Consider the following 55,041-nt stretch of genomic DNA (forward strand, 5'->3'; position numbering starts at 1 on the left):
AGGCTTGAGTGCGCGGGCGGCGTCTTCCCGGACCGCCGCTCCGCGAGCCGGGGTGCGTACCGCGGCCGTACGCACCCCGGCGCACATCCACGTTTGGACACCACGGAAGGGACCCCGTCATGCTCGACCACCTCATCCGCGGAGCGACCGTCGTGGACGGCACCGGCGGACCCTCCTACCGCGCGGACATCGGTATCCGTGACGGCCTTATCGCCGTCATCGCCGAACCGGGCCAGGCACCCGGGCCCGCCGCGACCACCGAGGACGCCACCGGCCTGGTGCTCGCGCCCGGTTTCGTCGACCCGCACACCCACTACGACGCCCAGCTCTTCTGGGACCCGTACGCCACCCCGTCGATGAACCACGGCGTCACCACCGTCGCGGGCGGCAACTGCGGATTCACCCTCGCCCCGCTCCACCCGGACCGGCCGGAGGACGCCGACTACACCCGGCGCATGATGTCGCGGGTCGAGGGCATGGCCCTCAAGGCCCTGGAGGAGGGCGTCGACTGGACCTGGTCCACCTTCCGCGAGTACCTCGACGCGCTCGACGGGCGGATCGCCGTCAACGCCGGGTTCATGGTCGGGCACTGCGCGCTGCGCCGGCACGTCATGGGCGCGGAGGCGGTCGGCGGTCAGCCGACGCCGGCCCAACTGGACGCCATGCTGGCCCTCTTCCACGACGCGATGGACGCCGGGGCATGGGGCCTGTCCACCACTCAGTCCTCCACCCACGCCGACGGCGACGGACAGCCGGTCGCCTCCCGGCACGCACTGCCCGAGGAACTCCTCGCCCTTTCCCGCGCGGTCGGCGAGCACGAGGGCACCCAGATCGAGGCGATCGTCGCGGGCTGCCTCGACCAGTTCTCCGACGACGAGATCGACCTGTTCGTCGACATGAGCGCCGCCGCCGGACGCCCGCTCAACTGGAACGTCCTGACCATCGACGCGGCCGTCCCCGAACGCGTACCGCGCCAGCTGATCCCCAGCGAACGCGCCCGCCGCGCGGGCGGCCGGATCGTCGCGCTCACCATGCCGATCCTGACGCCGATGAACATGTCGCTCGGCACGTTCTGCGCCCTCAACCTGATACCCGGCTGGGGCGACATCCTGTCCCTGCCCGTCCCCGAACGCATCGAGCGGCTCCGTGACGCGGACACCCGCACCGAGATGCTCCGCCGCGCCGACAGCAAGGAGGCCGGCGTATTCCGCCGCCTCGCGAACTTCGGCCGGTACGTCATCGGGGACACCTACAGCGCGGCCAACGAGGGCCTCAGCGGCCGGGTCGTCAACGACATCGCAGCCGAACGCGGGCAGGACCCCTTCCACTGCCTCGTCGAGATCTGCGCCGCCGACGAACTGCGCACGGTCCTGTGGCCGATGCCCACCGACAACGACCCCGACTCCTGGGCGCTGCGGCAGCGCACCTGGGAGCACGAGGACGTCATGCTCGGAGGCTCCGACGCGGGCGCCCACCTGGACCGGATGTGCGGTGCCCCGTACACCACCCGGTTCATCGGGGACTGCCTGCGCGGCCGCAAGCTCGTCCCCCTCGAAGCGGCCGTCAAGATGCTCACCGACGACCCCGCGCGCCTCTTCGGCCTGCGCGACCGGGGCAGGATCGCGGAGGGCTTCCACGCCGACCTCGTCCTGTTCGACCCCGAACGCATCGACGCGGGCCCCGCCACCCTCGTCCACGACCTGCCTGGCGACAGCCCCCGGCTCGACTCGAAGGCGCTCGGCATCGTGTCGGTCCGCGTCAACGGGGTGGAGACCCTGCGCGACGACAAGGTGACCGGTGCGGTCCCCGGGACGGTGCTCCGCTCCGGCCGCGACACCCGGACGGTGAGCACACAGTGACCACGACGCCCCAGCGCCTCTTCATCGGCGGCGAGTGGACCGAGCCGGCCGACGGTCACTACGAGGTGGTCAACCCGGCCACCGAGGACGTCGTGGGCCTCGCCCCGGAGGCGAGCCGCGCGCAGGTGTACGAGGCGGCCGCCGCCGCCCGCGAGGCGTTCGCCACCTGGTACCGCACCCGTCCCGAGGAACGCGCCGCGATCCTCGACCGCGCCGCCGACCTGATGCAACGCGACTTCACCGCCAACGCCGCGCTCGCCCAGGCGGAGAGCGGCGCCACCACCGGTACGGCCCGCGGTATGCAGGTCGCGGTGGGCGCGGCGCGCTTCCGGCGGTACGCGAAGGGCGCGCTGGAGCCGGTGGAGGAGGCGGTCCCGCCGCAGATCAACGAGGCCGGCCCGATGGGCCGGGCCGGGATCTTCGGCGCGCTCGCCGTCCGTCAGCCGGTCGGCGTGGTCACCTGCATCACCTCGTACAACAACCCCTGGGCCAACCCGGCAGGCAAGATCGCCCCCGCGCTCGCGATGGGCAACACGGTCGTCGTGAAACCGGCGCCGCAGGACCCGCTCTCCGTCTACCGGATGGCCGAGGCGCTCGCGGAGGCCGGTGTGCCGGACGGCGTCGTCAACGTCGTCAGCGGCTCGGCCCCCGGAGTGGGCGAGGCCGCCGTGGACTCGCCCGACGTCGACATGGTCAGCTTCACCGGCTCCACCGCCGTGGGGCAGCGCATCGCCGAGGTCTGCGGCCGGTCCATGAAACGGCAGCTGATGGAGCTGGGCGGCAAGGGCGCCGCCGTGGTGCTCGACGACGCCGACCTCGACTCGGCGGTGGCGGGCATCGGCACCACGTTCTCCTTCTACAGCGGCCAGATCTGTACGGCTCCGACCCGCGTCCTGGTCCAACGGGCCGTGCACGACGCGCTGATCGAGAAGCTCAAGGGGTACGCCGGGTACCTGACGGTCGGTGATCCGACGGCGAAGGGCACCGTGGTCGGCCCGGTCATCTCGGCGGCCCACCGCGACCGTATCGAGTCGTACGTCGAGCTGGGCCGGAAGGAGGGCGCCCGCCTCGTCACGGGCGGCGAGCGCCCCGCCCCGACCGGCAGCGGCTTCTACGTGGCGCCCACGCTGCTGGCCGACTGCACGCCCGACATGAGGGTCGTGCGGGAGGAGATCTTCGGCCCGGTCGTGGTGGTGGTCCCCTTCGACGACGAGGAGGAGGGCATCGCGCTGGCCAACGACAGCGACTACGGGCTGATCGACTACGTCTGGTCCGGCGATGTGGCCCGCGCCTTCCGCGTAGCCCGCAGGCTGCGCGCGGGCGGGGTCGGCGTGAACACGATCGGCCGGAACATGGAGGCCCCGTTCGGGGGGTTCAAGCGCAGCGGTGTCGGACGCGATGTGGGCTCGTACGCCCTGCACGCCTACAGCGAACTCCAGGCGATCGTCTGGCCGGGGTGACGTGCTGTGCCGAGCCCGCGGTTCACGGACCGGATCACGGAGGCGGAAGAAGTCGTCGCCGACCCGGCTCGCCGGAGCAGACCGTGTGTTCCTCAGCGGCAGGCCGGCAAGCCTGCGACGAGCGATCGACGACCGAGGCGCCGTGGAGCAGCTGCTCCACGGCGAGCCGCATCCGGGCCATGTACTCAGCACGAAGAACGGCCCGTTGTTCATCGACCTACGCCGGCGACGGCGAGGGCCGGGACACGGCGGCTGGGCAGCATGCGGGCGGGGATCATGAGGGCTCCTCTGTGGCTCTGTGGACAGCGGTGACGGATTGCGTCACCCCACAGAGGAGCCGGACAGCCGATTCGTTCCCACGGTCTGCGGCATGCAGCATGCCGCAGACCAGCGTTCCGCATGCCGCGTTCCACACGGCCCGGCGGTGCGCAAGGAGCCCGGACAAGTGTCTCGCCATCAAGTATCTTGACATCGAGATTAACTCCCGGCAGGCTTCCCCAGGTCTGTTGATCTCGTGATGTCGAGGTATTCGGGGGTGAGCGGTGCGACGACGCACCACGAGGAGCGAGGGCGCGCAGGCGCCGAAGGGCGGGCAGCCCGGGCTGCTGGCGCAGTTGCGCAATCCGCCGGGCGGCCGGGACGCCCGGATCATGCTGCTGGCCCTGTCGGTCGACCGCACCGGATCGGGCCTGTGGGCCGCGTCCTCGGTTCTGTATCTGACCTTCGTGACGCATCTGAGCGCCCAGCAGATCGGTGTGCTGCTGGGCGTGGCCGGAGTGGCGGGTATCGCCGGTTCGCCTCTGGCCGGACGGCTGGCCGGCCGCCTCCCGGTGCGTCCGCTGCTGATCGGCTGCCATCTGCTGCGGCTGGTGACGCTGACCCTGGTACTGCTGTGTTCGGGCTTCGACGCGCTGCTGCCCGTCGTCGCCTTCACCTACCTGGGGGACCGGGCGGCGAAGACGCTGGAGATGCTGTTCGCCACCCGCGCCGCGGGTGAACGGCGGGCGGCCTACCAGGCGTTGTCCCGGAGCGCGGCCAACGCGGGCTACGGGGTGGGTGCCGGCATCGCGGCCATCGGCCTGGCGGTGGGCACCACGGATGCCTATCGCGCTCTGATCCTCGGCAACGCACTGTCCTTCGTCGTCGCCGCGGCCCTCGTGTGGCGTACGCGCGAGCTGCCGGAGACGACGGTCGAGGTGGCGCGGGCACAGAACGCGCCGGCCGCCGCCCGGGAGGCTGCCACCGAGGACGCCAACTCCCGTCGAACGAGCAGCCCATGGCGGGACCGGGGCTACCTCCGGTTCGTCCTGTTCGACATCCCGATGAACCTCGACGACTCCGTACTCGGCGTCGGCCTGCCGCTGTGGCTGGTGAACCGCACGTCCGCCCCGCACGCCCTCGTACCGGCCTTCCTGGTCATCAACACCGTGCTGGTCGTGGTGCTCCAACTGGGCGTGTCCAGGCGGGCCGAAGGCCCGCACCGGGCGGCGCGGGCGGTGCTGCTGTACGGCGTCCTGATGTTCGTGTGCTGCGCGTCCCTCGCCCTGGCCACTCGCGGCGGGACCTGGGCGGCCGCGGCCGTGCTGCTCGCCGCGGCGGTGCTGGTCACGCTGGCGGAGCTGATGCGCTCGGTGAGTTCGTGGGAGCTGGCCGTCCTGCTCGCGCCGCAGGACGCGCGGGCCGCGTATCTGGGGGTGGCGGGGATGTCCCAGTCCATCCAGAAGTCGGCCGGGCCCCCGCTCCTGACCGGGGTGGTGATGGCGGCCGGGCCGACCGGGTGGCTGGTGCTCGGCACGGTGATCGCCGGACTGGCGGTGGCGCAACGGCGGGCCTGCGCGCAGCGGTTCCGTACCCTCGCGCCATCAGCCTCGGACCGCGCGCGGACCGCCGCCCCGGCCGCGTCGGAGTAGCGGGCGGCCTGGGGCGGGGCGGTGCCCGAGGAGTGCAGCGGCGGTGCCCCGTGAGCACCCCGGGGCCCCTTGGCCGGCCGGGCGCGACGCGGTATCAATGGCAGGGACCGACGGCTGGAGGCACCGTGCCCATGTACGAGCAGGAACGCCGCACCACCCGCGCCCGGCGTCCACGGGCGCAGGACCAGGACTCCGACCGCCCGTCGGGTCCGGTCGCGGCGGCGGGGTCCCCGGCGGTGTCGGCGGTGCTCCAGCGGACAGTGGGCAACGCGGCCGTCGCACGGATGGTCGCGGACCGGAAACGGGACCGCGACCTGGACCCGGGCCGGGAGCAGCCCGTGCAGCGGTCGGCGGTGCGCGACGTGCTGGGTACGACCGGCCGCCCGCTCGAACAGCCGGTGCGCGAGGACATGGAGGCCAGGTTCGGCACGGACTTCTCCGCTGTCCGGCTGCACACCGATGCCACCGCCCAGCGCTCCGCCGCCGAGATCGGCGCCCGCGCGTACACGTCAGGCCATCACATCGTCCTGGGCGGCGCGACGACCGACGAGCACACCCTCGCCCATGAACTGACCCATGTGGTCCAGCAGCGTTCGGGCCCGGTGGCGGGCACGGACGACGGGACCGGGCTGAGGCTCTCGGACCCCTCCGACCGCTTCGAGCGGGCGGCGGAGGCCAACGCGCACCGCGTGATGGCCGCATCGCACACGCACGCAGCCGACCGGGACGGGGCGCAGCGCACCGGCGCGACGGCGGCACATGACCACGCCGCCGTGCAGCGGGCCCCGGCGGCCGGCGGGCCCGCACCGGCCCTCGGCGCCCCGGTCCTGGGCGCCTACAACGAGGAGGGGGTCTGCGGCAACTTCTCCCGGGTACGCGAATGGCAGCTCGCCCATCCGCAGCAAGGGGTGATCATCCAGCGGGTGACCAGGCAGTTCGCCGTGGAGCGGCACACCGGCCAGGGCTGGGCCCCGATCGGCGGCCCGGGGCTGGACGCCTATGTGTCGGCCGCCGGCGGGACGGCCAACGGGAGGGAGCTCCAGTACTGGGAGCTGTGGGTGGTCGACGCGGACGGCACGATCAGCGACGGAGGCGACGACACCTTCGGCATGACCTCGCTGATCCAGAGCCCCGAGCAGATCCACAACACCACCCGGGGATCGTTCACGATCAGCGGCGAGGCGCACTTCTTCGCCACGAACCAGGCTCCGACGGCCATGGGGTTCCAGCGCGGCGGGGCGGTCTCGGCGGGCGGTCTGTACAGCCGCACCACCGATCCGCAGTCGGAGCTGACCGCCCTCGGCCTGACCGCGGCCGCCGGGCCGCTCCGCTATGCCGCTCAGGCCACCTGGGACAGCTCGGACCTGCGGACTCCCGCGGCGGCGGCCAAGCCGAGGAACACCGTGTACACCCCGAAGGCGGCGTGGTCCAACGTGCAGGAGAGGACGACCTGATCCGGGAGACGTCCCGGGGTCAGCCCCCCAGGAACACCGGATTGGTCAGCGCCGCCAACGCTCCGGGCAGCCCGGGTACCGTCGCCGGATGCCGGACCTCGGCCCGCACATAGGCGGCGTTCGCGGGCGTCGTACGCCATTGGGCCGTCCCGGTAACCGACTTCGGGAGTGTCGAGGTGAACAGCGTGCCCTGGTCGGTGACGAAGTGCACGGTGCAGTCCGGGGCTCCGGTGACCTCCAGCCGTACGGTGACCGGAACGTCGTCCTCGGGGGCCCGCAGCCGCTCACCGATCCCGGCGTGGCGCCCGCGCCCGTCCGAGACGGCGAAGGAGAGGCTGACGGCGGACGACTCGGCGATGTAGGAGCGCCCGGCCCGGATGCCCGCCACGATCGCCTCGCGGGACAGCTCCTCTGCCAGGACGACGGTCTGCGGGAGCCCGATCCGGTCCGGCTCCCGGTGCGCGTCGCTGTTGCCCATCGCCGGAACCCACGGTTTCGACGAACGGGCGGCCACCACCAGGGAGTTGTCCCACTCGGCCAGGGCGATCTCGTCCTCCGGGGTGTAGGCCCCGTTCCAGACCTCCACCGCGTCCGCCTCACCGAGGCCGAACTTCCAGTGGCAGCCGATGCAGGTGGCGTGCGGATGGGCGGGCACGACCAGTCCGCCGGCCTGGCGGACGGCCTTCGCGTAACGCCCGAAGCGGTTGTCCCTGGCCCGGTAGCGCCAGTCGATGAAGGTGCCCGGATCGGTGGCGAGCGCGAGTACGTGGCCGTTGCGGGTGGTGACCTCCTCACCCGTGAGGACGAGCAGGTCGTCACCCCACAGTCCGCCCCACGCGCTGTGCGCAGAGGTGGTGTTGTGCTCACTGCTGTTGATGAAGTCGAGCCCGGCGACGCGGGCCCCGGCAGCGATCTCGGCCGGGGTCCGCCCGCCGTCCGAATGCACGGAGTGCAGATGGCAGTCCCCCCGGTACCAGGCCCGCCCCCGCCCCTTCGCGCGCTGCGGCGGATACCCGGGGCGCGGAGTGGTCGCCGTGGGCCCGGTGCGCAGGGTGACTGTCACCTCGTACGGCAGCCCCTCCGGAGCGACGGTGTACGGGCCGAGGGCGATATGCCAGGTCCCGGCCCGCACCGGCCCCGCGAGATATCCGGGGGTCGCCTCGTCACCCCGGATGAAGAAGCTGCCGCGCGCCCCGCCGGACCACCCCCGGAACCCCCGCCCGGACAGCTCCGTACCGCGCTCGTCGAAGATGCCGATGTCCAGGGCGTTGCCCTGCGTCCCGGCCGGGACGGGCGTCTTCTCGTACGTGTACGAGACGGCGATCTCGGCGACCCCGCGCGGGACGTCGACCGGCAGGTACACGTAGTCGGGGGACCCGGGCGGCAGGACGCCGCGCACGGTAGTGGACCGGGTGCTGCCCTCATCGGCGGCTGCGAAGCTCACGGTCCCCAACGTTAGGGCGGTGGCGGCCGTCCCGACGAGAAGGCCACGCCTGGCGATCGGGCGGTGCACGGGTCCTGGTGCGGTCATCGGTACCGGAGCCGGTTCGGGCATGGGGCGCTCCCCGCGATGTGGTGGACGGGCCGAGGTCTGCGTACCGGTACACGGTGGTGGAGGGCGGTGAATGCCGTATGAACGCGGCGAGTTCGGGACGGGGCGACATCGCCCTGCTCCGTGATTCCGGCCGGCATCGGCCGCAGCACGCCGGCTAGCGGCCGGCGTGCTCCGTGGGTGCCGAAGGCTCGGTTTTGCGCACCGGACGGCTTACCTTGGGGCCGTCACCCGACGACGACGGAGGTGTCCTCGCATGCGGATCGGAACAACGATCTTCCTCACCGACGAGACGATCACGCCGGTGCGGCTCGCGCGCCAGCTCGAACAGCGGGGGTTCGCCGGGCTCTACCTCCCGGAGCACACACACATCCCGGTGAGCAGGGACACCCCTTACCCACAGGGTGGTGAGCTGCCGCCCGAATACGGCCGCACCCTGGACCCGTTCGTGGCCCTCGGGCAGGCCGCGGCGGTCACCGAACGCCTGACGCTCGGCACCGGCATCACCCTGGTCACCCAGCACGACCCGATCGACCTGGCCAAGCAGATCGCCACCCTCGACCACCTCTCCGGCGGCCGCTTCACGCTGGGCCTCGGCTACGGCTGGAACGTCGAGGAGGCCGCCGACCACGGCGTGGAATGGCGCACCCGCCGCGAACTCGGCCGTGACCGCATGGCGCTGATGCGTGCGCTCTGGTCGGAGGAACCGACGGCGTACGACGGCGAGTTCGGCTCGGTCCGGGCCAGCCACGCCTACCCGAAGCCGTTCCAGCAGCCCCGCGGCCCGGTGGTCGGCCCGCGCACCCTGATCGGCGGGGCGGCAGGACCGAAACTGTTCGCGCACATCGCGGAGTACGCGGACGGCTGGCTCCCGATCGGCGGCGGTGGCCTGACGGAGTCGCTGCCGCGGCTCCGTACGGCCTGGGAATCAGCGGGCCGGGACCCGAAGGACCTCCAGGTGATCCCGTACGCGGTCCTGCCGGACGCGGGCAAGCTGGCGCACTACGCGGACCTGGGCATCGAGGAGGTCGTACTCCAACTGCCCCCGGCGGGCGAGGCGGAGGTGCTGCGGACGCTGGACGCGTACGCGGAGTACCTGTAGGCCGCGTCGGACCCTGGTTCTTGATCCTCCCGGGACGCCGAGCGCCGCGGCCGGCTCCCGGGCCGCGACGTTCGGCCCGCGGAGTCAGGTGAGGGCGGCGGCCAGCAGGGCGAAGGCGGCGATGAGGATGGCGACCCGGATGTAGTGGAAGCGGTCCCAGCGGTTCGACTGCTCCTTCCAGTCGGCGGGCCGGTTTTCGGGGGTCCACGTCTTGCTCCGGTTGTTGATCGGTACGAGGAGCAGGACCGACATGATCACGGTGAGGGCCAGCAGTGCCCCGGCGGTGATGACGAGGCCGGCGGCGCCGTGGTCGACGACGGCCCAGATCGCGGCGAGGACGAGCGAGCCGATGTACCAGAACGGCATCACGGCGCCGAGCATCCGGCCTCCGTGGGCGCGGGCGAGTTGGCCGCTGTCCTCGGGGAGTGCGTTGAAGATCGGGTTCATGACGAAGGCGACGGAGAACTCCACCCCCACCATCACGCCGACGACCACGGTGGTGACGACCTCAAGTGCGTGGGACATGACGATCCTCTTTGTTGTCTAGTGTCGCTAGCTGATGAGTCAACGCTAGTCCTACTGTCGCTCCGTTGTCTAGCGGTGCTAGGATCGAATCATGTCGGTACAGGAACGCAAGGAGCGTGAGCGGGCGGGCCGCGAGCGTCTCATCGTGGCGACGGCCCGCGAACTCGCCGAGCAGCAGGGCTGGGACGCGGTCACCACGCGTCGGCTCGCCGAGCGCATCGAATACAGCCAGCCCGTTCTCTACAGCCACTTCCGCGGCAAACGGGAGATCATCGGCGCCGTCGCCCTCGAAGGCGCCGCCGAGATGGCCACGGCCCTGCGGGCCGCGACCGCCGCCGTGGAGGGCCGGCGTGAGCGGGTTGCCGCCCTCGCCCGCGCCTACCTCGACTTCGCCGTACGCAACCCGGCGGTCTACGACGCCATCTTCCAGCTCGACGGCGGGCTCCCGTACGCGCAGGAGGACACTCCGGAACCTCTCAAGGACGCTTTCGCCGCGCTGCTGGAGTGCCTCGGGGAGGTCGCCGGGGACGGCGTCGGCCCGGGTCTGTTCACCGAGGTGTTCTGGGCGTCCCTGCACGGGGTGGCGACCCTGACCCGGTCGGGACGGCTGCTGCCGGGGGACGCGGAGGCGAGAGTGGAACTGCTGGTGGACCGGCTCGCCGTGGTCTGAGACGGAGGAGCGCGCGGGACGTCCCTAGGACGCCCGCTCCCCGCTGCACCGCGCGCGGATGTCCCTCGACCGCCCGCTCCCCGCTACACCGCGCGCATCAGCAGATGCCCCCGGCGGAACCGCTCCCCGTCGAGGGGCTCACGCAGCATGCGCCCGACCTCGGTGAAGCCGGCCTCGCCGGCCAGTGCGGCGAGGTCGTCGATCGGCCACCGGTAGGCCGTGGTCACCTTGTGGTCGAAAGGCGTCACCGGCCCGCCCTCTGCCTCGAAGAAGCCGACCAGGAAAGTCCCGCCCTCGCGCAGCACCCGGCGGAACTCGGAGAAGTACGGGGGCAGTTCCGCGGGCGGGGTGTGGATGAGCGAGTACCAGGACACGATCCCGCCCAGCTCGCCGTCGGTCAGCTCCAACGCGTCCATCGAACCGGCCTCGAACCGCAGTTCCGGATACGACTCGCGGGCAAGACCGATCATCACCGGCGACAGGTCGATACCGAAGACATCCAGGCCCAGGCCCTTCAGATGCGCCGTGAGGTATCCGGGGCCGCAGCCCAGCTCGGCCACCGGCCCGGCGCCGGCCGTCCGAGCCAGCTCGGCGAACGCGGCGATCAGCGCGCGGTCCAGCGGGAGCGCATCGAGCGAGTCGCGGGCGAAATCGGCGTAGACGGTGGCGATGGCGTCGTAGGCATCGGCGGTCGTGCGGAGGTGCGGGGCAAGTTCGGTCATGGGGGACGACCCTAAGGGCTGTCGTGCGGCGGGCGGGAGCAGATTCGGCCGCAGGCGAGGTGCTGACGGTCAGGTGTGGTGCCCACCATCCGGACTGGCGAGACTCCGCCACCCTGCTGCCCGACGCGGACGGCGGAGTCCTCACCGTGGACGGCGGCAGGAAACCGGTCACGATCACCACAGCCAAACAGAACGCCCACTACACGTTCGCCGGCACCAAGGGGCAGAAGCTCACCCTCGGCCTCGACACCCCGCCGGACTACTGGGAGCTGTCCCTGTGGGCCCCGAACGGCGAGTGGCTCGACGATGCCACGTACATGGACGACGACGTGGTGACGAAGGCGCTGACGAGACTGCCCGCTGCGGGTACGTACACCCTGACGGTGGACCCGGGATCGGGGGAGACAGGCACCTTCAACCTGGGCCTGACGACCAGGGCGGCAGCCACAACCGCCAAGGCGAAATCCAGCACCGCAGCACCGGCATCCCGCAGCAGCAAATCCACCGATACGGGCAAGAGCCCCGCCACCCCGGGCGTCGTGCCCAAGGGCGCGGACGCCTGGCAGCCGGGCACGGCGAACCTCAAGGGCCGTGACTGGGTCACCGGCCGCGGTGACGGCCCGAAGGCCCCGGCCAGGCTGCGGGCCCCGCCGGGCAGGACGGCGCTGACCGGCCGGGTGCTGAAGCTCGACGGCAAGCCCCTGGCCAAGGTCACGGTCAGGGTCGGCAGCAAGCATGGACGCACAGACGCCAAGGGCCGCTTCCTCCTGACGGGCATCAAGGACGACGCCAAGACCCTGGTCGTGGACGGTTCGAGTGCCGACACCAGGAAGCGTCAGTACGGCCGTTTCGACATCCGCATCCACCCGAAGGCCGGGCAGAGCACCGACCTGGGCTTCCCGGTGTGGCTGACACCGCTGGACACCGAGCACACCGTGTCCTTCGCGGCTCCGGCGAAGAAGAACATCACGCTGACCACCCCGCAGATCCCCGGACTCGAAGTCCGTATCCCCAAGGGATCGGTGGTGCGCGACGAGAACGGCAAGACGGTCACCGAGCTCGGCATCACGGCGATCCCGATCGACCGGCCGCCCTTCCCGCTGCCGAAGAACGGCGTGGTCCCGGTCTACTTCACCGTGCAGCCGGGCGGCACGTACGTGTTCCCCAAGGGCGCGCAGATCGTCTACCCGAACTACACCCACGAAGCCCCCGGCACGCGTGTCGACTTCATGGACTACGACCCCGAGGGCAAGGGCTGGCACGTCTACGGGCACGGCCAGGTCAGTGCGGACGGACGCCAGGTCGTTCCCGACGCGAAGACCCGCGTCTGGTCGTTCCACGGCGCGATGTTCAACATCTCCGACCTCGTGCCGTGGGACCTCACCGGGCTCAAGGACGTCATCGACTGGCTGTCGGGCGACCCCGTCGACATCGCCACCGGCCTGCTCACCGACTCCCACACCGACCTGGGCGTCACGGACCCGCTCGGATCGGCCGAGGTCACCCGCACCTACTGGCAGGGCGACACCCATCAGCGCGCCTTCGGAATCGGCCGTGACCTGTCCTACAACGCCTTCCTGCACTCCGAGGAACAGTACGAAGAGGTCGACCTCTATCTGCCCGGCGGCCAGAAGGTGCACTTCACCCGCACGTCTCCGGGCGGCGGTTTCATCGATGCGGTCTTCGAGCCGCTCGACACCCCGTCCGGCTTCCAGGGCTCGAAGATCGTCAACAACGACAACCAGTGGGAGCTGCGCTTCCGGGACGGCACGGTGTGGGTCTTCCCGCAGTACGCCCCGCTGAAGGAGATCCGCGACCGGCACGGCAACGCGATCAAGCTCACCCGCCGGTCCGGCAACAAGGGCGACATCACCCGCATCAACACCCCCGGCGGGCGCTGGATCTCACTGCACTACGACGAGCTGCACCGGATTGACCAGGCCCACGACAACACCGGCCGCACGACCGGCTACACCTACGACACCACCGGACGCCTGAAGACCGTCACCGACGCGGCCGGCAAGGTGAGTTCGTACACCTACGACGGCACATCGAACCGGATCGAGACCGCGAAGGACGCCAACGGCGTCACGTACATGACGAACTCGTTCCAGGCGGACGGGAAGGTCAAGGACCAGACCCTCACCGAGGGTGCGAAGTACTCCTTCGGCTACACGCAAACGGGAACAGGCCAGGTCACCTCGGCCGAGGTGACGCAGCCGGGCGGGGCGGTGCGCCGGGTCGAGTTCGACACGGACGGCTACGGCGTCCTGGACACCGCCGCCTACGGTTCCTCACTGGCCCGTAAAACCCAGTACGTGCGCGGCGCGAACCATCGCATCGACGCGGTCGTCGACCCCTACGGACAGCGCACCGAGCTGACCTACGACGCCAACGGGTACGTGACCAAGTCGGTGGAACTGGCGGGCACGGCCGATGCCAGGTCCTCGGGCACGGTCACCTTCGACGGCCCGTACGACCAGCCCACCCAGGCCACCGACGCGCTCGGCAACGCCACTGTCTTCGGCTACGACTCCGACGGAAACCTGCAGACAGCCACCGACCCTGAGAACCGTAGGACCACCCTCACCTACGCCCCGGACGGCCAGGTCAAGACCGTCACCGACAACGCGGATGCGGTGACGGAGTACACCTACCGCAATGGCGACCTGGTCTCGGTCAAGGACGCCGAGGGACGGGTGTCGACCCAGTTCACCGACGCCGCCGGCAGAGCGTCCGCGGCCACCGACACGGCGGGCTCCCGCACGATCACTGCCTACGACAAGCTGAACCAGCCCCGCAAGATCACCGATCCGCTGGGCGGATCCACCGGCTTCGACTACGACGACAACGGCAACCTCACCACCCTCACCGACGCCCGCAACAACACCAGCAGCTGGGAGTACGACGAGGCGGACCGCCCGAAGACGGCCACCGACGCCCTGGGCGCACAGGCCACCTTCGAGTACGACCCGGCCGGTTTCCTGAAGAAGGCGACCAGCCGTTCCGGAAAGGTCGCGACCGCCACGTACGACCTGCTGGGCCGGGCCAAGACCACCGAGTACGGCGTCGACATCGCGGGCCAGGCCGAGTCCACGGTCAGCTACGACTACGACACCCACGACCTGCCCAAGCAGATCACCGACAGCCAGGCCGGCAACCAGTCCTTCACCTACGACACCTACGACCGGCTCAAGACCGAGACCGGCCCCAACGGCACGGTCGGCTACGACTACGACGCCGCCGACCGCCGCAAGACCATGACCGCGGGCGGCCAGAGCACCGGCTACGGCTTCGACAAGGCCGGCATCCTCACCTCCGTCACCTCCGGCACCCAGGAAGTCGGCTTCGGCCTGGACGCGGTGGGCCGCGAGAAGACGGCAACGATGCCCGGCGGCATCACCCGCACCACCGGCTACGACAAGACCGGCACCGTCAAATCCATCGCCTACGCCAAGGGCGCCACCAGCATCGGCGACCTGAACTACACCCGCGAGGCCCGCGCCCTGCAGACCGGCCTCACCGGCTCCCTGGCCAACATCGCACTTCCCGCCGCCGAGACCGGCACGGTCTTCGGCAAGGACAACCGCATCACCACCTACGGCGACCGCTCATTCACCTACGACGCGGACGGCCGGCTCAAGACCGACGGCCTGCGCGACTACACCTGGAACGCCCGCGGCCAGCTGTCCGGCCTGACCAAGGCAGGCCAGACCAGCACCTTCGGATACGACGCCCTGGGCACCCGCGCGGCCAAGACGGTCGGCGGCACGACGAGCAAGTTCCTCACGGACGCGGGGAACCCGCTCGTGGAGCAGAACGGCTCCGGCGAGACGGCGGCAACTGTCGCCACCTCAGGGCTGGATGAGTTCCTGACCCGTACGGAGAACGGCGCCACCCAGGTCTACCTGACCGATGCCCTGGGTTCGGTGGTCGGCCTCGCCAACAGCGACGGCACCGTGGCCACGAAGTACGCCTACGACCCCAACGGAACGACCACCACCACCGGCACGGCGACCTCCAACCCGTACACCTTCACCGGGCGTGAGGACGACGGGACGGGTCTGCTCTACTACCGCGACCGCTACTACGACCCCGAGACCGGCCGGTTCATCTCGCAGGACCCCATAGGCCAGGCCGGCGGCACGAACCTCTACCAGTACGCGCTGTCGTCTCCCACCAACTACACCGACCCGACCGGCGACAACCCCATGATCGCCGCCTGCGCGATCAACGGAGCACTCGACGGCGGCCTCAACTGGGCCTTCCAACGCCTCTCGGGCCGCAAGGTCAACTGGGGCCAGGTCGGCCAGGCCGCCTGGACGGGCTGCGCACTGGGACTGGCCGGCGAGGCCCTGGGCACCTACCTCTCCGTCAGAAACTCCATACGCCCCGGCAGCTGCCTCGCCCGCAACAGCTTCACCGCCGACACACCGGTCCTGATGGCAGACGGCACCAGCAAGCCGATCAAGGACGTCAAGATCGGCGACAAGGTGCAAGCTGCCGACCCGGAGACGGGAGAGGAGGGGGCACGCACTGTCACAGCGCTGATTGAGGGCAACGGGGAGAAACAACTCGTCGACCTCACCATCGACACCGGCGGTATGAGGGGTGCGAAGACCGGCGGCATCACGGCCACCGACGGCCACCCCTTCTGGGTCCCGAAACTCCACCAGTGGGTCGAGGCCGGAGAGCTGAAGGCTGGCCAATGGCTGCAGACCAGTGCCGGCACGTGGGTCCAAGTCGCCGCCATTCGGCACAGAGCCCATTCAACGACGGTTTACAACCTCACGGTTGATGACCTCCACACGTACTATGTGCTGGCGGGGGCCACGCCGGTCTTGGTTCACAATTGCAACAAGAATCAAGGCGTCTATATATTCGACGATAAGTCGAAGCCTGGCCACGTGTATATCGGCAAGACCAACAACTTTAACGTTCGACTGGACAAGCATGCAGACTTGGGCAGGCGAGACAAGGATGGGCCTGTCATTTGCATCCATGTGTGCGGAGATGACACGGCCCTCAGAATCCGAGAGCACATCATGAAGGTTCAGTTCGGAAAAATGGGCTTTAAGCTCAGTAGCGGCATTGAGGGGTTTGGTCGAAACCTCTACAACAAGCGCCAGGCGACTCAGCCTGAGCTCCCGTTCGAGTAGGGCGATATGGGGAAATGGGGATACGGGCCATTCGATAACGATGGCGCCGCAGACTTTGCTGGTGATTTGGATGCCACTCCGCTGTCTAGGCGGATTCAGACGATCCGAGCTGCCCTCGCCTCGGTGGCGGGCGACGGCAGCCCGCATATCGATGGTGGTAGAGCAGAGCTGGCAATCGCTGCCGCTGCGTTGACAGTCCGAGGGGTTGAGGGCGGCGATGAATTTCAATCTGCGACGTGGGGGCCGAATGGTGAGATTCCGCAGATCCCGAAAGAGCTGGCACCCCTGGCGCTCGAAGCGATTTCTCGCCTACTCGCCACAAGTAATGACTTGCGGGACGACTGGAGCGTGGAGGAGGAAGGCACTGAATGGCTTGCAATGCTCCGAAGGCTGAAAGCAGTGCTTGACAGAGAAAGTACTGCAGGGGTTCCCCTCTCCGCTCCAGGCGCCGAAGGTAAAAAGCAAGGGCCACAGAGGGCTAGACGAGCTGCGCATGAGGATGAATCCATCCAGGAAGGTCTTTGGTAATACCTTCAAGGTGGCTATCTGAATCAACTGAATGAAGGGTCATGAAGGCGTGAGCCGTGACTTCGTCACGTCATCTGATCATGGAGAATTCGGTAGCCCGGCAAATGCGAGGGTCCCCTCCGCGCTTCTGCGCGGAGGGGACCCTCGGGTCGTTGACGGCAACGGTGACGGCAACGTCAGCGGACGACGGCTGTGTCGGGTGGGTCGTCGGGGTCGTTGCCGGTGGGGCTGAGCGCGTTGCTGAGGGTGTCGATGGCTTGGCGTTGGAGGCGGAGTCGGACGTGGGCGTACACGGTGGCGGTGATGCCGATGTGGGCGTGGCTGAGGAGTTCCTTGATGATGACGAGTTCGACGCCCTGTTCCAGGAACAAGGGGGCTGTCGAGTGTCGGAGGTCGTGGAAGCGGGGCTGACCTCAGCAACGAAGACCTGCTGGCGCGAGAAGCGGAGCTGGACCAACGATGGGTCGCCCTCCGGGAGGAGCATCAGCGGCTTCAGCGAGCGCCGCAAGATCAAGCGAGAGAAGAGCCGGCGCGGCCTGTTCCTGCCACCCCTGCATGACGACGGCGCCGAGCCGGACATGTCGCCGAGCGAGAAGCTGAACGCCGCGCTGGCCGAATCGAAGAAGCGCCGGCAACAGCGGCCCTGACCATCGACCGGGCAACTCGATCAGTGGGTGAGCTGTTCAGAGTTTCTTTACTTGATCAAGGGCGTCCCGCTGACGCGGGCCGCCGCGCGCCGGCGGTCGGTGCCCGCCGCCCGCTCCTGTCTGCCGCCCCGCTGGCGACGGCCGCCGACCACTCGGCGCGCAGAGCCCGGGAGCGTAGCCGGACCACCAATCGGAAGCCCCGGTCCGAGCGGTCAGCAGCAGACTGGCCGGGCTCCTGAGAAGCGCCCGGCGGGCTCGCGCAGTCCCGTACGCCCATGCTTGCTGCCTAGCTGGGGGCCGTGACGATGGAGATAACTGGGCTGATGCCGGTGCGGGGTTGAGCGAGACACACGTGGCGGGTGATCGGTCGGCGCGCCCGCCGTCGTGGCTGACTTTCTGTGGCAGAGGCCAGAACTCCCACAGCCATGGGCACGGCACACACGTGAGTGCCCGTCCCTGCCGGGGCTGACGAGGAGGGGGAGCCTCGATCGGCTGCGCCCGGCAGGGACGGGAGTCGGGTGGGTCAGCGCGGTGCGGCGCCTGGGCGAGCGACGCGGGTCACGTCTGGCGCCAGGTCCGCCAGGGGCGGGTGATGATCTCCCGGTAAGTGTGGTGGGACGGGTTCTGACCGCAGTGCCGCAGCACCCACTCCTGCGGTTCGGCGAAGTCCTCGCTCGTCGGTGAGGTCTCTCCGTCCACGGCGCACTGCATCGCGTACAGGACCGGTTCCGCGTCCGGCTCGCGGTCGGGCTGGAGCGTCCAGGTCTCGTAGCGCAGGACCGAGCGCGGGGTCACCGTCCCCACCTCCGGTTGGCCACGGCCACCTTCGCGCTCAACTCCTCCGTCGGAGTCGGCGTACGTACGTCTTCGGGTGGCACGTCCCACTCCTGGCCACCGCGCGGTGGCCGAAGCTGCACGTACGGCCCCACATGCCCTATCACCACGCCCACCTTGCCGCTTCGCCGGTCGACCACCAGGGCGCCGGCATCGGGCGAGACGGTGTGCCCGTCGGCATCAGGGGTGGGGGCCGTCATCGTGACCACCCCGGCGAGGCGGCGCGGGGCCGGGCGTCCAGTCGCAGGGCGGGAACACGTGGGGTGGCGCACATTCGCACGGTGACGCTCCTCGGCGGCGTTGATGCGTGCCCCTTGGGCCTGTTGGTGCCGCAGGGTTGGCACCGATCCTCACGCCGGTCACCGGGACGAAGGAACCTCCACCAAACCCCACTTCGGGACGTCCCGCACCGTGTAGAACGTCCCTAGTGCCGTCCTGGGACGAAGGGGGAGACTCGTGCCGAACGAGAGACTACGAGCCGTCATGGCGGCGGGAGGCTGGACGTACGCCGCACTCGCTCAGCAGGTCGAGGTTGACCCCAAGTCGGTCGAGCGCTGGGTGAACCTCGGGCGTACCCCACGTCGTGCCACAGCCCTCCAGGCGGCCAAGGCCCTGGGAGAAGACGTGCACGCACTCTGGCCGGCGCTCCGTCAGGCCCGCCCCGCTCGCGCCATCAGCCCTGAACTGGTCGCGCTCTACGAGCAGCGGGCCGACCTCCCCGTCTCGACGTTCACCGACCTGATGGCCCAGGCCCGGGAGCGGATCGACATCCTCGTCTACGCGGCCGTCTTCCTCCACGAGGCGTACCCGCGGCTGAACGAACTCCTCACCGAACGCGCCGCCGAAGGCTGCACCGTCCGCATCGCGATCGGGGACGCTGACAGCGGCAACGTCCAAGCCCGCGGCCAGGAGGAGCGGTTCGGGCACGGCATCGAATCCCGCTGCCGCCTCGCACTCATGCACTACAAGCCGCTCGCCGACACCCCCGGCATCGAAGTCCGCACCCACAGCACCACGCTCTACAACTCCCTCTACCGCGCCGACGACCAGCAACTCGTTAACGCACACGTCTGGGGCGTCAACGCGTACGCCGCCCCCGTGTGGCACCTTCGCCGACATCAGGAGAGCGGCATGTTCGACACCTACACCGGCAGCTTCGACGCCGTGTGGGCGACCGCGACCCCCGTACGAGAGGAAGACTGACCGTGGCCCGCACCGAGTACTACGACGACCCCAACGCGCCCAAGCCGAACAGCATGGTCGTCGCCGCATCCGCCGTCGTCACCGACGACCACGGGCGCATCCTCCTCCAACGCCGCCGCGACAACGACCTATGGGCCCTGCCCGGAGGCGGAATGGACCTCACCGACTCCCTGTCAGGCACAGCCGTCCGCGAGGTCAAAGAGGAGACCGGCCTCGACGTCGAGATCACTGGCCTGGTCGGCACCTACACCGACCCGAAACACATCATCGCCTACACCGACGGCGAGGTCCGGCGACAGTTCAACGTCTGCTTCACCGCCCGCATCACCGGCGGCCAACTGGCAATCTCCGACGAGTCCACCGAACTCCGGTTCGTACTGCCTGAAGAGATCGAGCAGTTGCCGATGCACCACACCCAACGACTCAGGCTCCAGCACTTCCTGGAACAGCACGAGAAGCCGTACCTGGGCTGAACCATCTGACGGCAGTAGCGACGGCAACAACCCCGCACAACCACGGACATCCACGCACCTCACCGGACCAGCAGACCGCACTTGACCTGCGAAAAGGCAGGTCAAAGGCTTCGCGTAGCACACGTACTATGTGCTGGCGGGCGCCATGCCGGTCCTGGTTCATAACACTGGCGGCAACGGGCACATGTGCGATATCTCTGTGACGTCGTCAGATGGAAGCACGAGCGATATCTCGCTGGAGAGCGGCGATATGACGCCTGAAGAGGCTGGGCTCGGGTATCCCAACAACTCGGCTTTCACGCACACGGAGCATCGATTCTCGCGCATGGCGGGTGCTTCCACGGGGTCGAAGGTTTCACTGCCGAATGACCCATTCGCTGGCAAGTTCCCGTTGAGTTCCGGTGATGCGGTTAGGATGCAAGGCCAACTCCCTCCCTGCTCACGGTGTAAGGGTGCGATGAACCGTATGGTCAGCGAGTTGGGGGTGTCGGTCACGTATGAATGGTCCGGCGCCAAGGGGGCTGGGTCATGGACAGCCGGAAGGAGGAGGCGCTAACAATGAGATTGACCGCCGCAGAGGTTGGGTTCTTCGAGGATTACGAGGACGAAGAGGCCCTTGAGGTGGGCGTTGCCGGAGTGGACGAGTCTGGTTCCCCGAGATCGTTCTCATTTCAGCGATCCACGTACGAACCAGATGAGCAGGAAATTCAGTCTGGAATGGATTCCTACAACGTCTCTACTGAGCGAGGCTTCACCGTATACGGATGCCTGCGAAGCGTGCGGCTCTCCAATATGGTTCTCACGCTGGAATTCGCCGCTGAGGATGCAGAGATTCTTGAGATCTCAACGCCCGTTGAAGTGAATCTAAGCGAAGCGCAGATGGATGAGGAAGATCTGCCTCGGAAGCTTCGTAAGATTCTGGACTGGGGCTCTCCTGAGAAGCGGCCGAATTTGATTGGATTGGACGTTTAGGATCCGCCCACCGGCGCGTAGGTTGCGCTTCTTGAGGGGCTCCGTTACGTCATTCCCTCATGGAGAATTCGGTAGCTCTATACATGCGAGGGTCCCCTCCGTGCTTCTGCACGGAGGGGACCCTCGGGTCGTTTGACGGCAACGGTGACGGCAACGTCGGCGGACGACGGCTGTGGCGGGTGGGTCGTCGGGGTCGTCGCTGGTGGGGCTGAGGGCGTTGCCGAGGGTGTCGATGGCTTGGCGTTGGAGGCGGAGTCGGTCGTGGGCGTAGACGCCGGCGGTGACGCCGATGTGGGCGTGGCCGAGGAGTTCCTTGATGACGACGAGGTCGACGCCTTGTTCCAGGAGCAGGGTGGCGGTCGAGTGTCGGAGGCCGTGGAAGCGGATGCGGCGGAGTCCGGCCTGGTCGAGGAGCCGGCCGAAGCGGCGGGTCATGTTGGCGGGGTCGAGTGGCCCGCCGGTCGGAGGGGACGGTGGATGCTGGCCGTACCGCTGTCGAGGTCGAGGTCTTCCCAGTGCAGGCAGAGGAGTTCACCCTTGCGGAGGCCGGTGCGCAGGGCAGGATCAAAGCCTGCCCGAGTTGCCGGCCAGCGTACGGCCCCCTGACCATGCCCGACCCCAACCCGAACAGGACACCGGCCAAAGCCCACTCCACCGCCCTCACGCGCGTAGCCGTCTGATGGCAACGCCGACGGCAACAGGGACGCGCAATACGACACTTCGACGCACGCCCACGGACTGGCCGAATTCCGCTGACCTGCGAAAATGCAGATGACAGCACCTCAGCACGCACACGTACTATGTGCTGGCGGGCGAAACTCCGGTGCTGGTTCACAACTCAAATTGTGGGCCGGGTACGAAGTTTGATGTGCCGACCGGGCCAGGCATCTACACCATTCACCTCAATGACGGAACGAAGTATGTAGGAAGCTCAACGTCGAGCATTAGAGAGCGAGTGAATAAGTCGATGCGATCCAAACATGCGGTCCGCAAGGCCGGATACACATCGGATGACGTGGTGAATGTCACCTACTTCAGTCTGCCTGCCGGGACAAGCAAGACGGCGATCCGCCGCATGGAACAGACCATGATGGAGGGCGTTAAGGCGAGAGGTGGAACTCTCCTTAACCGAAGAGACCCAGAGATCGAAGTTCCAATCGGCGGATACCTACCGCAAGCCTCTAACTGGAGTTAGTGATGGGAACCTGGGGTTCAGGTCCGTTCGACAGCGACACGGCTGAGGACTTCCTCGATGAGCTGGAAGAACAGTCGGCTCCGCAGCGGCTAGCGGTCGTGCAGAGCACGTTCCGTTCCGCTGTTGAGGGGGGTGGGAGCTCCTCTTCCTCGGTACTGCCAGAGGAGGTGATGGCTGCTGCGGCGGTGGTTGCGGCAAATATCCCTGCTGGGCACTCTCTGACTTGGGACGAGGAATATCCGGGCATCACAGAATGGCTAGCAAAACCAATCGCGCAGGCCCTGGCGTCATCTGCTGTCCAAGCGCTGGAAGTGGCATTGCCCGCAGACGGTTGGTTCTGGCGAAGCTGGGTTGATACTGAGGAGAGAGCTGAGGCCCAGGCTGCGATTGACCGCTTGCGGTCTGTGTTGCGCCCCGTCAGTGAAGGTGAATCTCGATAACTGATCTTTGATATCGAGGTCAGGCCCGAGCCTAGGGATCAATCCATGATGCGATTCGACTCGCTCAGCGAGGAGTTGCTTGGGGCGCTTGTTGCGTCCGGATGGAGCGCGGACAGGAAAGTTGACGCCGGTCAATGGGTAAAGCCGTTGGAAGGTGAAGGGTACCGGGCTCACTCATTGGCCGAAGAAATCCTCGCTGCGGTGGGAGGGCTCTCGATCGAGCCGGTCAATCGAGTCGGCCCGAACTTCAGTAATGACGAGCCTTACAATTTCGATCCCCTCGCCGCTGGGTCAGGGCAGCGTGATCTAGCGGAAGAGGTGGAGAGCGTTCTCGGCGGGGACTATTTCCCAATCGGTGAATGGCTCAGTTATTCAAGCGTGTTCGTCGAGGCTGGGGGGAGGATGGTTGCTGCTGGTATGGGCTGGATTTGGGAGCTCGGTTCCACCTTTGAGGACTCCCTGGAGTTGGCAGTCTGCGCGAATCGCCCGCTGGTCTGCCTGCATTCCGATCCGGGACTCGATCCTTGGACGATACCTGATTCCCGTTAACGAATCTCGGCCGCGTCGAGCATCGTCTGACGGCTTCTCGTCGGGTTGACGGCCGTAGCTGACGGCAACGGCGGCGGACACAGCGGCGTCCGCCGCCGTCTGGCTGTCAGGGGCGGTCGAGCGCGTGGCCGAGTAGGTCGATGGCGTGGAGCTGAAGGCGGATGCGTACGTGGGTGTAGACGGTGGCGGTGACGCCGATGTGGGCGTGGCCCAAGAGTTCCTTGATCGCGACGAGTTCGACGCTCTGTTCCAGGAGGAGGGTGGCCGCTGAGTGCCGGAGGTCGTGGAATCGGATCACGCGTATCCCGGCACGGTCCAGGGGGCCGCCGACCGGGGTGATGAACATGAGGCCGATGCCTGCCCAGCCCGACTCGGCAGTTTGGCGTCCGTCCTGCTGCCGCTCCTTGCGGATCTTGAGGGAGCTGACACATTCGGTGGGGAGGACGATGCGGCGTTCGGAGGCGCGGGGGGCTTATCTATCTCTCTCCTAGCGCCTACAATAATAAATCCGGTAGTGAAATGGAGGCGGTCGGCAGATTCCCAATTGGATCAATTTAATTCACAGGACTGGGCGGAATGAGTTTACCGTGAACGGCGTGCTACGCAAACGCGCCAGTTCTTGAGGGGGGCGTATGCTAAGGGGCTTGCCACTTCTTGCCGCCGCGATTGAGGTCGTAAGGCGAATTCAGCCCGAAGGGCCCCTTGTTGGGGCGGAGTCAACGATCAGACGGCCTGATGGTGATGATTTCCCAAACAAATCCGCTGCCTGGACCGTGGAGTTGGGCAATTTGGGCGGTGAGGTCACTGTTTGGGAGGATGGTAGTGCGGAGCTTGGCCTGGTCGATTTATCGACAAATGATGTACATTCTGAGCACCGGCAGTTATACGACCTGAGCGGTGTTCAAGTCGCAGTAGAGGTCGTTCGTGAGTGGGTAGTTGGGCGTCGGCTGCCTAACAGCGGCTAGCATAATGAGGTCAGTCGGATGTGACCGGAACGGGAACCCTCTGTGTGAATCACGGTTTGGATTCGTGACGGTGCGATCGATCCGATTCACACGGAAATATGAGGCGTTCGATGATTAATATGCAGGTGCGCAAAGAAACTGGTGACATCCTGGTACGCGGAACGGCTGAGCTGGATTGGATGAAGACTCTGCGGTGCGTGGATGCGGACAGGTCTCCTCTCCTGGGGAGCTTGCTGCCGTTTGCGGACACAATGTTCAGCTCGCGGCAGACGGTGAGGCTTCGGAATGAGATTTCCGATCAGTCCATGCGTGAGCTTCTTGGGGTTGGCTCAGTGGTAGAGATCGAATAACTTTGCCTGAAAGTGGAGGGTGGATCGTACCTCTACTTATGGTTCCTGGGAGACTAGCGGATACGTGTCGAGGGCCCCGGGTTAGTAACTCCGTTCTCGTTGTGGAATTTGTGAATCTACGCCCAAGTGGCGATGTTGGCCGTGATCGCCGACCTGGCAGAGCGTCTGGAGACGGCTGATGACGCGGTTGCTCGAAGACCGGGAGGGGTGTTGAAGCGACGTTCAGTGGTGGTCGGCTCCGTGATTGGTGGAGTCGCTTTGGCGGGGGGTGGCGCGTTGCTCGGGAAGCGAGCATTCGACGCGGTGGCGGATTCGGCTCGTGTCGCTCCTGAGGGTCTGTTGGAGCGTGCTGTAGCCCCGCGCACGGTTGTCATATCTATTGATGCCGGGAGCCGGGCCACGGAGGGGTTGGAGTCGGACCTGCGGCGTGTGGTGAGAAGTGTGAATGCTGTGCGGTCGGACGTGCTGGACGCCGGTGTGGGGCTCGGAGCGTCCCTCGTCAGGGGTGAAGCGAGGCCGCGGCAGTTGACCGCTATGCCGGTCTTCGCGGGGGATGTGCTTGATCCGGCACGGTCGCACGGGGATCTGCTCATTCAGTTTTCCGGGCAGGATCGCACCAGCATCGCAGCAGCTGCCGAGCGCGTTCTGAAGGAGTTGGCCGGGTGGCGGGTGCGTTGGCGCATCGAGGGTTTCCGCGCCGAGAACAGAGTCGAGAGCGGGAGAGGGCTTGCGCGTAACCCCTTCCACTTCACCGAGGGGTTCGGGAATCCGGACGATGTCCGTGGCGTCGCAGATCGTGCTCTTGTCCGGGCTGATCAGGGTGAGCCGGATTGGGCCGTCGGTGGGAGTTACCAGGTCGTGCGTGTCGTCCAGCTTGCGACCGAGTTGTGGGACAAGGACTCCGTTCATGAGCAGGAACGCATCATCGGCCGTCGTAGGGACGGGCGTTGGCTAGATGGGACGCCGGACGGGGAGCAGCCCAATTTTGCTGCCGATCCCAAGGGGAGGTTCACGCCGCTTGATTCGCATGTGCGGCTTGCGGCTCCTGACCGTCGTGATCCGCCGGCGATCGTGCGCCGTGGTTACAGCTATGACCGTGGTGACGGGGACGCTGGGTTGATCTTTTCCTGCTTTCAGCGGGATCTGGCGAAGGGGTTCGAGGCTGTGCAGAAGCGGCTGGAGGGTGAGGCCATGGCCAAGTACATGCTCACCACCGGGGGTGGGTACTTCTTCGTGCCACCGCCCGGCGACGCGTGGGTGGATGCCCTGTTCCGGGCTTGATAGGACAGTAGGAAACTTCAGGTCGCGGGGGTTCACGAGTGCAGGGGAGTCTCGGTCGGCTGCACCCGGCAGGGACGGGAGTCGGGTGGGTCAGTGCGGTGCGGCGCCTGGGCGAGTGACCCGGATCAATCCTGGCGCCAGGTCCGGCAGGGGCGGGTGATGATCTCCCGGTAGGTGTGGTGGGACGGGTTCTGGCCGCAGTGCCGCAGGACCCAGTCCTGCGGTTCGGCGAAGTCCTCGCGTGCCATCGAATCCCGCTGCCGCCTCGCGCTCATGCATTACAAGCCGCTCGCCGACACCCCCGGCATCGAAGTCCGCACCCACGGCACCACGCTCTACAACTCCCTCTACCGCGCCGACGATCAGCAACTCGTCAATGCCCATGTCGGGGGCGTCAACGTACGCCGCCCCCGTATGGCATCTTCGCCGTCACGAGACAGGCGGCATGTTCGACACCTACGCCGACAGCTTCGACGCCGTGTGGACGACGACAACCCCCGTACGAGAGGAAGGCTGACCTGACCGTGGCCCGCACCGAGTACTACGACGACCCCATCGCGCCCAAGACGAACAGCATGGTCGTCGCCGCATCCGCCGTCGTCACCGACGACCACGGACGCATCCTCCTCCAGCGCCGCAGCGACAACGACCTATGGGCCCTGCCCGGAGGCGGAATGGACCTCACCGATTCCCTGCCAGGCACGGCAGTGCGTGAGGTGAAAGAGGAGACCGGCCTCGACCTGGAAATCAGCGGCCTGGTCGGCACGTACACCGACCCGAAACACATCATCGCCTACACCGACGGCGAGGTCCGCCGACAGTTCAACATCTGCTTCACCGCCCGCATCACTGGCGGCCGGCTGGAGATCTCCGACGAGTCCACCGAACTCCGGTTCGTGCCGCCGGAAGAGATCGAGCAGCTGCCGATGCACCACACCCAACGACTCAGGATCCAACACTTCCTGGAACCGCGCGAAAAACCGCACCTGGGCTGAACCGCCTGACGGCAGTTGCGACGGCAACAACCCCGCACAACCTCAGATGCCCATGCACTTCACCGGACCGGCAAACCGCAAGATTCTGGAGAGCCCGTGGTGAAGCACCGCCAGTCGTCATACTGGGCGGGGACCACGCCGGGGGCTGTCCAGAAGGTTATAGACGGCCCGCAGGGCCCCGGAAGTCATGGCGTCGCAGAGGCGATAGTTGCTCTAGGGATGGTCGCGTGGAAAGGATCTCGGTATGTCAATAGATGGTGGCGGGGACGCTAAAAGTGTCGCGAGAGAAATATTAAATAATTTCACGGAAACAGGAACGATTCTCCCGGAGCTCTCGCTCGCGGCTGAGGAGGACGTAACCAACCGCGTAACTCCGGCCCTGATGATCAGAGTTGCGGTTCTGGTCATTGCCCATGGACGCTGGAGTGACGGTATTCCAACGGCTGAGATATTGGGGGGTTCCGTTCCCTCCCTCTCGCGAAAAGACCTGCTGACGTGGTCCGAGGCATCTCTTGGTGATGTTTCCGCGGCCAAGAGAGCAGAATCCGAGGGTCTCTTCTCCCTGCTGAACTCGACGCGTGTGTTGTCGGCCCTGGTTACAGAAGAGTCCATTTCTGCTGAGAGTCTTGGCAGATTGTTCGATTTGGCGGAGCAGCTGTGTCTCGAATTCCTTGGAGATGGTGGCGTTTCGCGAAGAGGGAGAGGGTATGGCCCATGGGATGTCAGTGAATATGCTGCACCTTTGGTTGGATTGGTCGATCTGGGAGGGGTTAGGGTCCCGGCTTTTGAGCATATGGAAATTAAAGCAATGGAGACCGGGTCGGACACGGTCGCTGTCACTTTGAAGAAAGGTGGGACTGCAATACAGCTGCAGGCCTATATCACTAAGGGAGGGGAGTCATGGGATCTATTCCGTTTGGAGATGGTAAATAAACTGCGCGCCCAGGGTTGTGCGGTGAATGAATTCGGCGGTAGGGCTGGGCTGGAAATTAGGGCATCTGTTCCGGTGGAAATGGGTACCGGGAAATCGGGCATCAGGAAAGTGAAGGTTATCGGATGTGACGGTCCGGGCTGGTTTTTGAGGGGGTTTGTCAGTGGAGCCGGAGCTGAGCCCGAAAGCAGAGATGAATGGCCTTACGAGATCTTCTCGGGAACGGTCGTTGTCAGCACCGGTCCAGTGTGTACCCACGGAGACTTCGTCAGCCTCCGCTTGCGAGTACCAGGACTGGCATAATCTCGCTGTATTGTCGTCGCGGTATTTTGAATGGCGGAATGTAAATTGCTACTGAACTTGAATGGGCGATGCCGTGGAACGGTGAGTGTGGTGACCCGTGCTGCTCAGCAGATGGCCCCTGCGTCAAGATGAGCGCATGACCGAGAGCGATGCGGACCTGTTGGTGTTGCTGCGCGAGCTCGATGATCCGGAGTGGCTGGAGTGGCCGCAGCACTATGACCGTGGCGAGGCCGCTGTCCGCTTCGGTGTTCTGGTGGCCCGGCTCGAAGGTGACTTCGCAGCTCGCTGCGCGGCCGAGCAGGACACCCAGGACTCAAGCGAGTACGGACGCGTCGTCGTGCCCGGGAACGCAACCGTATGCGGCACCCGGATCGTCGTCTGCGTGAGCAAGTTCGGGTCACTGGCTCTCGTCTGCGCCGACAACCCGGGCGCGTTCCTCGGAACGAATGACGCTCAGGACGAGGGTGAGCTGGACGGCGCGGACCTTGCCAAGGTCAACCGGGCGCTGGTCGAGCTTGGCTATGTCGTGGTTGCCGAGGAACTGCTGGAGAGCGACTACGACGGGCCGAGCCGACTGCCCCGGCACATTCAGCGGCCCAGTTGGTCGGATCGCTTCTTTGGCATCTTTTGATGATCACCCCGACAGGGGCAAGCCGGTGCCGGCCAGGCATCCGTCGAGCGCCTCCGGCCTGTACTGCAACATCCGGCGGACAGGTTGCCGATGTCGCGTTTGACCAGGGACCTGTTGCCCTCCTGCGGGTTGGGGTCCGGGGCGTATGCCGGTAGCTGGAACACGGTGAGCTATGGGTGATGCCATGGTCAAGTACGTGCTCACCACCGGGGGTGGGTACTTCTTCGTGCCACCGCCCGGCGACGTATGGATGGACGCACTGTTCCAGACTTGAGGAAGCGGGGCGGCTTGCGCACGACGGCGCTGGGATCGAGGAGTCGCCGGTCAGTGACGGCAGTCTGGCCGACCTCCTGGCTGGACCTGGCCGGGTACGAGCATCCTGAGCGCGGGGCGGGAAGGCTCAGGCGCGCGGCAGTACGCCAAGGAGTGTCGAGGTGAAGGAGGCTCGCAGGGCGTCCCGCAGGTCCAGGTGGAGCACGGCGAGGGCGGGCTCGTCCGCGTAGGCGGCGAGGAGGCTGGGTGGCGGTGGGACGTACGCCGACAGGGCGCCCGCCGAGACCAGGCTCATCAGGCAGAACAGCTGCGCGTCGTCGCCGAGTTCGGGCACGTGGCGGCGCACGAGCTCGACCATGGCCGCGAGCCGGGTGAGGGAGGAGCGCTTGTGGCGCTTGACCACCTCGACCGAGACGTTGTGTTCAAGGACGCCGCCCTGCGCGCCGAAGAGGTCGCACAGCACCACCCGGTCCGCCAGTGACCGGCTGAGGATCTCGGCCAGCTGACCGGCTCGCACGTCCGGTGACGCGTGCGCCTCGATGCCCTCGGCCAGCTCACTCTCCAGCTCGGCCAGCCAGTTCCCCAGGAAGTCGTCCAGCAGTTCCAGCAGTACCGCCTCACGTGACTCGAAGTAGCGCAGGACGTTCGACTTGGCCAGGCCCACCCGTCGGCTGAGCTCGTTGAGGCTCACCTCGGCCACCGGCATCTCGTCGAGCATCGCCGCCGCCGTGTCCAGGATCGCCCGGCGGCGGATCTCCCGCTGCTCCTCGCTTCGCGCCCGCTGGAATGTCACGCCCCCAGCCTAGCTTAAAGACCACCGGTCCCTTGACAGTAGACCGCCGGTCTCTTACGTTTGTTGTTAACAGACCGATGGTTTTTTAGGAGTCAGTGATGAGTGCCGACTGGACCGAGCAGCACATTCCCGACCAGCACGGCCGGGTGGCGATCGTGACCGGCGCCAACACCGGGCTGGGCTTCGAGACCGCCCGGATGCTCGCCGAGCGCGGGGCGGCGGTGGTCCTGGCCGTCCGCGACGTCGAGAAGGGCAAGCGGGCAGCCGGCCGCATCACCGGCGACGTCACCGTCCAGGCCCTCGACCTGACCTCCCTGGACTCGATCCGGTCCGCAGCGGCCGACCTGCGTACCGCCCACCCGCGCATCGACCTTCTGATCAACAACGCGGGCGTGATGTACACCCCGAAGCAGACCACCGCCGACGGCTTCGAGCTGCAGTTCGGCACCAACCACCTCGGCCACTTCGCCCTGACCGGCCTGCTGCTGGACCGGCTCCTGCCCGTCCCCGGCTCCCGCGTCGTCACGGTCAGCAGCACCGGCCACCGCATCCGGGCCGCCATCCACTTCGACGACCTCCAGTGGGAGCGCTCGTACAGCCGCACCGCCGCCTACGGCCAGGCCAAACTCGCCAACCTGATGTTCACGTACGAACTGCAACGCCGACTCGCACCGCACGGCACCACGGTCGCGGTGGCGGCCCACCCCGGCGTGTCCAACACCGAACTCACCCGCAACACCCCCGCTGCGCTTCGGGTGCCCGTCACCTGGCTCGCGCCGCTGCTCACCCAAAAGGCCGAGATGGGCGCCCTGCCCACCCTGCGCGCCGCCACCGACCCCGCCGTCATCGGCGGCCAGTACTACGGCCCCGCCGGCCGGGGCGAGATCCGCGGCTACCCGAAGCTGGTCGCCTCCAGCCCCGATTCCCACGACCGGGCCGTCCAGCAGCGCCTGTGGACCGTCTCCGAGGAGCTCACCGGGGTCACGTTCTCAGTGTGACTCCACGTGTGACTCCACAGCGGCGGGATTCCTGAGGCCGCAACCGGAGTCCCGGCTTCTGCGAACCGAGGGTGTCGGTGCCGTCCTGAACGTCCCGTCCATCGAGCAGCTATGAGACAGGATGAGTCAGGACAGTCCTCCCGACACCAGAGGTTGAGTGTGAGTGTGTTCTCCCGAGGGCGGCGCTGGGCGCGGACTGCGGGCGGCGTCAGGGACGTCCATCTGCTGCTGGCCGCCGGTATCGCCACGGTGCTGGTCACCAGGTCGTACCTGGCCGCGACGGGCTATCCGCAAGTAGGGAACGGCACCCTCCACATCGCCCACGCACTGTGGGGCGGAATGCTCATGCTCGCCGGGCTGCTGACGGCCCTGATGTTCACGGACACGGCCGCCCGTACGTGGACCGCGCTGCTCGGCGGTGTCGGGTTCGGCCTCTTCGTGGACGAGGTCGGCAAGTTCATCACTCAGAAGAACGACTACTTCTTCCGGCCCGCAGCCGCGATCATCTATCTCCTGTTCGCCGGCTTGCTGCTGCTGGCGGCCCAGGTACGCGACACAGGTGCCGCACGGGCCGGAAGAGACATCGCAGGCGCCGCAGCCGTGGCTGCGGCCGGGCTGAGCTCCGGTCTGACCCCGGCCAGGCGGGCCTCGGCACAGAGGATCCTGGACGGCCAGGAGGGAGAAACTGCGCAACTGGTCCAGCAGCTCCTTGACGCCGCCCCCGCCCGTCCCCAGCGCTGGTCGGTGCAGCCGCTGGTTCGACGACTGGCAGGCGTGACAGCGTGGTTGGCCGGACAAGGCTGGTTCATCGTGCTCGTCTTCGGGCTGTTCGTGTTCTCCCGCCTGATCGCCGCCACGGTGTTCGTCGACCAGGCTCTGCCCGTGATTGCCGGCCATGCACCACCGCCAGGGCATCAGGCCGAGGCCGTGATCGCGAGCGCCGTCACCCGCACGTTGGAGGCCGTCATCGTGGTGGTCGGTGCCGTGCGATGGCGCAGCAGTCGCCAGGCCGCCTACGGGTGGTTCACGACGGCGCTGCTCTTCAACCTGTTCGTCACGCAGATCTTCAACTTCACCGACAGCCAGTTCGGCGCCCTCGCCGAGCTTCCGTTCCTCCTGCTCGTTCTCGCCATGCTGACCTATCACCGGCAACGGGCGCGTGCCTAGAATCCCGGCGTGAATCACAGCGCGCACGCCATACAGATCAGGCGGGGAAGCCCTGCCGACGCACCCATCGTTCTCGACATGCTCGACGCCGCCGTGGCCTGGATGAACGCGCGCGGCAACACCCAGCAATGGGGCACGAAGCCGTACTCCCAGATCCCCGGCGGGCCTGAGCGGGTCGAGCGGTACACGACCGTGAACGACTCGTACATCGCGGAGTTGGACGGCACGCCCGTCGGCACCCTCGTCCTGGACTCCGGTCCCAATCCACAGGTGCCGATCCCCACGGCCGACGAGCCGGAGCGCTACATCCGGCTCCTGGTCAGCGATCGAAAGCACGCCGGACAGGGCATCGGCGCGGTACTGCTGGCCCATGCCGTCGAGGAAGCCCGTCGGGCCGGTGTGGGGCTGCTGCGGGTCGACTGCTGGGCGGGTGGCGGAGGCGAGCTGGTGGCGTACTACGAGCGCAACGGGTTCACCGCCACGGAACCCTTCCTGGCCGGGACCTGGCCGGGGCAGGTGCTGGCCAGGCGGGTCGACTGACGGCCCTCAGCCGGAGCAGGGGACTGGCGCGCGCCCTCAGTCGGGCAGCGCCACCGTGAGGTCCACCTCCACGAGCTGGCCCGTGAAGCCGAGTTGGGCGACGCCCAGCAGGGTGCTGGCAGTGGTGAACGCCGGGCCGAGAGGCGAGTCGGTCAGCCGCTGCCAGGCCGCTCCCAGGGCGGGCTGCTCGTCGCTGCGTACGTAGATCACCGAACGGACGACGTCGAGCGGCCCGGCGCCCACCGCCGCCAGCGCGGTCATCGCGTTCGCGGCCACCTGGTCGATCTGCCGCTCCAGGTCCCCCTCCCCGACGAGCGCACCGCTGCCGTCGAGCGGGCACTGTCCGGCGAGATAGGCCGTCCGGCCGGTCTCGACGACGGTGATGTGGTGATAGCCGGGCGTCTCGTGCAGGGGAGCGGGATTGATGCGCGTGATCTTGGTCTTCGCAGTAGTCATGCGTACGAGTCTGACGGGCTCGGCTGCCGGACCGCACCGGCATTTACGCCCATGCGGTCCGGTCGGCCTCAGGCGGGTGTCAGCTGGTGGCTCTCGGATGCGCAGGAGTCGCACAGACCGGGCTCGGATGCCCTGAACGCGCGGTCGCAGTCGTCGCAGTTCTGGAGCGGTACGGCACGGTAGGCGGCCGGGAGCGAGCGCCCTGACGGGAGGAGCGCGGTGAGCCGGTGCCGCAGCAGCTTCGCCGGGAACCTCAGCGGCCGGGGAAGGTCCGCCGTGAGCGCGTGACGTACGGCAGCGGGGGAGGCGCCCCGCTCGAACCACGCCGCCACGGCAGGCATCAGCTGCTCGATATCGGCCTCGGTCAGGACCAGTTGGGCGTCCTGGTCACGCAGCCCGACGAGCAGATCCGCGGCCGCGTGCAGCAGCTGCGGCCTGGGGTTGTGCGGCCTCGGCAAGGGAGGCGGCGGGGGCTTCTGAGCCGTGGGTACGGGGACGAGCCGGGGCGCGACTGCGACTGCCTCTGCCTCTGCGGGCTGCGGCGGTACGGGCGGCGGGGGCGGGGATGCCGGTGTTACGGGCGGCGCGGAGTCCGGTGCGGGGCGCCTTCGCTGCCGTTCCTTGCCGTGTGCGGCGGCCTGCGGGTGGTTGTAGGACACCGTGCGCGTGTGCACCCGGCCGTCACGCCCGTGCACCCGCGTCCGCTTCAGGTAGCCGTGCTCTTCCAGCTCACGCAGGGCGGCGGCGATGCGCTGCTCGCTCTCGGGGAACCGCTCCACCAGGTGCTTGATGCCGACCTTCGCTCCGGGCGGCAGCGACTGGATGTGCACGGCCAGACCGATCGCGGTGAGCGAGAGCTCGGCGTGCTGGCTGAGGTGATTGCCCACGACCGTGAAGCCGCTGGTGTGCCGAATGTTGACATGCACCACACCGGAGGACGGGGCTGAAGGGGGCGCGATAATCTGGCGAGCAGCCATCGGGAAGGTCTCTGCTTCCTGGTTGGTCAGGCCCTCGTTCGGGATTGGCGTCCCGGCGGGGGTCGTCTCATTTCTGAAGTTTGGTGCGGCGAGCATATGCCAGGCAACCCGGTCCAAATCCAGCCCAGTTGGCAAACCTCACCCGTGCGGGTGACGGGTCCGCCGGGTGGGTTGGGTTGGTGAAAATTTCTTTCCCCAAGTGCTTTAAAGCCTTTTACGTCGTGGGCCGCCGCGACGTGGCCATCCGGGTCGCGGCCGCCCGGGTCGCGCCCACCCGCGACCCGGTGCTGATCAGGCCTTTTGGGCGTATGCGACGAAGGTGGACCAGGCGGTCGGGGTGACGTCGAAGTGGGGGCGCTGGGTGTTCTTGGAGTCGCGGACGTGGATGGTGGTGGGGGAGGTGGCGACCTCGATGCACTCGCCGCCACCGCCGCTGCTGTAACTGGACTTCCGCCAGTCGTAGGCGACCTCGACGCAGGTTCCGCCCTCGCCGCCGCTGTAACTGCTCTTGAACCAGTGCAGTTGCTCGGTGTTCATCGCTCTCCCAGCATCTTCTCGATCAGCGTCAGGGACTCCCTCGGGGTGAGAGCCTGCGCTCGCATAATCCCATAGCGCTCGTTGACCACGCGGACCTCGTCCGGGTCAGTGATGAGGCGGGCGTGACCTTGAACTTCGGTGTAGGCGACTTCGTTTCGGCCCTTGGGCGTCAGCAGTGTGAAGGGCCCATCCATAGAAGGGTGCTCCTCGCGCTCGGTCGGCATCACTTGCAGCTCGACCGTTCTCATGAGGCCTACTTGGCACAGGCGGCGCAGTTGATTGAGGTGAACGGTTCGACCGCCGATCGGTCGTTGCAGTACTGCTTCTTCCAGGACGAAGCTGAAGGTCGGCGCAGGCCAGCGCTCGAAGATCGACTGACGAGCAAGTCGGTCGGCGACACGCTTCTCGACGGTCTCTTCGTTCAGGAGGGGACGGCGCCGGGTGAAGATCGCCCGGGCGTACTCCTCGGTTTGGAGCAAGCCGGGGACAGCCTGATTGCTGTACTCGTGCAGCGCAACCGCCTCCGCCTCCGCCCGCGCATAGTCCCGGAACCAGTCCGGGTGCCGCGTCCGGGACCGGGTCAGCGCGTCCCGTACCTCTTCCATGGCGGCCACCAGTACGCCGCCCGCGTTCAGGACCTCGTCGGCGCGGACCAGGAAGTCCGGTTGAGGTGTGCGTACGCCCCGTTCCATCGCGGAGATCAGGTCCTCGCCGCAATGGGTTGCCGTGGCCAGGTCCCGCTGGCTCATTCCCGCGCGCTCGCGCAGGACCTTGATCTGTCTCCCCAGCGCCCTGAACAGGTGCGCCGTGCCGTCCGACTCGGCCGGTCGCTCCGGTCGTTCTTCCCGTTGCGCGTTCGCCATCTGCCCCGTACCGCCTCTGTCCGTCCGGTCACGGCCCGACACCCGTACAGCCGGACAGGCGCGTCCGTACAGCTTCCCGGAGTCGTGGTGTCACTCCTGGTCAGCGTACGAGCACGCGGCCACGCTGAGTCACATGAACGCCGAAATCACCCTTGTGGACGCCGAGTTCGTCCAACGTTTCAGCTCTACCCGCCGTGGCGCGCGGCTCGCCCGTCGGCTGGCTGTGCACCAGCTGGACGAGTGGGGCGTGCCGTACGGGAGCGAGCTGTCCGACGACGTGGCGGTGGTCGTGGCCGAGCTGGCGGCCAACGCGGTCCTGCACGGGTACGTGACGGGGCGGGACTTCGAGCTGCGGTTGTCGATGCCGACCGGTGCGGGCGGAGTCCGCGTCGAGGTGTCGGACGCGCGAGGGGAGCGGCGGCCGGAAGTGCGTGCGGGTGAGGGCGGTGCCGAGGCGGGCTACGGCCTCCGGCTCGTCGCGGGCCTGGCGGCGAACTGGGGTGTGGCGGAGCGTGTGGTCGGCAAGACGGTGTGGGCCGAGGTCGGGGTGGTGGACGGGGATAGCGAGGAGGGCCGCCGAAGGGGCGATTATGGTGTTAGCTTTGCCCGCCAGGTCTTGACATGAACACTTGATCCAGGGGGCGCATGCGGCAGTCAGCGCGGAGTCGGATGGCGATGCGAACGGTGGCGGGGGCCATGACAGTGCTCTTCGCCGTGGGCTGTTCGGCGAGCGTGGGCTCGAAGGTCGTGAAGAAGGACGAGGTCGAGAAGCAGGCCTCGGCGGCCCTGAGCAAGAAGGTCGGCCGGGACCCGGACTCCGTCAGCTGCAAGGACGACCTCAAGGCCGAGGTGGGCGAGACGGTGCGCTGCACGCTCACCGCGGGCGGTACGAAGCTGGGCATGACGGCCACCGCGAAGTCCGTCGACGGCGACAACGTCAAGATGGACTTCAAGGTCGACGACGCCCCCGCTGCCGGCGGCTCCGCCGACCCGTCACCCGGCAACTCGGTGGATCCCGCGCCCAGTGACTCCGCCCAGCCCACCGATGCGGCCAGCCCCGGTGTCGGTGGCGGGGAGCCGTCGGTGGAGAAGGCCGAGGTCGCCCGTCAGGGCAAGGCCGCCCTGACAGCGCAGGCGGGCAAGGCGCCCGACGCTTTCTCCTGCAAGGAGAATCTGCCGGCCCGCGTGAACGCCACGGTCCGCTGCCAGTTGGCGTCGGACGGCAAGCTGTACGGCGTGACGGTCACCGCGACGTCCGTCATCGGCGGCAAGGTCAAGATGAACTTCAAGGTCGACAGCACCCCGAACGGCTGACCCGGGGAACTGAACCCGGGCGGGGCGTGAAATCGCCCGCGCCCGGGGGCGGGCGCTGCTAGCTTGCGGCCGTGGACCACTTCTCACTCTCCTGGACAGCACTGCGCGCAGCAGTGGCCGAACTCGCGGACGAGGACTTCGCCCGGCCGTCCGGCTGTGCCGGCTGGCTCGTGCGGGACCTGGTCTGCCATCTGGTCATCGACGCCCAGGACGTCCTGATCACGCTCGCCACCCCCGCCGAGACGGAGCCGACCCGGGACGCGGTGACGTACTGGGAGGTCGCGGACACGCCTCCCACCGGCGACGACCCACTCGACGCGCTGACCGTCCGGCTGGCGGCCGCGTACGGCGAACCGTGGCTGCTCAAGTTCCACTTCGACGACGTCGGCTCGGCCGCCGGCCGCGCGGCCGGGCTCGCCGCGCCGGGCCTCCGGGTCAGTACCCGCGACGAGGTGTACACCGTGACGGACTACCTCTCGGTGTACGTCCTGGAGAGCACGCTGCACCACCTCGACCTGATCGCCCACCTTCCGGACGCGGCGGATCCGCCCGCGGAGGGGCTGGCGCGGGCGCGCGAGCTGCTGAGTGCGATTGCCGGTACGGAGTTTCCGGCGTCGTTCTCCGACAAGGACGCGCTCCTCGTCGGCACCGGCCGGCGCCGCCCGACGGAGGCCGAGACGGCCGAACTCGGCGAGTTCGCCGGGAGGCTCCCTCTGATCATCGGCTGACGGGCCGCCTGGCGGGCCGCCTCACCCCTCTCCTATTTCGCTACGGCCGTTGCGTAATGCGGCCGGTGGCGCTACTTTCGTTTTACGAAACGACCGTAGCGATAAGGGGTGGGCCGGACTCATGGAACTGGAACCGGAACCGATGGTCCGGCGTGGCCGTCCGCGCAGCGAGGCGGCGGACGGCCGTATCGCCGATGCGGCAAGGGAGTTGCTGCTCGACCGCGGCTACGACCAGTTCTCGGTCGACGAGGTCGCGGTGCGGGCCGGGGTCGCGAAGACCACGCTGTACCGGCGCTGGCCCACCAAGGATCACCTTGTCGTCGCCGTGGTGGCGCGGATGCAGGACGACGTGCCCGTCGAGTACCGGGGCGACGTCCGAGCGGACCTCACCCGCTACCTCAACGCGATCGTCGACGGTCTGCACCGGATGAGGCTGGCCGGGCGTCCCTCGACGTCGGGCGACTCGTCAGCGGGGGTGGTCGCCGAGGTGGCGGCCGCGGCTGCGCGCCACGCGGATATCGGTGCCGCCGTCCATGCCATGTTCCTGCGGCGCAACGTGCTGGTTCTCCGGTTGATCGAACAGGCGCGGGATGCCGGTGAGTTGTCGGACGGCGTCGATGCCGAGGTCCTCTTCGACCAGTTGGCCGGGGCCCTGTATTACCGGCTGCTCATTACCGGGGCCCCCATCGATGCGGCGTACGTCGACCGGCTCGTGGCCGGTGCGCTGCGAGGCACGTCCGCCTGAAGCCCCGTATCCCGCATCACGTGTCCCATGTCCCGTGTCCCGTATCCCGATGTGAGAGGAAGACCGATGATGGACACCGTATTACCGCACTCCGCCAGTGACGCTCCTCCGGAGCCGGCGGCGAAAGCGTCCGCTCCCGCTCGACGCCGCAAGCGGCGGCGGGTGCTGCTCGGGGCCGGGGCTGCCCTGATCGCACTGCTCGCCGGATACACCGGCTGGACCAACACCCACCCGGTCCGGCTGGAGGCCTCCATCGAGATCGAGGCCTCGCCCGACGAGGTCTGGCAGGTGCTGACCGACCTGCCCGCCTACAAGCAGTGGAACCCGTTCATGACGTCGTCGAAGGTGACCTCGGACGGTGGCCGCCTCGAAGTGGGCGCGACTCTGCGCAACGTGCTCCACGACAGGACCGGCGACATGGTCTTCGAGCCCGAACTCCTGACCGTGGCACCGGGCCGGGAGCTCCGGTGGCTCGGGAAGGTGGGGCCCGGCTGGATCGCGGACGGGGAGCACCGGTTCGTGATCGAGAGGCTCGGCGCGCATCGTGTCCGCCTGACACAGAGCGAGAGCTTCACCGGGGTCGCGGTCCCGTTCGTCTCGTCGCAGCTGCGCTCCGACACGCTCCCGCAGTTCCATGCGATGAACGAGGCGCTGTCCCGGCGGGTGGAGCAGGTGCGTCGCGACTGAGCGGTGGCCGGTCGAGTGTCAGCCGACTCGTCCCACGTGGATCACGATGATGGTGACCTGGGCGTCCTCGATTTCGTACAGCACCCGGTAGCGCCCGACGTGGACGCGTCGCAGCGTGGGGGAGCCGTAAGGCATTGCCCCTTCGGGGAGCGGGTTCTCGGCGAGCAGGTCGACGGCATCCATGAGCAGGCGCAGGCCGTCGGGGTCGTCTTTGAGGAACCGGGCAGCCTGGTCGATGGCGCGCTCGTCCCACGTGATCAGGTGTGTCAACGCTGCTCCAGGCCGAGCCGTGCGCGTACCTGGTCATGAGGAACTGTTTCGACGCTGCCGGAGGCCTGGCGGGCCTGGTACTGGGCGAGAGCCAGTGCGTCTTCCAGCTCTGCCAGTTCCTGTGGGTTGATCAGTATGGCCGCAGGCTGGCCGTGGTCGGTGATCGTGATGCGCTCGCGCGCGTTCGACGTCCTGCGCACGAGAGAGCCGAAGCGGGCGCGGGCCTCAGTGATCGGCCAAGTGTCACTCATGTAATGAAGTGTACAGTTGGCGCCAGTTCTGTCCAGTTGACGGAGTAGTCGAAGGGCCGTGAAATGTCGGTGCCGTCCCTGCTCCAGGGGCGGGGGCCACGGAGGGTGCGCATGTACGACGTCAGCGGTTTCGGGGACATCTCACCGACCACGCTCGCCGATCTGCTCGGACGCGAGCAGGTCATGGACATCGGTATTCGACCGCTCTGGCCGTCGAAGCAGCGGGTCGCCGGGCCGGCGTTCACCGTGCGGTGCCCTCCGGGGGACAACCTGATGCTGCACGCGGCCATTCATCGCGCCGAGCCCGGATCGGTCATCGTCGTCGAAGCGGGGGACGTGGACTACGCGTTGGCCGGCGGGAACGTGTGTGCCGTGGCTCAGCGGCGGGGCATCGCGGCGTTCGTGATGGACGGGGTCATCAGGGACCTCGCCGAGGTGCGGGAGATGGGCTTTCCCGTCTTCGCCCGGGGCGTCATCCCCGTCCCGGGTACGAAGAAGGCCGTGACGCCGCTCAACGAACCCGTGCGGTGCGGCGGGGTGACCGTCCGGGCCGGGGACATCGTGGTGGCCGACGAGGAGGGTGTCGTCGTCACGCCGGCTGCGGTGCGGGAGCAGGTACTGCTCGACGCCCGTGCGAAGGCGGCCAAGGAGGCTGCCGAGACCCTCGACGCGTGGGAGGCGGCGCACCGCGCCCGTATCGACAAGATCCTCGCGGACAACGGTGCCGCTGCCGGCTAGCCCGGTGCCACCTTCCACCGGGCCGGTGCGCTGCCCGCCCAGCCCGTGCGGCGTTTGAGCACGGAACCCTTGGACGGGTGGGCGGTGCGATGAGGTGGCCGGTCACCTCGGCGGGGGTTCCGTCCTCAAACGCCGGACGGGCTGGTTGGGCCGCCGGACGGGCTGGGTTGGTCGCCGGACGGGCTGGGGACGACCTGCCGACCCGCGCGGGTCACAGCGCCCGCAGCGCCCTCGGGCGGGGTGGCGTCGGGGACTTGTTCAGGAGGGCCGGGAGCTCCGTCAGGGCGTTGATGCGGAAGTCCGCCGTGTCGACCACGTCCGGGTGATCCGCCCACCAGTGCCCGAACGCTCCGCGCCGGATGTGCGCGGCCGTCAGCCCGGAGGACTTGGCCGGGAACAGGTCGTTGGCCGGGTGGTCGCCCACGTACAGGGTTTCCTGCGGGGTCGCCCCGGACACCTCCAGTACGCGGGCGAAGAACTCCGGGTCCGGCTTGGCCACGCCCCACTCGTCCGAGGTGACGACCAGGTCCGCCGGCAGGTCCAGCGCGCGCAGCAGTTCGCCGGCCCGCACCGTGCCGTTTCCGGCGACCACGACCCGTACGCCCAGGGTGCGCAGTTCGGCGAGGGCGGGCCGTACGTCCTGGTAGAGGTCCGACTCGTCGAGGTGCTCGCCGCGCCCCGCCGCGGCCCGCGCCAGCGAGGCCTCGTTGACGTCTATGTCGGGGCGCAGGATGCTCAGCGCGTCGGCGTCGTCCCGCCCCTGGACGACCGCGGCCCCGACCAGCGCACTCAGGGTGTGCGGCGGGACGCCGAGCCAGTTGGCCCAGGACGCCCAGTAGCGGTCGTCGCGGATGAGTGTCTCGCCGATGTCGAAGACGATCGTTTCCATCACCGTGCCGAGCCTACGGGCCGAGTCTGCGGGGAGCGGGCCGCCGCGCGGCCCGGGGCGGCAGGGGCGCGGGTGACCTGCGGAAGATCCGGCCGGCCACCGGCCGGCTACTCGCTCGTATGCTCGGTTCATGACCGATCCTCAGCGCGGACGCCCCACCACCAACTCCATGCGACGTGCCCTCAAGCGTGCCAGAGACGGTGTCGCCCTCGACGTGACCGAGGCCGCCGTCCTGCTCCAGGCGCGCGGTGACGACCTGACGGATCTCGCCGGCTCGGCCGCGCGGGTGCGTGACGCGGGCCTGGAGGCCGCGGGCAGGCCGGGCGTCATCACGTACTCCCGCAAAGTCTTCATCCCCCTGACCCGGCTCTGCCGCGACAAGTGCCACTACTGCACCTTCGTCACCGTGCCCGGCAAGCTCCGGCGCGAGGGCCACGGCATGTTCCTGTCGCCGGACGAGGTCCTCGACATCGCCCGCAAGGGCGCGGAGATGGGCTGCAAGGAAGCGCTGTTCACGCTGGGCGACCGGCCCGAGGACCGGTGGCCCGAGGCGCGTGAGTGGCTGGAGGCCGAGGGGTACGACGACACGCTCGCGTACGTACGGGCCATGGCGATCCGGGTGCTTGAGGAGACCGGGCTGCTGCCCCACCTCAACCCGGGCGTCATGACCTGGACCGACCTCCAGCGGCTCAAGCCCGTCGCCCCGTCGATGGGGATGATGCTGGAGACCACCGCGACCCGGCTGTGGTCCGAGCCCGGCGGCCCGCACCACGGCTCCCCGGACAAGGAGCCGGCCGTACGGCTGCGCGTCCTGGAGGACGCCGGCCGGTCCAACGTCCCGTTCACCACCGGCGTCCTCATCGGGATCGGCGAGTCGTACGAGGAGCGTGCCGACTCCCTCTTCGAGCTGCGCAAGACCGCCCGCGCCTACCACGGCATCCAGGAAGTCATCGTCCAGAACTTCCGTGCCAAGCCCGACACCGCGATGCGTGGCATGCCGGACGCGGAGCTGGAGGAGCTGGCCGCCGCCATCGCCGTCGCCCGGCACATCCTCGGCCCGTCCGCCCGGATCCAGGCCCCGCCGAACCTCGTCGACGCCGAGTACGCCCTGCTCATCGGCGCCGGGATCGACGACTGGGGCGGTGTCTCGCCGCTCACGCCCGACCATGTGAACCCCGAGCGTCCCTGGCCGCACATCGACGAGCTGGCGGCGAAGACCGCCGAGAGCGGCTTCGTGCTGCGCGAACGGCTCACCATCTACCCGGAGTTCATCCAGCGCGGCGAGCCCTGGCTCGACCCGCGTCTGCTGCCGCACGTCCGCGCCCTCGCCGACCCGGAGACCGGGCTCGCGAAGGAGGGGACGATCCCCGCCGGGCTGCCCTGGCAGGAGCCGGACGAGGGATTCAGCTCCTTCGGCCGCACCGATCTGCACCACACCATCGACACGGAGGGCCGCACCGGCGACCGCCGCGACGACTTCGACGACGTCTACGGGGACTGGGAGGCGCTCCGCGAGGCCGCGGCGCCCGGCATGGTCCCGTCCCGTATCGACGGGGACGTCCGCGAGGCGCTGAGCCAGGCCGCCGACGACCCGACGAAGCTCACCGACGAGCAGGCCCTCGCCCTGCTGCACGCGGACGGTCCGGCGCTGGACGAGCTGTGCCGGATCGCCGACACGCTGCGCCGGGACGTGGTCGGTGACGACGTCACCTACATCGTCACGCGCAACATCAACTTCACCAACGTCTGCTACACCGGCTGCCGTTTCTGCGCCTTCGCCCAGCGGCGCACCGACGCCGACGCGTACACCCTCTCCCTGGACCAGGTCGCCGACCGTGCCGCGCAGGCGTGGGACGTCGGCGCGGTCGAGGTCTGCATGCAGGGCGGCATCCACCCGGACCTGCCCGGCACCGCGTACTTCGACATCGCGCGGGCGGTGAAGGAACGCGTGCCCGGCATGCACGTGCACGCGTTCTCGCCGATGGAGGTCGTCAACGGCGCGACCCGTACGGGGATGTCCATCCGGGACTGGCTGACCGCCGCGAAGGAGGCCGGACTCGACTCGATCCCGGGCACGGCGGCGGAGATCCTGGACGACGAGGTCCGCTGGGTCCTCACCAAGGGCAAGCTGCCCACGGCGACCTGGCTGGAGGTCATCAAGACCGCTCACGAGGTGGGTCTGCGCTCCTCGTCCACGATGATGTACGGCCATGTCGACCAGCCCCGGCACTGGCTGGGCCACCTGCGGACCCTGGCCGCGCTGCAGCAGGAGACCGGCGGCCTCACCGAGTTCGTGACGCTGCCGTTCATCCACACCAACGCCCCCGTCTACCTGGCCGGCATCGCCCGCCCCGGCCCGACCGACCGAGACAACCGCGCCGTCACCGCGATGGCCCGGCTCCTCCTCCACCCGCACATCACCAACATCCAGACCAGCTGGGTGAAGCTGGGTACCGAGGGCGCGGCCGAAATGCTCCGCTCGGGCGCGAACGACCTGGGCGGCACGCTGATGGAGGAGACCATCTCCCGGATGGCCGGGTCGAGTTACGGCTCGTACAAGTCCGTGCAGGACCTGGTCGCGGTGGCCGAGGCGGCCGGGCGCCCGGCGAAGCCGCGTACGACGCTGTACGGGGAGGTGCCGCAGGAGCGGGTGACGGCGGCCGCCGCCTCGGACGGGCATCTGCCGGAGCTGCTGCCGGTGCTGCCGCAGTAGCGGAGCACGGAGCACGGAGCACGGACAGCTTCCGGAGTCGCCCGGTCGGACTCCGGAAGCGGGTGCCCTCAACTGCCGTTCCGGCTATGTCACTCACATGGGTGAGCTGACCCTTCGGGCCGGTCTGGACGAGATCTGCGGACATATGCTCCCGGCAAGAACGAGCCTGTTGCCCTGGGTACTTGGGGCGTCAAGCCACTCCGAGGAGTCCCGCATGGTCAGTTCGCCCCATGAGGCGATGCACCGCATCTTCCAGGAACACCCGGGCCTGTTCTCCCGTGTCTCGGAAGTACTGGGGATCACGATCTCCCCACCCGTCTCGGTCACCGTGATGCCCACCGACCTGACCGAGAACCGCCCGCTCGAACGACGTGTGGACACCCTGCTGCGGCTTGACACGGAGAACGATGAGCCGCTGCTGCTGGCCATCGAGGCCCAAGGGAAGAAGGACACGGACAAGCCGGCGAGCTGGGCGTATTACCTGTCCTACCTGTACACGAAATACCGGCTCCCGCCGCTGCTGCTGGTCGTCTGCCAGGACCGTGCAACCGCGGAATGGGCCTCCCTCCCGGTCGCCATCGGGCCCCGTCAGTGGCCCGCGCTCACCCTGCGCCCGCTCGTCGCGGGCCCGCACAACATGCCGGTGATCACCAATGTCGCCGAGGCCCGCAAGGATCTGGCGCTCACCACGCTGGCGGCGATCACACATGCCGCCGATCCGGACATCGGTGCCATACTGAAAACGCTGTCAGCCGCTCTGCGGGACGTACCGGAAATCATCGCCGATCCCCTTGTCGAACTCACCGCACAGGGCCTGGGCACCCGCCCGGCCGCACATCAGTGGAGGAACCTGGTGGCCGTGGACCTCTCTTTCTACAAGTCCTTCATGGCAGAGGAAATCCGGGACGAGGGCCGGGCGGAGGGCCGGACGGAGGGCCGGACGGAAGGCCGGACGGAAGGCATCGCGCAAGGCATCCTGCTCTTCCTCGCACGAGCCGGCGTCGACGTATCGGACGAGGCGCGTGAACGGATCACCACCTGCGGCGATCTCGACACCCTGAACCGCTGGCTTCTGCGGGCCCCTGCCGCCCGGTCGGCCGAGGACATCTTCGCCGAGGAATAGACGGTTCCTCGGCCTGGGCGGTCCTGAGCGGAAGCGGCCGCGTAGCCCGTAGCCAGAAAGGGCGCATGGCGGCGTCGGGGCGTACTCCTCGTCGGGCAATCATGCCTTGTGCTGGTCGATACGGAACCGGCGCGAACGGAGCTGCCAGACTGGGGCCATGCCGGCCGCAGCCGACCCGCGACGCCAGTCCCTCCAGCAGATCGCCGAGGCCCGCCAAAGCGCCGCCTTCGTCGGACGCACGGCGGAACTCGACCTGTTTCGCCGGAACTTCGGCCAAAGGCCGGCTGGCCCACGGCACCGCTTCGTGTTCCATGTGAGCGGACGCGGGGAGACCTGCCGGCGGATGGGCCGCCTGCAGGAGGCGCTGGCGGCCCCGGACCGTGCGCTGGAGATCGACCCGGAGTACGCGTGGGCCCGGCAGCAGCGGGAGCGGCCGGCGGCGTCGGGTGGTGCGTGAGGACGAGCGGGACGGGCCCCAGCCTCAGCCGAACCGCTGGTGGTCGGCCAGCACGGCCTCGATCACACGCAGTTCGGAGCCGGCCCGTAGCCGGTCCGTGCTGTCGATGAACCCGGTCAGGTTCAGCAGCGCCTTCCACAACGCCCATCCGCGGGCCCGCGCCCAGGTGCCGTCGTCCTGGCCGACCGCGCGCCGGAACGCCTCCCGGCTCTCGCCGGAGAACAGCCCCCACGCGATCACGAGATCGCAGGCCGGGTCGCCGACACCCGACGTACCGAAATCGATGACGGCCGTCAGCTCGCCCTCGGCGACGAGCAGGTTGCCCGAGGCGATGTCGCCGTGGAACCACACGGGCTCCCCGTGCCACTCGGCGGCCAGGGCGGCGTCCCAGACCTCGCGCGCCCGGTCCGTGTCCACCTGGCCCTTCAGCGCGGTCAGGCAGCGCCGGGTCTCCGCGTCGTAGTGGGCGGGCGAGGCGCCCCGGTACCAGCTGTGCTCCCCGGCGAGCGGTCCGCCGGAGGCGTCGCAGCCCTGGAGGGCGCGGACGAAGCCGGCCACCTGGACCGCGAACCCCGCGAGATCGTCAATACGGGCCCGGGCCGCGGTCTCGCCCCGCAGCCAGCCGCGTACGGACCACGGGAAGGGGTAGCCCTCGCCCGGTTCGCCGAGGCCGAGCACCGACGGCACGGCGACGGGGAGCGAGGGGGCCAGGAGCGGCAGCCAGTGGTTCTCCTTCGCCACCGCGGGGACGTAACCCGCGGCGGTCGGCAGCCGGGCCGTCATGGCGTGACCGAGGCGGTAGGTCCGGTTGTCCCAGCCGTCGACCTCCACCGGCGTCACGGGCAGCCCGCTCCACTGCGGGAACTGGGCGTCGATCAGGCGCTTCACGAGCGCCGCGTCGATCCCGGCCCGCCCGTCGGGGCCGATGGGGCCGGCGTGACCGCCGGGGCGTGGGGATTCCATCCTGTGATCCTCGCGCCGGACGGCCGCGCGGCACAACGGAATTTGGCCGGCGCGCGGAGAGTTCCGGACGCAGCGGGAAACCCCGGAGAATGCCGCGCAAAACTGAACCGAACCAGCACTTCGTACATACTGTTCCGCCCCAAGATCCGCGTGGTCGTTCGATTACAGTGCTGCGAGTTACCGCGCAGTCGCACACGGGCGAACCGACAGGGGAGGGGCACGGTGAGCACAGGGACCACAGCTGTCTGGGGCCGTGCCGAACAGCAGGACTTCCGCAGCCGGGTACGCGGCGCGCTGCTCGGCGGAGCCATCGGGGACGCGCTCGGCGCGGGCGTCAGCGAGCTTTCGCTGGAGGAGATCCGCGAGGCCCACGGGGCCGACGCCGTCAGCGACTTCGTCCCGGCCCACGGCGGGCGCGGCTGCGTCACCGCCGTCACCCAGCTCAACCTGTTCACCGTCGACGGGCTGATCCGCGCCCAGGTCCGCCGCGACATCGGTGCCTGGCACCCGCCCACCGATGTGCACCAGGCGCACCTGCGGTGGGCCGCCACCCAGCACGACTGGGGGCCCGACGAACGCCGCAAGGACAACGGCTGGCTCGCCGCCCAGGAATGGCTCTACGCCCGGCGCGCACCCACCCGGGAGTGCCTCAACGGCTTCGGCGACACGGTCATGGGCACCCTGGACCGGCCCAAGAACCCCACCGCGCACGACTCCGCCGCGCTCACCCGCTCCGCCCCCTTCGGGCTGCTCGTCGGCTGGGAGCCGCAGCTGGTGCTCCAGCTGGCCGTCGAGTGCGCGGCCCAGACGCACGGCCACCCCACCGCCCTGCTCTCGGCCGGCGCGCTCGCCGTGATGGTGCACGGGCTGGCGCGCGGCGAGACGCTGGACGGCTCCGTGCAGCACGCGCTCGCCCTGCTCGCCGAGCGGGAGGGCCACCAGCCCGTCACCGAAGCGCTCCAACAGGCCCTCGGCACCGTGCGCCAGGGCATCCCAGGGCCCGCTCTCATCGAGTCGCTGGGCGCCACGGACTCCGCCGAGGAGGTGCTCGCCGTGGCCGTGTACTGCGCACTGGTGGGCGAGGACGTCCGGCACGGGCTGCGGCTGGCCGTGAACCACGGCGGGCCTTCCGCGGCCACCGGGGCCCTGTGCGGGGCGCTGCTCGGCGCGCTGCACGGTGAGACGGCCCTGCCACCGGCCTGGCTCGCCGAGCTGGAGGGCCGGGCGACGCTGCTCGAACTCGCGGACGACTTCGCCATGGAGATGACCCAGGGCCCCGCCCTGCACAGCCCTGCCGCCGTCGCCGCGGGCTGGCTGGCACGCTACCCGCGCGGCTGAACACCCGCGGGGGACAGCTGAGGGGCGGGTCAGGGGGAAGCCGCCGCGTCCCCGTAACCCGCCCCTCAGCTCCGTACAGCAGCCGTAGCCGCAGCCGCAGCCGCAGCCGCAGCCGTCGCCGCGAGCGTCAGTCCTGACCGCTGTTGGCGCTGCCCGCGCTGTCCGTTCCCTTCGCGCCGTCGGTCACCGGCACATCGCCGGAGCCGGCCTGGGCCGGTACCGTCGCGCCGATGCCCGGTCCGTCGCCGTCCGTGTTGATCTGCTCGATGATCGCGTCGCGCTCCGGGGTGTCCTCCGGCTTGATGAAGCCGATGACGATGAAGAGCACCAGCGAGATCGCCAGCGGCAGCGCCACCTGGTACTGCAGCGCCACGTCCGTCTTCGTCGAACCGTCGAAGTTGTAGTTGGTGAAGTAGAACGCCAGCAGACCGGCCGCCCAGCTGACGAGCGCCGCCGTCGGTCCCGACTTACGGAAGCGCCGCAGCAGACCCAGCATGAACGGGATCGCGATCGGGCCCATCAGACCGGCGACCCACTTGATGACGACGGAGATGATGTCCTTGAACGTCGGCGAGTTGATCTGGGTCGCCAGCGCCATCGACAGGCCCAGGAAGCCGAGCGTGGAGAGCCGCGCGGCCAGCAGTCCGGCCCGGCTGCTCCAGCTCCGGGACGCCTTGGAGAAGACCGGGAGGATGTCCCGGGTGAAGACGGCCGCGATGGCGTTGGCGTCCGAGGAGCACATGGCCATCGTGTGCGAGAAGAAGCCGACGACGACCAGGCCCAGCAGACCGTGCGGCAGCAGCTGCTCGGTCATCAGCGCGTAGCTGTCCGAGGCGTCCGGCTTCTCCGCGTGGACGAGCAGCGGGGCGCACCACATCGGGAAGAACAGGACCGTCGGCCAGACGAGCCACAGGATCGCGGAGAGCCGGGCCGAGCGCGTCGCGGATGCGGCGGAGTCCGTGGCCATGTAGCGCTGGGCCTGGTTCCACATGCCGCCGTTGTACTCGAAGGTCTTGATGAACAGGTAGGCCAGCAGGAAGGTCACGGTGTACGGGCCGGCCGTCGGGTCCGTGTGGCCCTCGGGCAGCTTGTCCCAGACCGTCCACAGGGTGCTGAAGCCGTCCAGCTTGCTCATCGCGGTGACGAGCATCGCGATACCGGCGAACAACTGGATGATGAACTGCCCCAGCTCGGTGAGCGCGTCGGCCCACAGGCCGCCGACCGTGCAGTAGATGGCCGTGATGAGACCGGTGATGAAGATGCCCTGGGTCAGGGTGATGCCCGTGAAGACGGAGAGCAGGGTGGCGATGGCCGCCCACTTGGCGCCGACGTCCACGATTTTCAGCAGCAGACCGGACCAGGCGAGTGCCTGCTGGGTCTGGATGTTGTAGCGGTTCTTCAGGTATTCGAGCGGCGAGGCGACGTGCAGCCGCGAGCGCAGCCGGTTGAGCCGGGGGGCGAAGAGCTTGGCGCCGAGCCCGATACCGATGGCGATCGGCAGTGACCACGTGACGAAGGACGTGACACCGTACTGGTAGGCGATACCGGCGTAGCCGGTGAACATCACGGCGCTGTAGCCGGACATGTGGTGCGAGATGCCGGACAGCCACCACGGCATCTTCCCGCCGGCCGTGAAGAAGTCGCTGACATTGTCGACACGCTTGTGGGACCAGAGCCCGATCGCGATCATCACGCCGAAGTAGCCGATGAGCACGACCCAGTCGAGACTGTTCATGTGCCCCCTCCTGGGGTCCGCCTTGTGAACGGGTACGCACTTCGTCAGTACGGCCGCTCAGCGGGGCCCCCGTGCGGGAGCGGGGACATCGGGGATTGAACCGCCTGTTCGGTGCCTCGGTCAAGGTCTCTGGCGGTCAGGGATGTGAACGCGGATCAGCAAGCCGAACGATTTTACTGCTTCTTGACTCGTGGGGGCGTTGTCGCGAACGTGACGGCGGCCACACGATGAGCAGGCACTTCGTCAGGCTGTGCAGAAGAACGAGGGAACGCCCACAAGGGCCGAAGAGCGCAGAAAGACCGCACGGGATGCGGGTCCCGTGCGGCCGAGAAGGAGGAGACCTCTGTACGAGAGCGTCAGCGCATCAGCTCGCCGGCGTTGACCAGCAGGGACTGCCCGGTGATCGCCCGGGCCCGGTCGGAGGCCAGGAACACCGCGGCCTCCGCCACGTCGCCGTCCGTGGCCAGCTCCGGAAGCGCCATGCGCTCGGAGAGTCTCCCCAGTACCTCGGCCTCGGGCACGCCCTCGGTGTGCGCGGTGAACTGCACGTAGGCCTGCACCGGCGGCCCCCACATCCAGCCCGGCAGCACCGTGTTCACCCGGATCCGGTCCGGGCCGAACTCCCGGGCCATGGAGTACATCGCGGAGGTCAGCGCACCCTTGGACGCCGCGTACGCCGCCTGCCGCACCTGGGACGGGGCGGCCACCGCGGACTGCGTGCCGATGACGACGACCGATCCGCCCCGCTCCTTCAGGGCGGGCAGACAGGCCCGCGTCATCCGCAGGGTGCCGAGCAGATTGACGTCGATGACCGACTTCCAAGTGTCCAGATCGGCGTCCTCGACCCCGCCGAAGTAGCTGTCCCAGGCGGCGACATGGACCACCGCGTCGATCCGCCCGAATCGCTCGACGGCCAGCGCCGCGAGCGCCTCGCACTGCGCCTCGTCGGTGATGTCGGTGGCCAGATGCGCCGTGTGGAGCCCCTCGGGATCGATCTCGGCGGCCGACTTGGCGAGATTGGCCGCGGTGCGCGCCCCGAGGACCGCGCGGCCGCCGTCGCGCACGACCGTGGCCGCGATCTGATGCCCGAGCCCGGCGCCCACCCCGGAAACGATGACGGTCTTCCCCGTGAGCAACATCGGTGCCTCCCGGCTCTGGCAGTTCTTCTGACGGGGCGTCAGAGTAGGTGCCTCCGGCGGAGTACGGAAGGGGAACGGCATGAGCGAGAGCGATGGGACACGCAGCGACACGTACGCCGAACTGGCCGCGCTGGGACCGTACGGGGTCCATCCCGGCCATGCGCTGATCACGATGGTGGAGCCGCACCTGGGCCATGAATGGGCCTACAACCGCTGGTACGAGGACGATCACTACTACGCGGGCGCGATGGCGATGCCCTGGATGTTCGCCGGGCGCCGCTGGGTGGCCACGCGGGAGCTCCAGGAGCTGCGGTACCCGGAGAAGTCCGCGGTGGCGTCTCCCGTCGGGGCCGGCTGCTACCTGTCCACGTACTGGGTGACGGAAGGGCGCTACGACGACCACATGAAGTGGACCGTCGGCATCAACAAGCGGCTGAACCGGGACGGCCGGGTCTACCAGGACCGCACCCATGTCTTCACGGCGTTCCAGGACCACGAGGCGACGGTCTACCGGGACGGCGCCGCGGGGCCCCGTGACTTCCACGCGCTCGACCACCCGTACCGCGGGCTGGTCCTTGAGGTGATCGACGCCGAAGGGCCGGAGCAGCGTGCCGAGTTGCTGGAGTGGCTGCGCTCACGGCAGCTGCCGAAGCGGTTGAGCGGGTCGCCCGCGGCGATGGTGACGGTGTTCCGTCCCACCCCGTTGCCGGGTGACCGGATGACGTATGTGAAGCAGGTCGAGGGCGTCGGCACCCGGCTGACCCTGCTCTGGTTCCTCCAGGAGGATCCGAGGGAATGCTGGGCGGAGCATTTCGCCGGGCTCGACGCGGCGGTCGCGGAATCGGGCCTGGGGCGGGTGGAGCTCGTGGCGCCGTTCATTCCGACCGTGCCGGGCACGGACCGCTACGTGGACCAGCTGCGCTGAGACGGCAGCGCCCGACTCCGCAGGGCCTCGCGGGGAGCCCCCTCGGCCAGGACGGCGAACCAGACGAGAGGGCTACCGGCAGCATCGGAATCGGTGCTGCGATACGGGACTGCGGAATTCATCGGTCAGGCGTCGACGACACCCTTGGCGACGTCACGCACGAATGCGTTCCAGGCGCCGGGGACGAAACTGATCGAAGGACCCTCGGGGCTCTTCGAGTCGCGCACTGCAATCGCCCGCACGAGAGGGGACTTGACTTCGACGCAGGCGCCGTTGCCCCCGGAATACGACGACTTCGTCCACTTATCCGTAGCACCCTGACGAATGGCCATGTTCACTCCGGTTCAGAGAGTTGTGTGAGTGGCGCCAACGATGTTCTGTTGGCGTGATCGACGCTACTCGCCAAGCTCCCTGCGTGAAGGGGCCGTTCACTCGACCGGATGGCATATACCATGCGGGTCTTCCATTACGAGGTGGCGACGGTGTACCGTGCCGCCGCCCCACTCGTCACATCGCCACTTTTCTCTCATTCCAGACTTTGCGGGCTGGCTGGTTTAAGCGCCCGTTCGGCCAGGATTCACGCCGTGTTCAGGCGGGTGTACTCCTTCGCGATCCCGTCGATGAAATGCCGGGTCTGTTCCACATTCAACGCCTGGGCGCGCAGGTGTTCGTACATGACGCTGTACCGCTGCACGTCATTCGCCTTCTCCAGATAGAGGTCGCTGGTGACGCCCTCGATGTAGACGACGCTGGAATCCGCGGCATCGGGGAATTCCAGGATGGCGTACTGCCCGTTGATGCCCGGATGGGCGCCCATGTCGAACGGCAGTACCTGGACGGTCACATGCGGCAGGTGCGACACCTCCACCAGACGCTCCAGCTGTTCGATCATCACCTGCTTGCCGCCGACCAGCCGGCGCAGCGCGGACTCGTCGATCACCGCCCACAGCCGCAGCGGGTGCTCCGGGGCGTTGATCCGGTCCTGGCGCCGCGAACGGACGCTGACGCGCTTGTCGATGTCGGTCTGCGGCGCCTCCGGCAACGCGCCGTTGATCAGGGCCTCGGCGTACTGCCGGGTCTGCAGCAGACCCGGGACCACCTGGGGTTCGTACACCCTCAGCGATTCGGCATCGGTCTCCAGGCCGATGTAGACGCTGTACGGGATGTCCCCGAAGGCATGCCACCAGCCCTGCTGGCGGGAGTCCTTGGCCATCTGCATGAGCGAGTCGACGATCCGGTGGTCCTCGACCTCGTACACCCCGCAGAGATCGCGGACATCGCGTTGGCTGATGGAGCGGCGGCCGTTCTCCAGGCGGCTGATCTTCGACTGCGAGACCAACAGCCGCTCCGCCACCTCCTCGGCCGTCATGCCCTTGATCTCGCGCAGTCGGCGCAATTCCTGACCCAACCGGCGTCGCCTGACGGTGGGATTGACGTTGGACGGCACGGAAACGGCACCTCCGGCTATGTAGCTGTGCGTATCTACTGCTCAGCAGATTGCCACCCGGGCCCCCGGCCGCGCTGGGAAACGGCCACACGCAGCGGCGCGGGGCAGCCGGTGGTACCGACTGCCCCGCGCTTGGTGCGGCTCCCGAACCGGGTCTTTGGGGACGTCGGTGCGGCGGTATTCGGTTGTTGCTGTGGTGCGTTGCGGTGCGTTGGTGCGGGTCGTGCGGGTGCTGCGTCGACGCCTGTGCGGCCCTAGTGGGCCACGGTGTGCGCCATGCTGTCGCGACGTGACTGCGACTGCGCTTGCGGTTGCAACGGCACGCCGGCCGCCTGGTTGCGGCGCGGTTGTGCGACCGCCCCGTTCTGGACGTCCATCACGGCGTGCGCCACGAGACCGCCCATCGGGTCGTGCCTGATCAGGTCCCGGAGCCGGGAGCGCGATGAGCGCCCCTCGTTCCCGGGGTACAGGTGCTTGCCGAGTCCGACCGCGTGGGCCAGTGCGGCGAGCGCCGCGGTCCGCGGGTCCGGCGGTACGCCGGTGCGGATCGCACTGTCCAGCCGGGCCCTGATGTCCCGGCTGATTGCCGTGTCCGTCGCCTGGTAGCGAGTCGTCGGCAGCACTCCGCACATCTGGCCCGCCACGGCATGCACCATGCCGCACCGCTCCAGATGAGCGAGGTAGATCTGGCGGAGCCCCAGCCGGGGTCCGCCTATCCAGTGGACGGCCCGGACCGGGCTGCCGCGTCTGCGCAGCAGTTCCAGTGCGGAGTCCAGAGTCGGATCTCCTGTCGGCCGTGGCATCACCACGGCGATACGATCCCCGTCAGGGGCTATCCGTCCTGCCAGGGCCAGCTCTACTAGCTGGGCTCCGGCGAGGCCGAGGTCGAGCGACTGCGGCTGCGCTGTGGTACCCGTGGTCGGGTCCAGAGCGAGCAGCAGAAGCTCCTCCGGAATTGTTCTGCGGCTCCTGCCCATCCATGCCTCCCCGCGTGGATGAGTGACAGGGTGACCCCTCTCACATCTGTCTGTCGAGGGTGCCTGGGTGCTTTGTACTGGAACCGGCAGGTATGTCGTTCTCGTCTAGCAGCCCAGCCGAGGGTTCACACGGGACACTGGTAGATGGTTCGGACAGCGCGGGGATGTCCCCGCGCCGCATGGAGGAGGCATCGGTGGCGGGCGAGTCCCCCGACAAGTCGGAGCAGCAGAAGTCGTCGGGAGCGGCTCGCGGCGAGCACGATCCGCGGCTCGCGGTGTTCCGCGAACCCGCCTCCCCGGCGGAGTCCGGCGGCAGGGCGGACACGGCGACGGCCGTTTTCAGCACGCAGCGGTCCGGGGGTGGAGCCGGGGCCGCGAGCGAGGACGAGTCCGGGGCCGCGCCGGTGGCCGAGTCCGAAGGCGACGTCGAGTCCGGGGCCGAGGCTGAGGTCGAGTCGGGTTCGGGCGCCGATGTCGGCGTCGAGTCCGGTTCGGGCGCCGATGTCGACGTCGAGTCCGGTTCGGGCGCCGAAGTCCCGGAGGAGGCCCTTGAAGGCTCTGAGCGCCCGGTGGAGGCCCCCGGGGCCGGTCCGGGCGCTGCGGATGCGGGTGGGGAGCCCGAGGCGCCTGCGGAGGGCGTCGAGCCCGCTGGGGCGGCCGATGCGGCGGAGGCCGCTGCCGCTGAACCGGCGGAGCGGCCGGAGAGTGACGCTCCCGGGCCCGGGAAGGACGCCGTCGAGCCCGAGAAGGGCGATGACCGGCTGCGGGCGGCAGTTGCCGCCTGGGTGTCGAAGGGTGGCGGCGACGGGCAGGGCGACGACGACTCGCAGTCCGGTTCCGAGTCCGGGCCTGAGCGGGCGGCGGCGGAAGCCGACGAGCCGGCCGTGGACGAGCCGGCCGTGGACGAGCCGGCCGTGGACGAGCCGGCCGTGGACGAGCCGGCCGGGCGTGCGGATGCGGACGCGGAGGGCGAGGCCGAGCCTGTCGCCGAACCCGCTGCCGAATCCGGCGACGAACCCGTGGCGGAGCCGAACGACGACGACAGCGACGACGTCGGCCACGACGGCCGCGGCGCGGGCGACTCGACTTCCGACGAGGTCCTGGTGCCTCACACCCGTGCGGGTTCCGACTCGGCGTCCGGCCCGGACGCCGGCTCGAAGCCCGCTGAGGAGCCCACCGAGGAGCTCAGCGGCGAGTCGACCGAGTCGAGTGAGTCCACCGAGAGCTCCGAGCAGAAGCCCGCGCCGGACTCCGAGACGCCGGACTCCGAGACGCCGGACTCCGAGAC

At 68.5% G+C, this 55,041-nt stretch carries 54 protein-coding genes and 4 pseudogenes (1 of these 58 only partly in view); 35 read left to right on the forward strand and 23 right to left on the reverse strand.

The annotated features are described in order from the left end of the window. Window positions 1-119 precede the first annotated feature (119 nt). From ACFVW8_RS02410 to ACFVW8_RS02425, 4 genes are all read left to right on the forward strand, one after another. The gene (locus ACFVW8_RS02410; RefSeq protein WP_389685694.1) at window positions 120-1,859 is read left to right on the forward strand and encodes an amidohydrolase family protein; all 1,740 of its coding nucleotides are present in this window, start codon (window positions 120-122) and stop codon (window positions 1,857-1,859) included. Then, window positions 1,856-3,319 (forward strand): aldehyde dehydrogenase family protein, encoded by a 1,464-nt coding sequence (locus ACFVW8_RS02415; RefSeq protein ID WP_389685695.1) that lies wholly within the window; start codon window positions 1,856-1,858, stop codon window positions 3,317-3,319. Before ACFVW8_RS02410 ends, ACFVW8_RS02415 begins: the two co-directional genes overlap by 4 nt. 542 nt (window positions 3,320-3,861) lie before the next feature. Further along, window positions 3,862-5,229 (forward strand): MFS transporter, encoded by a 1,368-nt coding sequence (locus ACFVW8_RS02420; RefSeq protein WP_389685696.1) that lies wholly within the window; start codon window positions 3,862-3,864, stop codon window positions 5,227-5,229. Window positions 5,230-5,360: 131 nt separating this feature from the next. After that, entirely contained in the window at window positions 5,361-6,683 is a 1,323-nt protein-coding gene (locus ACFVW8_RS02425; protein ID WP_389685804.1) for a DUF4157 domain-containing protein, read from the forward strand. A 19-nt stretch (window positions 6,684-6,702) separates the two neighbouring features. Here the strand turns inward: ACFVW8_RS02425 and ACFVW8_RS02430 are convergent, their stop codons facing one another. Then, window positions 6,703-8,214 (reverse strand): CehA/McbA family metallohydrolase, encoded by a 1,512-nt coding sequence (locus ACFVW8_RS02430; RefSeq protein WP_389685805.1) that lies wholly within the window; start codon window positions 8,212-8,214, stop codon window positions 6,703-6,705. 277 nt (window positions 8,215-8,491) lie between these two features. On the opposite strand from ACFVW8_RS02430, the gene ACFVW8_RS02435 reads away from it, so the two are divergent. Further along, the gene (locus tag ACFVW8_RS02435) at window positions 8,492-9,337 is read left to right on the forward strand and encodes an LLM class F420-dependent oxidoreductase (protein ID WP_389685697.1); all 846 of its coding nucleotides are present in this window, start codon (window positions 8,492-8,494) and stop codon (window positions 9,335-9,337) included. Window positions 9,338-9,421: 84 nt separating this feature from the next. Here ACFVW8_RS02435 and ACFVW8_RS02440 read toward each other — a convergent pair whose 3' ends face one another. Continuing rightward, the gene (locus ACFVW8_RS02440) at window positions 9,422-9,862 is read right to left on the reverse strand and encodes an anthrone oxygenase family protein (RefSeq protein ID WP_389685698.1); all 441 of its coding nucleotides are present in this window, start codon (window positions 9,860-9,862) and stop codon (window positions 9,422-9,424) included. A 91-nt stretch (window positions 9,863-9,953) separates the two neighbouring features. On the opposite strand from ACFVW8_RS02440, the gene ACFVW8_RS02445 reads away from it, so the two are divergent. Continuing rightward, complete coding sequence (locus ACFVW8_RS02445) at window positions 9,954-10,532, forward strand: TetR/AcrR family transcriptional regulator (RefSeq protein ID WP_389685699.1); 579 nt, start codon at window positions 9,954-9,956, stop codon at window positions 10,530-10,532. Between the two features lie 83 nt (window positions 10,533-10,615). On the opposite strand, the gene ACFVW8_RS02450 is transcribed toward ACFVW8_RS02445, so the two are convergent. Then, window positions 10,616-11,254, reverse strand: coding sequence for a class I SAM-dependent DNA methyltransferase (locus ACFVW8_RS02450; protein ID WP_389685700.1), 639 nt, complete (start codon window positions 11,252-11,254; stop codon window positions 10,616-10,618). 59 nt (window positions 11,255-11,313) lie between these two features. Here ACFVW8_RS02450 and ACFVW8_RS02455 point away from each other — a divergent pair, with 59 nt between their 5' ends. After that, entirely contained in the window at window positions 11,314-16,413 is a 5,100-nt protein-coding gene (locus ACFVW8_RS02455) for an RHS repeat-associated core domain-containing protein (protein ID WP_389685701.1), read from the forward strand. 6 nt (window positions 16,414-16,419) lie between these two features. Continuing rightward, window positions 16,420-16,941 carry a DUF4259 domain-containing protein gene (locus ACFVW8_RS02460; protein WP_389685702.1) on the forward strand — a complete coding sequence of 174 codons (522 nt, stop codon included), beginning with the start codon at window positions 16,420-16,422 and terminating at the stop codon, window positions 16,939-16,941. 176 nt (window positions 16,942-17,117) lie between these two features. Here the strand turns inward: ACFVW8_RS02460 and ACFVW8_RS02465 are convergent. Beyond that, window positions 17,118-17,345: pseudogene (locus tag ACFVW8_RS02465) on the reverse strand (tyrosine-type recombinase/integrase); the annotation flags it as partial. Here ACFVW8_RS02465 and ACFVW8_RS02470 point away from each other — a divergent pair. Next, a complete protein-coding gene (locus ACFVW8_RS02470; RefSeq protein ID WP_389685703.1) occupies window positions 17,325-17,588 on the forward strand; it encodes a hypothetical protein in 264 nt (87 codons plus the stop codon). The pseudogene ACFVW8_RS02465 and the gene ACFVW8_RS02470 overlap by 21 nt on opposite strands. Before the next feature lie 558 nt (window positions 17,589-18,146). Here ACFVW8_RS02470 and ACFVW8_RS02475 read toward each other — a convergent pair. Continuing rightward, window positions 18,147-18,392 carry a hypothetical protein gene (locus ACFVW8_RS02475; RefSeq protein ID WP_109886519.1) on the reverse strand — a complete coding sequence of 82 codons (246 nt, stop codon included), beginning with the start codon at window positions 18,390-18,392 and terminating at the stop codon, window positions 18,147-18,149. Further along, window positions 18,380-18,622: a hypothetical protein gene (locus tag ACFVW8_RS02480; protein WP_381286631.1), complete on the reverse strand. Its 243-nt coding sequence runs from the start codon at window positions 18,620-18,622 to the stop codon at window positions 18,380-18,382. The genes ACFVW8_RS02475 and ACFVW8_RS02480 overlap by 13 nt, the downstream gene beginning before the upstream one ends. A 283-nt stretch (window positions 18,623-18,905) precedes the next feature. Between ACFVW8_RS02480 and ACFVW8_RS02485 the strand changes: the two genes are divergently transcribed. The 4 genes from ACFVW8_RS02485 to ACFVW8_RS02500 all read left to right on the forward strand — a co-directional run bounded on the left by ACFVW8_RS02485 (window position 18,906) and on the right by ACFVW8_RS02500 (window position 21,070). After that, complete coding sequence (locus ACFVW8_RS02485; protein WP_389685806.1) at window positions 18,906-19,625, forward strand: XRE family transcriptional regulator; 720 nt, start codon at window positions 18,906-18,908, stop codon at window positions 19,623-19,625. A gap of 2 nt (window positions 19,626-19,627) precedes the next feature. Then, window positions 19,628-20,098, forward strand: a complete 471-nt coding sequence (locus ACFVW8_RS02490; RefSeq protein ID WP_389685704.1) for an NUDIX domain-containing protein — start codon at window positions 19,628-19,630, stop codon at window positions 20,096-20,098. Window positions 20,099-20,282: 184 nt separating this feature from the next. Beyond that, the gene (locus tag ACFVW8_RS02495; RefSeq protein WP_389685807.1) at window positions 20,283-20,654 is read left to right on the forward strand and encodes a hypothetical protein; all 372 of its coding nucleotides are present in this window, start codon (window positions 20,283-20,285) and stop codon (window positions 20,652-20,654) included. Then, window positions 20,627-21,070: an Imm10 family immunity protein gene (locus tag ACFVW8_RS02500; RefSeq protein ID WP_389685705.1), complete on the forward strand. Its 444-nt coding sequence runs from the start codon at window positions 20,627-20,629 to the stop codon at window positions 21,068-21,070. The genes ACFVW8_RS02495 and ACFVW8_RS02500 overlap by 28 nt, the downstream gene beginning before the upstream one ends. 159 nt (window positions 21,071-21,229) lie before the next feature. Here ACFVW8_RS02500 and ACFVW8_RS02505 read toward each other — a convergent pair. Then, window positions 21,230-21,639, reverse strand: a pseudogene (locus ACFVW8_RS02505) (site-specific integrase); the annotation flags it as partial. Window positions 21,640-22,267: 628 nt separating this feature from the next. Between ACFVW8_RS02505 and ACFVW8_RS02510 the strand changes: the two are divergent. Continuing rightward, complete coding sequence (locus ACFVW8_RS02510; protein WP_389685706.1) at window positions 22,268-22,705, forward strand: DUF4259 domain-containing protein; 438 nt, start codon at window positions 22,268-22,270, stop codon at window positions 22,703-22,705. Window positions 22,706-22,750: 45 nt separating this feature from the next. Beyond that, window positions 22,751-23,254 carry an SUKH-3 domain-containing protein gene (locus ACFVW8_RS02515; RefSeq protein ID WP_389685707.1) on the forward strand — a complete coding sequence of 168 codons (504 nt, stop codon included), beginning with the start codon at window positions 22,751-22,753 and terminating at the stop codon, window positions 23,252-23,254. A gap of 106 nt (window positions 23,255-23,360) precedes the next feature. Here ACFVW8_RS02515 and ACFVW8_RS02520 read toward each other — a convergent pair. Beyond that, window positions 23,361-23,720, reverse strand: a pseudogene (locus ACFVW8_RS02520) (tyrosine-type recombinase/integrase); the annotation flags it as partial. 981 nt (window positions 23,721-24,701) lie between these two features. Here ACFVW8_RS02520 and ACFVW8_RS02525 point away from each other — a divergent pair. Continuing rightward, window positions 24,702-25,850 carry a Dyp-type peroxidase gene (locus ACFVW8_RS02525; protein WP_389685808.1) on the forward strand — a complete coding sequence of 383 codons (1,149 nt, stop codon included), beginning with the start codon at window positions 24,702-24,704 and terminating at the stop codon, window positions 25,848-25,850. 125 nt (window positions 25,851-25,975) lie between these two features. Here the strand turns inward: ACFVW8_RS02525 and ACFVW8_RS02530 are convergent, their stop codons facing one another. Continuing rightward, window positions 25,976-26,125 (reverse strand): hypothetical protein, encoded by a 150-nt coding sequence (locus ACFVW8_RS02530; RefSeq protein WP_389685817.1) that lies wholly within the window; start codon window positions 26,123-26,125, stop codon window positions 25,976-25,978. Between ACFVW8_RS02530 and ACFVW8_RS02535 the strand changes: the two are divergent. From ACFVW8_RS02535 to ACFVW8_RS02550, 4 genes and pseudogenes are all read left to right on the forward strand, one after another. Beyond that, a pseudogene (locus ACFVW8_RS02535) lies at window positions 26,097-26,367 on the forward strand (XRE family transcriptional regulator); the annotation flags it as partial. The gene ACFVW8_RS02530 and the pseudogene ACFVW8_RS02535 overlap by 29 nt on opposite strands. 7 nt (window positions 26,368-26,374) lie before the next feature. Continuing rightward, the gene (locus ACFVW8_RS02540) at window positions 26,375-26,845 is read left to right on the forward strand and encodes an NUDIX domain-containing protein (protein WP_389685708.1); all 471 of its coding nucleotides are present in this window, start codon (window positions 26,375-26,377) and stop codon (window positions 26,843-26,845) included. Between the two features lie 244 nt (window positions 26,846-27,089). Then, entirely contained in the window at window positions 27,090-28,079 is a 990-nt protein-coding gene (locus ACFVW8_RS02545; protein WP_389685709.1) for a DUF3710 domain-containing protein, read from the forward strand. 136 nt (window positions 28,080-28,215) lie between these two features. Continuing rightward, window positions 28,216-28,710, forward strand: coding sequence for a hypothetical protein (locus ACFVW8_RS02550; protein ID WP_389685710.1), 495 nt, complete (start codon window positions 28,216-28,218; stop codon window positions 28,708-28,710). 400 nt (window positions 28,711-29,110) lie between these two features. Here the strand turns inward: ACFVW8_RS02550 and ACFVW8_RS02555 are convergent, their stop codons facing one another. Continuing rightward, window positions 29,111-29,776 carry a TetR family transcriptional regulator gene (locus ACFVW8_RS02555; protein ID WP_389685711.1) on the reverse strand — a complete coding sequence of 222 codons (666 nt, stop codon included), beginning with the start codon at window positions 29,774-29,776 and terminating at the stop codon, window positions 29,111-29,113. Window positions 29,777-29,874: 98 nt separating this feature from the next. Between ACFVW8_RS02555 and ACFVW8_RS02560 the strand changes: the two genes are divergently transcribed. From ACFVW8_RS02560 to ACFVW8_RS02570, 3 genes are all read left to right on the forward strand, one after another. Beyond that, entirely contained in the window at window positions 29,875-30,774 is a 900-nt protein-coding gene (locus ACFVW8_RS02560) for an SDR family NAD(P)-dependent oxidoreductase (protein WP_389685712.1), read from the forward strand. Between the two features lie 159 nt (window positions 30,775-30,933). Further along, a complete protein-coding gene (locus tag ACFVW8_RS02565) occupies window positions 30,934-31,941 on the forward strand; it encodes a hypothetical protein (RefSeq protein ID WP_389685713.1) in 1,008 nt (335 codons plus the stop codon). 78 nt (window positions 31,942-32,019) lie between these two features. Beyond that, window positions 32,020-32,481 carry a GNAT family N-acetyltransferase gene (locus ACFVW8_RS02570; protein ID WP_389685809.1) on the forward strand — a complete coding sequence of 154 codons (462 nt, stop codon included), beginning with the start codon at window positions 32,020-32,022 and terminating at the stop codon, window positions 32,479-32,481. Window positions 32,482-32,517: 36 nt separating this feature from the next. Here the strand turns inward: ACFVW8_RS02570 and ACFVW8_RS02575 are convergent, their stop codons facing one another. The 4 genes from ACFVW8_RS02575 to ACFVW8_RS02590 form a co-directional block, all read right to left on the reverse strand. Continuing rightward, a complete protein-coding gene (locus ACFVW8_RS02575) occupies window positions 32,518-32,937 on the reverse strand; it encodes a RidA family protein (protein WP_389685714.1) in 420 nt (139 codons plus the stop codon). Between the two features lie 68 nt (window positions 32,938-33,005). Continuing rightward, the gene (locus ACFVW8_RS02580) at window positions 33,006-33,914 is read right to left on the reverse strand and encodes a hypothetical protein (protein WP_389685715.1); all 909 of its coding nucleotides are present in this window, start codon (window positions 33,912-33,914) and stop codon (window positions 33,006-33,008) included. Between the two features lie 291 nt (window positions 33,915-34,205). Continuing rightward, entirely contained in the window at window positions 34,206-34,451 is a 246-nt protein-coding gene (locus tag ACFVW8_RS02585; RefSeq protein WP_389685716.1) for a DUF397 domain-containing protein, read from the reverse strand. Further along, entirely contained in the window at window positions 34,448-35,314 is an 867-nt protein-coding gene (locus ACFVW8_RS02590; protein WP_389685717.1) for a helix-turn-helix domain-containing protein, read from the reverse strand. Before ACFVW8_RS02590 ends, ACFVW8_RS02585 begins: the two co-directional genes overlap by 4 nt. Window positions 35,315-35,447: 133 nt before the next feature. Here ACFVW8_RS02590 and ACFVW8_RS02595 point away from each other — a divergent pair, with 133 nt between their 5' ends. The 5 genes from ACFVW8_RS02595 to ACFVW8_RS02615 all read left to right on the forward strand — a co-directional run bounded on the left by ACFVW8_RS02595 (window position 35,448) and on the right by ACFVW8_RS02615 (window position 38,788). Beyond that, window positions 35,448-35,939 carry an ATP-binding protein gene (locus ACFVW8_RS02595; RefSeq protein ID WP_389685718.1) on the forward strand — a complete coding sequence of 164 codons (492 nt, stop codon included), beginning with the start codon at window positions 35,448-35,450 and terminating at the stop codon, window positions 35,937-35,939. A gap of 71 nt (window positions 35,940-36,010) precedes the next feature. Then, window positions 36,011-36,628, forward strand: coding sequence for a DUF4333 domain-containing protein (locus tag ACFVW8_RS02600; RefSeq protein WP_389685719.1), 618 nt, complete (start codon window positions 36,011-36,013; stop codon window positions 36,626-36,628). Between the two features lie 71 nt (window positions 36,629-36,699). After that, the gene (locus ACFVW8_RS02605) at window positions 36,700-37,356 is read left to right on the forward strand and encodes a maleylpyruvate isomerase N-terminal domain-containing protein (protein WP_389685720.1); all 657 of its coding nucleotides are present in this window, start codon (window positions 36,700-36,702) and stop codon (window positions 37,354-37,356) included. A gap of 121 nt (window positions 37,357-37,477) precedes the next feature. Next, entirely contained in the window at window positions 37,478-38,101 is a 624-nt protein-coding gene (locus ACFVW8_RS02610) for a TetR/AcrR family transcriptional regulator (protein WP_389685721.1), read from the forward strand. Window positions 38,102-38,170: 69 nt separating this feature from the next. Next, on the forward strand, window positions 38,171-38,788 hold the full coding sequence (locus tag ACFVW8_RS02615; RefSeq protein WP_389685722.1) for an SRPBCC family protein: 618 nt from the start codon (window positions 38,171-38,173) through the stop codon (window positions 38,786-38,788). A gap of 18 nt (window positions 38,789-38,806) precedes the next feature. On the opposite strand, the gene ACFVW8_RS02620 is transcribed toward ACFVW8_RS02615, so the two are convergent. Next, window positions 38,807-39,058 carry a type II toxin-antitoxin system RelE/ParE family toxin gene (locus tag ACFVW8_RS02620; RefSeq protein ID WP_389685723.1) on the reverse strand — a complete coding sequence of 84 codons (252 nt, stop codon included), beginning with the start codon at window positions 39,056-39,058 and terminating at the stop codon, window positions 38,807-38,809. Then, on the reverse strand, window positions 39,055-39,309 hold the full coding sequence (locus tag ACFVW8_RS02625; RefSeq protein WP_389685724.1) for a type II toxin-antitoxin system Phd/YefM family antitoxin: 255 nt from the start codon (window positions 39,307-39,309) through the stop codon (window positions 39,055-39,057). The genes ACFVW8_RS02620 and ACFVW8_RS02625 overlap by 4 nt, the downstream gene beginning before the upstream one ends. Before the next feature lie 111 nt (window positions 39,310-39,420). On the opposite strand from ACFVW8_RS02625, the gene ACFVW8_RS02630 reads away from it, so the two are divergent. Continuing rightward, the gene (locus ACFVW8_RS02630; protein ID WP_389685725.1) at window positions 39,421-40,047 is read left to right on the forward strand and encodes an RraA family protein; all 627 of its coding nucleotides are present in this window, start codon (window positions 39,421-39,423) and stop codon (window positions 40,045-40,047) included. A 211-nt stretch (window positions 40,048-40,258) separates the two neighbouring features. Here ACFVW8_RS02630 and ACFVW8_RS02635 read toward each other — a convergent pair whose 3' ends face one another. Further along, complete coding sequence (locus ACFVW8_RS02635) at window positions 40,259-40,936, reverse strand: HAD family hydrolase (protein ID WP_389685810.1); 678 nt, start codon at window positions 40,934-40,936, stop codon at window positions 40,259-40,261. A gap of 130 nt (window positions 40,937-41,066) precedes the next feature. Between ACFVW8_RS02635 and ACFVW8_RS02640 the strand changes: the two genes are divergently transcribed. From ACFVW8_RS02640 to ACFVW8_RS02650, 3 genes are all read left to right on the forward strand, one after another. After that, entirely contained in the window at window positions 41,067-43,649 is a 2,583-nt protein-coding gene (locus ACFVW8_RS02640) for a bifunctional FO biosynthesis protein CofGH (protein WP_389685726.1), read from the forward strand. A gap of 214 nt (window positions 43,650-43,863) precedes the next feature. Next, entirely contained in the window at window positions 43,864-44,772 is a 909-nt protein-coding gene (locus ACFVW8_RS02645) for a hypothetical protein (RefSeq protein ID WP_389685727.1), read from the forward strand. Between the two features lie 157 nt (window positions 44,773-44,929). Then, window positions 44,930-45,229, forward strand: coding sequence for a tetratricopeptide repeat protein (locus ACFVW8_RS02650; protein WP_389685728.1), 300 nt, complete (start codon window positions 44,930-44,932; stop codon window positions 45,227-45,229). A 24-nt stretch (window positions 45,230-45,253) separates the two neighbouring features. On the opposite strand, the gene ACFVW8_RS02655 is transcribed toward ACFVW8_RS02650, so the two are convergent. Next, window positions 45,254-46,192, reverse strand: a complete 939-nt coding sequence (locus ACFVW8_RS02655) for an aminoglycoside phosphotransferase family protein (protein ID WP_389685729.1) — start codon at window positions 46,190-46,192, stop codon at window positions 45,254-45,256. Window positions 46,193-46,414: 222 nt separating this feature from the next. On the opposite strand from ACFVW8_RS02655, the gene ACFVW8_RS02660 reads away from it, so the two are divergent. Next, window positions 46,415-47,530: an ADP-ribosylglycohydrolase family protein gene (locus ACFVW8_RS02660; protein ID WP_389685730.1), complete on the forward strand. Its 1,116-nt coding sequence runs from the start codon at window positions 46,415-46,417 to the stop codon at window positions 47,528-47,530. Window positions 47,531-47,657: 127 nt separating this feature from the next. On the opposite strand, the gene ACFVW8_RS02665 is transcribed toward ACFVW8_RS02660, so the two are convergent. Both ACFVW8_RS02665 and ACFVW8_RS02670 read right to left on the reverse strand, forming a co-directional pair. Beyond that, window positions 47,658-49,265, reverse strand: a complete 1,608-nt coding sequence (locus tag ACFVW8_RS02665) for a sodium:solute symporter family protein (RefSeq protein ID WP_389685731.1) — start codon at window positions 49,263-49,265, stop codon at window positions 47,658-47,660. Between the two features lie 356 nt (window positions 49,266-49,621). Next, the gene (locus ACFVW8_RS02670) at window positions 49,622-50,404 is read right to left on the reverse strand and encodes an SDR family oxidoreductase (protein WP_389685732.1); all 783 of its coding nucleotides are present in this window, start codon (window positions 50,402-50,404) and stop codon (window positions 49,622-49,624) included. A gap of 79 nt (window positions 50,405-50,483) precedes the next feature. Between ACFVW8_RS02670 and ACFVW8_RS02675 the strand changes: the two genes are divergently transcribed. Further along, window positions 50,484-51,329 carry a hypothetical protein gene (locus ACFVW8_RS02675; RefSeq protein ID WP_389685733.1) on the forward strand — a complete coding sequence of 282 codons (846 nt, stop codon included), beginning with the start codon at window positions 50,484-50,486 and terminating at the stop codon, window positions 51,327-51,329. 125 nt (window positions 51,330-51,454) lie between these two features. Here ACFVW8_RS02675 and ACFVW8_RS02680 read toward each other — a convergent pair whose 3' ends face one another. The 3 genes from ACFVW8_RS02680 to ACFVW8_RS02690 all read right to left on the reverse strand — a co-directional run bounded on the left by ACFVW8_RS02680 (window position 51,455) and on the right by ACFVW8_RS02690 (window position 53,753). Next, entirely contained in the window at window positions 51,455-51,661 is a 207-nt protein-coding gene (locus ACFVW8_RS02680; RefSeq protein ID WP_389685734.1) for a DUF397 domain-containing protein, read from the reverse strand. A gap of 245 nt (window positions 51,662-51,906) precedes the next feature. Continuing rightward, window positions 51,907-52,776: a helix-turn-helix domain-containing protein gene (locus ACFVW8_RS02685; protein WP_389685735.1), complete on the reverse strand. Its 870-nt coding sequence runs from the start codon at window positions 52,774-52,776 to the stop codon at window positions 51,907-51,909. 254 nt (window positions 52,777-53,030) lie between these two features. Next, window positions 53,031-53,753, reverse strand: coding sequence for a GPP34 family phosphoprotein (locus ACFVW8_RS02690; protein WP_389685736.1), 723 nt, complete (start codon window positions 53,751-53,753; stop codon window positions 53,031-53,033). A 164-nt stretch (window positions 53,754-53,917) separates the two neighbouring features. Between ACFVW8_RS02690 and ACFVW8_RS02695 the strand changes: the two genes are divergently transcribed. Continuing rightward, window positions 53,918-55,041, forward strand: partial view of a hypothetical protein gene (locus ACFVW8_RS02695; protein WP_389685737.1) — the start only. The gene runs 1,714 nt beyond the window's last position; only the first 1,124 of its 2,838 coding nucleotides appear in the window; the start codon lies at window positions 53,918-53,920; its stop codon lies beyond the right edge, outside the window.

It is taken from the genome of Streptomyces sp. NPDC058221 (assembly GCF_042882365.1).
GTDB lineage: Bacteria > Actinomycetota > Actinomycetes > Streptomycetales > Streptomycetaceae > Streptomyces.

Bases quoted from the DNA above. Each gene is read 5' to 3' on its own strand.
- ACFVW8_RS02410 (WP_389685694.1), top strand. From the start codon at position 120: ATGCTCGACCACCTCATCCGCGGAGCGACCGTCGTGGACGGCACCGGC.
- ACFVW8_RS02425 (WP_389685804.1), top strand. From the start codon at position 5,361: ATGTACGAGCAGGAACGCCGCACCACCCGCGCCCGGCGTCCACGGGCG.
- ACFVW8_RS02430 (WP_389685805.1), bottom strand. From the start codon at position 8,214: ATGACCGCACCAGGACCCGTGCACCGCCCGATCGCCAGGCGTGGCCTT.
- ACFVW8_RS02435 (WP_389685697.1), top strand. From the start codon at position 8,492: ATGCGGATCGGAACAACGATCTTCCTCACCGACGAGACGATCACGCCG.
- ACFVW8_RS02440 (WP_389685698.1), bottom strand. From the start codon at position 9,862: ATGTCCCACGCACTTGAGGTCGTCACCACCGTGGTCGTCGGCGTGATG.
- ACFVW8_RS02445 (WP_389685699.1), top strand. From the start codon at position 9,954: ATGTCGGTACAGGAACGCAAGGAGCGTGAGCGGGCGGGCCGCGAGCGT.
- ACFVW8_RS02450 (WP_389685700.1), bottom strand. From the start codon at position 11,254: ATGACCGAACTTGCCCCGCACCTCCGCACGACCGCCGATGCCTACGAC.
- ACFVW8_RS02460 (WP_389685702.1), top strand. From the start codon at position 16,420: ATGGGGAAATGGGGATACGGGCCATTCGATAACGATGGCGCCGCAGAC.
- ACFVW8_RS02480 (WP_381286631.1), bottom strand. From the start codon at position 18,622: ATGACGGCCCCCACCCCTGATGCCGACGGGCACACCGTCTCGCCCGAT.
- ACFVW8_RS02485 (WP_389685806.1), top strand. From the start codon at position 18,906: ATGGCGGCGGGAGGCTGGACGTACGCCGCACTCGCTCAGCAGGTCGAG.
- ACFVW8_RS02495 (WP_389685807.1), top strand. From the start codon at position 20,283: ATGTGCGATATCTCTGTGACGTCGTCAGATGGAAGCACGAGCGATATC.
- ACFVW8_RS02500 (WP_389685705.1), top strand. From the start codon at position 20,627: ATGGACAGCCGGAAGGAGGAGGCGCTAACAATGAGATTGACCGCCGCA.
- ACFVW8_RS02510 (WP_389685706.1), top strand. From the start codon at position 22,268: ATGGGAACCTGGGGTTCAGGTCCGTTCGACAGCGACACGGCTGAGGAC.
- ACFVW8_RS02515 (WP_389685707.1), top strand. From the start codon at position 22,751: ATGATGCGATTCGACTCGCTCAGCGAGGAGTTGCTTGGGGCGCTTGTT.
- ACFVW8_RS02525 (WP_389685808.1), top strand. From the start codon at position 24,702: ATGTTGGCCGTGATCGCCGACCTGGCAGAGCGTCTGGAGACGGCTGAT.
- ACFVW8_RS02530 (WP_389685817.1), bottom strand. From the start codon at position 26,125: ATGAGCGCGAGGCGGCAGCGGGATTCGATGGCACGCGAGGACTTCGCC.
- ACFVW8_RS02545 (WP_389685709.1), top strand. From the start codon at position 27,090: ATGTCAATAGATGGTGGCGGGGACGCTAAAAGTGTCGCGAGAGAAATA.
- ACFVW8_RS02550 (WP_389685710.1), top strand. From the start codon at position 28,216: ATGACCGAGAGCGATGCGGACCTGTTGGTGTTGCTGCGCGAGCTCGAT.
- ACFVW8_RS02560 (WP_389685712.1), top strand. From the start codon at position 29,875: ATGAGTGCCGACTGGACCGAGCAGCACATTCCCGACCAGCACGGCCGG.
- ACFVW8_RS02570 (WP_389685809.1), top strand. From the start codon at position 32,020: ATGCTCGACGCCGCCGTGGCCTGGATGAACGCGCGCGGCAACACCCAG.
- ACFVW8_RS02575 (WP_389685714.1), bottom strand. From the start codon at position 32,937: ATGACTACTGCGAAGACCAAGATCACGCGCATCAATCCCGCTCCCCTG.
- ACFVW8_RS02580 (WP_389685715.1), bottom strand. From the start codon at position 33,914: ATGGCTGCTCGCCAGATTATCGCGCCCCCTTCAGCCCCGTCCTCCGGT.
- ACFVW8_RS02585 (WP_389685716.1), bottom strand. From the start codon at position 34,451: ATGAACACCGAGCAACTGCACTGGTTCAAGAGCAGTTACAGCGGCGGC.
- ACFVW8_RS02590 (WP_389685717.1), bottom strand. From the start codon at position 35,314: ATGGCGAACGCGCAACGGGAAGAACGACCGGAGCGACCGGCCGAGTCG.
- ACFVW8_RS02595 (WP_389685718.1), top strand. From the start codon at position 35,448: ATGAACGCCGAAATCACCCTTGTGGACGCCGAGTTCGTCCAACGTTTC.
- ACFVW8_RS02600 (WP_389685719.1), top strand. From the start codon at position 36,011: ATGACAGTGCTCTTCGCCGTGGGCTGTTCGGCGAGCGTGGGCTCGAAG.
- ACFVW8_RS02610 (WP_389685721.1), top strand. From the start codon at position 37,478: ATGGAACTGGAACCGGAACCGATGGTCCGGCGTGGCCGTCCGCGCAGC.
- ACFVW8_RS02615 (WP_389685722.1), top strand. From the start codon at position 38,171: ATGGACACCGTATTACCGCACTCCGCCAGTGACGCTCCTCCGGAGCCG.
- ACFVW8_RS02625 (WP_389685724.1), bottom strand. From the start codon at position 39,309: ATGAGTGACACTTGGCCGATCACTGAGGCCCGCGCCCGCTTCGGCTCT.
- ACFVW8_RS02630 (WP_389685725.1), top strand. From the start codon at position 39,421: ATGTACGACGTCAGCGGTTTCGGGGACATCTCACCGACCACGCTCGCC.
- ACFVW8_RS02635 (WP_389685810.1), bottom strand. From the start codon at position 40,936: ATGGAAACGATCGTCTTCGACATCGGCGAGACACTCATCCGCGACGAC.
- ACFVW8_RS02640 (WP_389685726.1), top strand. From the start codon at position 41,067: ATGACCGATCCTCAGCGCGGACGCCCCACCACCAACTCCATGCGACGT.
- ACFVW8_RS02645 (WP_389685727.1), top strand. From the start codon at position 43,864: ATGGTCAGTTCGCCCCATGAGGCGATGCACCGCATCTTCCAGGAACAC.
- ACFVW8_RS02650 (WP_389685728.1), top strand. From the start codon at position 44,930: ATGCCGGCCGCAGCCGACCCGCGACGCCAGTCCCTCCAGCAGATCGCC.
- ACFVW8_RS02655 (WP_389685729.1), bottom strand. From the start codon at position 46,192: ATGGAATCCCCACGCCCCGGCGGTCACGCCGGCCCCATCGGCCCCGAC.
- ACFVW8_RS02665 (WP_389685731.1), bottom strand. From the start codon at position 49,265: ATGAACAGTCTCGACTGGGTCGTGCTCATCGGCTACTTCGGCGTGATG.
- ACFVW8_RS02670 (WP_389685732.1), bottom strand. From the start codon at position 50,404: ATGTTGCTCACGGGGAAGACCGTCATCGTTTCCGGGGTGGGCGCCGGG.
- ACFVW8_RS02675 (WP_389685733.1), top strand. From the start codon at position 50,484: ATGAGCGAGAGCGATGGGACACGCAGCGACACGTACGCCGAACTGGCC.
- ACFVW8_RS02680 (WP_389685734.1), bottom strand. From the start codon at position 51,661: ATGGCCATTCGTCAGGGTGCTACGGATAAGTGGACGAAGTCGTCGTAT.
- ACFVW8_RS02690 (WP_389685736.1), bottom strand. From the start codon at position 53,753: ATGGGCAGGAGCCGCAGAACAATTCCGGAGGAGCTTCTGCTGCTCGCT.